The organism is Croceitalea vernalis (assembly GCF_031846405.1).
GTDB lineage: Bacteria > Bacteroidota > Bacteroidia > Flavobacteriales > Flavobacteriaceae > Croceitalea > Croceitalea vernalis.
Window position 1 is genome coordinate 376029 of the sequence record NZ_JAVRHU010000003.1, and the last position, 56248, is coordinate 432276.

Sequence of the window (56248 nt, forward strand, 5' to 3'; positions counted from 1 at the left end):
CAATCTAATGCTATCATGATATCATCGCCCAATTTATAACCTGCTTTATCAACAGCTTTAGCAATCGTGTCAAGAGCATCTTCAGTACCACCAGCTAAATTAGGAGCAAAACCACCTTCATCACCTACTGCAGTGCTTAAACCTCTATCATGTAAAACCTTTTTAAGGTTATGAAAAATTTCAGTTCCCATTTGCATCGCATGGCTAAAATCTTTTGCCTTGACTGGCATAACCATAAATTCTTGAAAAGCGATTGGAGCATCTGAATGTGAACCTCCGTTAATTATATTCATCATTGGAACAGGTAAAGTATTTGCGCTTACTCCACCTACATAACGATACAAAGGCATTGCTAATTCCTCAGCTGCCGCTTTGGCAACTGCCAAAGAAACTCCTAAAATTGCGTTAGCACCTAGTTTTGATTTGTTTGGAGTACCATCTAAATCAATCATGGTTTGGTCAATATAATTTTGTTCAAATACTGAAACACCTACAAGTTCTTCTGCTATAATAGAGTTTACATTATTTACTGCCTTACCTACTCCTTTACCCATGAATGAATCTCCACCATCACGAAGTTCTACAGCTTCATGCTCACCAGTTGAAGCGCCAGATGGAACAGCAGCACGACCTAAAACACCACTTTCCGTAACTACATCAACTTCAACAGTTGGATTTCCTCTTGAATCTAAAATTTGCCTTGCATGAATATTAATAATAATGCTCATATTTACTTATTTACGGTTGAAAATTAATTCGACGAAGATACAAAAGCATGCCTTTTTAAGTTCATGAAATCATCCATAAAACCTAGAAAAATAACTAAAAGATAAACTATAACGTTTTAGTTAGCGCTTGCTTTGATAGCTTCAAAGAATTCATCAAAAAGATAATCTGCATCATGTGGTCCAGGGCTTGCTTCTGGATGATACTGAACAGAAAACACATTCTTATATTTCATCTTGATTCCTGCTACTGTTTGGTCGTTTAAGTGTGTGTGGGTTATTTCTAAATCTGGATGAGCCTCTGCTTCTTCCCTATTTACTGCAAACCCATGATTTTGAGAAGTGATTTCACCTTTACCAGTTAGTAAGTTCAAAATAGGGTGGTTGATACCACGGTGCCCGTTGTGCATTTTGTAGGTGGAAACACCATTGGCTAATGCCAATACTTGGTGCCCTAAACATATACCAAACATTGGTTTATTTAATTTTAGTATTTCTTTAGTAGTCGCTATTGCAGCGGTTAGTGGTTCCGGATCACCAGGACCATTGGAAATAAAATAACCATCTGGGTTCCATTCTGCCATTTGTGCCTTTGTAGCATCAAATGGAAAAACTTTAATACAAGCCCCGCGTTTTGCGAGATTTCTCAAGATGTTCTTTTTTATACCAATATCTAAAGCCGAAATCTTAAAGTCAGCATTTTCATCGCCATATACGTATGGTTCTTTGGTTGAAACTTTAGAAGCGAGTTCTAAACCTTTCATACTTGGCACTTGCTTCAATTCTGTTTTTAAGGCTTCAATTTCGTCTACTCTTGTAGATATTACTGCATTCATTGCCCCATTATCTCTAATATAACTTACTAAAGCACGAGTGTCAACATCTGATATTGCAATTAAATTATTATTTTCCAAAAATTCGAGAAGACTCAAATCTGCACTTGGTCGAGAATAGTTATAACTAAAGTTCTTGACAATCAAACCAGCTATTTTAATGGAATCAGATTCCACTTCTTCAGCATTGGTGCCATAATTTCCAATATGTGCATTGGTAGCCACCATTAATTGACCATAATAAGAAGGGTCTGTAAAAATTTCTTGATACCCGGTCATTCCAGTATTGAAACATACTTCTCCAAAAGCTGATCCTTCTCTTTCTCCAACGGCCTTACCATAAAAGATTGTTCCATCTTCTAATAGGACTAGTGCCTTCTTTCTTATTTGATACTTCATTTCCAAAATAAAATTTCACAAAAAAACATAAAAAAAGGATACGTTTTAACGTATCCTTCAATCTATTTTCAACTAGTAATTAACATACTATTCTTCTGAGTCATCAACCTTAGTTTCAGCGACTGGGGCTGTCTCTACTTTTTTAGTCCCACCTCGTCTACTTCGACGTGTTGTTTTCTTAGCTGGCTTATCTGCATTATACAGCTCATTGAAATCAACTAGTTCGATCATCGCCATATCAGCATTATCACCAAGTCTGTTTCCTAACTTGATAATTCTAGTGTAACCGCCAGGTCTGTCTCCAATCTTGTCAGCAACCTCACCGAAAAGTTCAGTTACTGCATGCTTGTTTCTTAAACTACTAAAAACGATTCTACGATTGTGAGTTCCTTTGTCAGCAGTTTTATTGTTTTCAGCTTTAGATTTTGTAATTAACGGTTCAACAAACTGTTTTAAAGCTTTGGCCTTAGCAACAGTAGTATTGATTCTTTTATGCTCAATTAGTGAACATGCCATATTAGCTAACATCGCCTTTCTATGAGCAGCTGTTCTTCCTAAATGATTAAATTTCTTTCCGTGTCTCATTGTAATGTTTTATCATCTTGCTACTAAACTCGCTTTTCGAGGAGCAAAATATGATTAATTAATCTTTATCTAATTTATACTTGGCTAAATCCATTCCAAATTGAAGTCCTTTGTTGATAACCAATTCTTCCAATTCAGTTAATGATTTCTTACCAAAGTTTCTAAACTTCATCAAATCATTTTTGTTGAAAGAAACCAAATCACCTAAGGTGTCTACTTCAGCAGCTTTCAAACAATTCAATGCACGTACTGATAAATCCATATCAACCAATTTGGTTTTCAATAGCTGTCTCATGTGCAAAGACTCTTCATCATAAGTCTCAGTTTGAGCAATTTCATCAGCTTCAAGAGTGATACGCTCATCTGAGAATAACATAAAGTGGTGAATTAAAACTTTAGCCGCTTCGGTTAAAGCATCTTTTGGATGAATAGAACCGTCTGTAACGATTTCAAAAACTAATTTTTCGTAATCAGTTTTTTGCTCAACTCTAAAGTTCTCAATACTATACTTAACGTTCTTTACTGGCGTGTAGACAGAATCAACTGCAATACTTCCAATGGGAGCGTTTGATTTTTTATTTTCTTCAGCAGGAACATAACCTCGACCTTTTTCGATTATAACCTCAAGGTTTACCGAAACTTTAGGATCCATATTACAAATAACCAAATCAGGATTTAATACTTGGTATCCTGATATAAACTTTTGGAAATCACCTGCAGTTAACTGCTCTTTTCCGCTTACAGAAACAGAAACAGTTTCACTTTCAACATCATCAATTTGTCTTTTGAAACGAACTTGTTTTAAATTAAGTATCATTTCGGTAACGTCTTCGACCACGCCAGGAATAACTGAAAACTCGTGTTCAACACCGTCAATTCTAACCGATGTAATTGCAAAACCTTCTAATGAAGAAAGTAGTACTCTACGTAATGCGTTCCCAACAGTCAATCCATAGCCAGGTTCCAAGGGACGAAATTCAAATTTTCCCTCGAAATCTGTCGAGTCTATCATTATAACTTTATCGGGCTTCTGAAAATTAAGTAATGCCATAATTGGATTAGTGTTGTTTTTATTTAGAATATAACTCGACGATTAACTGCTCTTTAATGTTCTCAGGAATTTGTAACCTTTCAGGAATGGCAACAAAAGTACCCTCCTTCTTTTCGTTATTCCATGTAATCCATTCATACACACTGCTATTATTTGCAATAGAGTCGTTAATCGCTTGAACAGACTTAGATTTCTCACGCACACCTACTACGTCACCAGCTTTTAAAGAATAAGATGGAATATTTACCAAATTACCATTAACTGTGATGTGTCTATGAGAAACTAATTGTCTTGCTCCACTTCTTGTTGGAGAAAGACCCATTCTATATACCACATTGTCTAGACGAGATTCACATAACTGTAAAAGAACTTCACCAGCAACGCCTTCTTTTCTTTTAGCAGCTGCAAACAAGTTTCTAAACTGTTTTTCTAAAATACCATAAGTATATTTCGCCTTTTGCTTCTCCATTAATTGGATAGCATATTCAGACTTTTTACCTCTACGACGGTTATTACCGTGTTGTCCTGGAGGGTAATTCTTTTTTTCAAAGGCTTTATCGTCTCCGAAAATTGCTTCGCCGAACTTACGAGCGATTTTTGATTTTGGTCCTGTATATCTTGCCATTTTCTAAGTTTATGAAAGTGTGATTATGAATTAAGGCTTATCCTTCGATAATCTTCAGTACACCTTCAGGTGAAAATTCGCCTTTTGGCGAACCATTATTTAAAATTATACTCTTCTTCTTTTTGGAGGTCTACATCCATTATGTGGCATTGGTGTAACATCGATAATCTCAGTTACCTCAATACCTGAATTGTGAATAGCTCTAATAGCCGACTCACGACCATTACCTGGTCCTTTAACATAGACCTTTACTTTTCTTAGACCGGCTTCATGCGCAACTTTTGCACAATCTTCCGCTGCAACTTGAGCAGCATAAGGAGTATTCTTTTTTGAACCTCTAAAGCCCAGCTTTCCTGCTGAAGACCAAGAAATTACATCTCCTTTTTTATTTGTCAAAGAAATGATGATATTATTAAACGAAGCAGTAATATGAGCTTCTCCATTCGAATCAACTACTACTTTACGCTTTTTTGCCGTTTTTGTACTTGCTTTTGCCATAACTTCTAGTGTTTAGTTGTTAGTTGATAGTCGCTAGAATCCTAAACCTTTATAATTTCAAACAGATTCCTTCCAACGTCTAAAGACTAAATACTATAATCTTAATTATTATTTAGTTGCCTTCTTCTTGTTAGCAACTGTCTTACGTTTCCCTTTTCTAGTCCTAGAGTTATTCTTAGTTCTTTGACCTCTTAATGGTAACCCTGTTCTATGACGAATTCCTCTGTAACAACCAATATCCATTAATCGCTTAATGTTCAACTGAGTTTCTGAACGAAGTTCACCTTCAATAGTATATGACGCTACAGCGTCTCGTATCTTACCAATTTCATCATCGTTCCAATCAGAGACCTTTGTGTCTTCACTAACACCGGCAACTGTCAATATTTCTTTAGCACGACTTCTACCAATTCCGAAGATATAGGTAAGTGAAATTACACCTCGCTTTTGTTTTGGGATATCTACCCCTGCAATTCTTGCCATAATTACCCTTGTCTTTGTTTAAATCTAGGATTCTTTTTGTTGATTACGTATAATCTGCCTTTTCTGCGAACAATCTTGCAGTCAGCACTTCTTTTCTTTATTGATGCTCTAACTTTCATCTTAGTATCTATATGTAATTCTTGCTTTAGTCAAATCGTACGGACTCATTTCAAGTTTTACCTTATCACCAGGGAGAAGCTTTATGTAATGCATACGCATCTTTCCTGAAATATGGGCAGTTACCACGTGACCGTTTTCTAATTCAACACGAAACATTGCATTTGACAATGCTTCGATAATTGATCCATCTTGTTCTATTGCTGGCTGCTTTGCCATAAATTATGCTACTTTTCTATTTTTACCGGATTTCATTAACCCGTCATAATGTCTATTCAGTAAATATGAGTTCACTTGTTGAACCGTATCTATTGCAACACCTACCATAATCAGTAGTGATGTACCTCCATAAAACAATGCCCAACCTGCCTGAACATCCATCAGTTTTACTACAATCGCAGGCAGTACAGCTAATAATGCTAAAAATACTGACCCCGGAAATGTTATCAATGACATGATTTTATCCAAATAATCACCTGTTTCTTTACCAGGTCTAATACCTGGAATAAATCCACCACTTCTTTTTAAATCATCAGCCATTTTATTGGTTGGAACCGTAATCGCCGTATAAAAATATGTGAATATGATAATCAATACCGCAAACAAAATATTATAAGCCAAACCGAATATATCAGCAAATTGAACTTCCATCCATTGGCCTATCGCAGTATCATTAAAAGTTCTACCTATCAAACTAGGTGCAAACATGATTGCCTGGGCAAAGATAATTGGCATAACTCCTGAGGCGTTTAATTTTAATGGAATGTACTGTCTTGAGCCCATAACATTTTTTTCATACCCACCAGAAGCTGTTCTTCTTGCATATTGAACAGGAATCTGTCTTGTTGCCATAACTAAAAGTACACTAGCTAAAATAACCAAGAACCAGATGATTACCTCAATCAAGATAAACATTAAACCTCCTGTATTATTTGTAGTTCTTGAAATAAACTCTTGAACAAATGATTGCGGCATAGTCGCTATGATACCAATCATAATTAATAACGAAATACCATTACCAATACCTTTATCCGTAATTTTTTCACCCAACCACATTGCAAAAACACAACCGGTTACTAAAATAATTACAGCTGGCACAATAAAATTCAAGCCTTTACCGAGGACAAAAGCACTGTCAGGAACGCCCAAAGCACCTAAACCATATAAATAGGCCGGAGCTTGAACAATACAAATAGCTATTGTTAACCAACGTGTTATCTGGTTTTTAGTTTTTCTACCGCTTTCTCCTTCTTTATCTAATTTTTGAAGATAAGGTATTGCAATACTCATTAACTGTACGACTATCGATGCAGAGATGTAAGGCATAATACCCAAAGCAAAAACGGAAGCATTTGCAAACGCACCTCCAGTAAAAGCATTTAATATTCCTAAAATTCCATCTCCGGCATTAGCTGATAAATTAGCTAATTGCGTTGTATCAATACCTGGAAGAACTACTTGGGCACCAAAACGATAAACCAACAATAGAACAAGCGTTATTAAAATACGCTGTCTCAGTTCTTCAATTTTCCAAATATTGGATACGGTATCAATAAATTTCTTCATAATATACTCTTGTTATAAACTTATTGCTTCGCCTCCAGCCGCTTCAATCGCTGACTTCGCAGTTGCAGTAAATTTATGTGCTGAAACCTTAAGCTTGGCTTTTAATTCGCCACCACCTAAAATCTTAACCAATTCGTTTTGTCTTACCAATCTGTTCTCCACTAAAGTATCAAAAGTAATTTCTCCTTTTACTACTTTTTTATCAACCAAGTTCTGTAACTTATCCAAGTTAACCCCTTGATATTCCTTACGATTGATATTTTTGAAACCAAACTTTGGAACACGTCTTTGTAAAGGCATTTGACCACCTTCAAACCCAATTTTCTTAGAGTAACCGGATCTTGACTTAGCTCCCTTATGTCCTCTTGCTGCAGTACCACCTTTACCAGAACCCTGTCCTCTTCCAAGGCGTTTTCCATCGCGATTTACTGCTCCTTCTGCTGGTTTTAAATTACTTAAATCCATTTCTATAATTTCTTTAAGCTTCCTCCGTGGAAACCAAGTGTTCAACTTTCTTTATCATTCCAAGAATATTTGGCGTAGTTTCATGCTCAACTACTTGACCAATTTTCTTTAGTCCCAAAGCTTCAAGAGTCCTCTTTTGATTCTGAGGTCTCTTAATGGCACTTTTCAATTGTTTTACTTTAATCTTCGCCATTATTCTTTATCCTTTAAATACTTTTTCTAAACTAATGCCTCTTTGTTTGGCAACTGTACCAGCATCTCTCAATTGTAATAAAGCATCAAAGGTTGCTTTTACAACATTATGCGGATTAGAAGAACCCTGTGATTTTGAAAGTACGTCATGTACTCCAACTGCTTCTAACACTGCACGCACTGCTCCACCTGCAATAACTCCTGTACCTTGTGAGGCTGGTTTAATAAAAACTCTAGCGCCACCGAACTTACCTTTTTGTTCATGTGGTAAAGTGGCTTTGTTCAAAGGTATTCTTACTAAATTTTTCTTTGCATCTTCAATTGCTTTTGCAATTGCAGTAGCAACTTCCTTTGATTTACCTAAACCATGACCAACTACTCCATTTTCGTCACCTACAACTACTATAGCTGAGAAACCAAAAGCTCTACCACCCTTAGTTACTTTGGTTACTCTTTGGACGCCAACTAAGCGATCTTTTAAATCTAAACCACCTGGTTTAACGATTTCTACATTTTTATAATTCTGGTACATATGATTTAGAATTTAAGTCCCGCTTCTCTGGCACCTTCTGCCAACGATTTTACTCTACCGTGATATAAGTTGCCTCCTCTATCAAAAGAAACTGTTTCAATACCGGCACTTTTAGCTTTTTCCGCAATTGCTTTACCTACAGCGTTTGCAATTTCAGTTTTAGTCCCTTTGGCATCTACACTTTTATCCCTTGAAGATGCTGATGCTAATGTGTTTCCACTATTATCATCTATCAACTGAGCATATATTTCCTTGTTGCTACGAAATACAGACAACCTTGGTTTAGTTGCTGTTCCGAAAGAAACTTTTCTTATTCTCCTTCTAATTCGAAGCTTTCTATCTGATTTTGACAATATCATAATACTATCTTATTAAGCTGATTTACCTGCTTTTCTTCTAATTTGTTCTCCAACAAACCTGATTCCTTTTCCTTTGTATGGTTCTGGCTTACGGAAAGCTCTAATTTTAGCAGCTACCTGACCAACCAATTGCTTGTCATGAGAAGTAAGTTTTACAATAGGATTTTTTCCTTTCTCAGATATTGTTTCAATTTTTACTTCAGGAGCAATATCTATAACAATGTTATGAGAAAAGCCTAGAGCCAAATCAAGCTTCTGTCCTTGATTACTTGCTCTATAACCTACACCAACCAATTCTAATTCCTTAGTCCATCCTTTAGACACACCTTCGACCATGTTTAAAAACAAAGATCTATAAAGACCATGTTTTGCCTTATGCTCTTTTGAATCAGAAGGTCTCTTTACCATTAAACTTCCATCTTCCATAGCTACTTGAACACCGGAAAATTCCTGCGTAAGCTCACCATGTTTTCCCTTAACAGTAACTAGGTTATCATTAACTTCTATCGTTACTCCTTCTGGAACTGCGACTGGATTATTACCTATTCTAGACATTTATCTAAACTTTTCTTAATTGGACTCTAATAAACGTAACATAAAACCTCGCCACCTACATTCTCTTGTTTGGCTTGTTTACTTGTCATAACTCCATGAGAAGTTGAAACAATGGCAACGCCTAAACCATTCAAAACCCTAGGTAAGGTTTCAGAACCTGTATACTTTCTAAGACCTGGTTTACTAACACGTTGTAATTTTTTAATTACTGGCTCTTTAGTGAACTTGTCATATTTCAAGGCTATCTTAATATTCCCTTGTACAGAATCATCTTCAAACTTGTAGCTTAAAATATAACCTTGGTCAAAAAGAATCTTCGTCATTTCCTTCTTCAAGTTTGATCCAGGAATGTCAACCACCCTATGACCTGCTCTACTAGCATTACGAATTCTTGTTAAATAATCTGATATTGGATCTGTAAGCATTTCTACTACTCTTTAATTCTGTTTACCAACTAGCTTTTTTGACTCCCGGTATTAAACCTTGGTTAGCCATCTCTCTAAAAGTTACCCTTGAAATACCAAAAGTTCTCATGTAACCACGAGGTCTACCCGTAAGTTTACACCGGTTACGCATACGCACCGGAGATGCATTTTTTGGTAATTTCTGTAAAGCTTCGTAATCGCCAGCTTCCTTTAAAGCTTTGCGCTTTTCAGCATATTTGGCTACGGTTTTTGCCCTTTTTCTTTCTCGGGCTTTCATTGATTCCTTGGCCATATTAATTCTTTTTAAAGGGAACTCCCAGTTCGGTTAATAACGATTTTGCTTCTTTATCAGTTTCGGCAGAAGTCACAAAAGTGATATCCATACCGTTGATTCTATTAATCTTATCGATGTTAATTTCTGGAAAAATTATTTGCTCAGTTACCCCAAGACTATAATTCCCTCTTCCATCAAAACCAGTTGCTTTAATACCTTGAAAATCTCGAACACGAGGTAAAGCACTAGTTATTAGACGATCCAAAAACTCATACATTCTTTCACCACGCAGAGTTACCTTAGCACCAATTGGCATTCCTTTTCTTAATTTAAATGCCGCAACATCTTTTCTAGACATTGTTGATACTGCCTTTTGACCAGTAATCATAGTCAGTTCATCAACAGCATGGTCGATAAGTTTTTTGTCAGCAACTGCAGCACCTACCCCTCGGCTTACTACAATTTTTTGCAGCTTTGGTACTTGCATGACATTTTTATATCCAAATTCTTCAGAAAGTGCTTTTACAACACGTTCCTTATATTCTTGCTTTAATCTTGGAATGTAACTCATAACTAGATTATTTCTCCAGATTTTTTAGAAACTCTTACTTTTTTTCCTTCTCTAATTTCATAACCTACTCTTGTTGACTCTCCTTTTGAATCAACTAAAGAAAGATTAGATATATGAATTGGAGCCTCTTTTTTAACAATACCACCCTGCGGGTTTTTAGCACTCGGCTTCTCATGTTTAGAAACCATATTTGCTCCTTCAACGATAGCCTTATTCTTTTCAGCATCAACACGCATTACTTTACCTTCAGTACCTTTATGGTCACCGGCAGTTATAACAACTGTATCTCCTGTTTTAATTTTTAACTTTGTCATCTTCTCGTACAATTACAATACCTCTGGGGCCAATGATACAATCTTCATAAATTGCTTGTCACGCAATTCTCTGGCGACCGGTCCGAAAACTCTTGTACCTCTCATTTCACCAGTTGGGTTTAGCAAAACACATGCGTTGTCATCAAAACGGATGTAAGATCCATCAGGACGTCTTACCTCTTTTTTTGTTCTTACAACCACAGCAGTAGATACTGAACCTTTTTTTACTCCTCCATTTGGCGTAGCTTCTTTTACAGTAACTACAATCTTATCACCAACAGAAGCATATCTTCTTTTTGTTCCTCCAAGCACACGAATAGTAAGCACCTCTTTAGCACCTGTATTATCCGCAACCTTTAATCTAGATTCTTGTTGTAACATAATTATTTAGCTCTTTCAAGGATTTCAACTAATCTCCAACACTTAGTTTTACTTAGTGGTCGAGTCTCCATTATCTTTACGGTATCACCTTCGTTGCAATCATTCTTTTCATCATGAGCAACATACTTCTTTGTCTTCAAAACGAACTTACCGTACATCGGATGCTTAACACGCTTCACTTCAGCCACTACAATAGATTTCTCCATTTTGTTACTGGTTACTACGCCAATCCTTTCTTTTCTTAAATTTCTTGTTGTTGTTTCTTCCATAAGGCCGAACCCGTTATTGTAATTCCCTTTTAGTTAACTCTGTCGCCAATCTCGCCACCGTTCTTCTGGTCTTTCTTATCTGCAATGGATTTTCAAGCGGTGTAACTGAATGCGCCACCTTTAAATCTGCATGTTCCTTTTTAGTTTCAACTAGTTTTTGCTGAAGCTCTTCAACCGATAATTCTTTTATCTCTGCTTGTTTCATCTGTAATCAGTTTTTAAGCCGCGTCGTAATCTCTTGCGACGATAAATTTTGTTTTTACAGGTAACTTTTGAGCAGCTAAACGCAAAGCTTCTTTAGCAATATCATGTGGAACACCAGCTACTTCGAACATAATTCGACCTGGTTTCACAACTGCTACCCAATACTCTGGAGCTCCTTTACCTTTACCCATTCTTACCTCTAAAGGTTTTTTAGTGATAGGCTTGTCCGGGAAAATCTTTATCCATAACTGACCCTGCCTTTTCATATATCTTGTCGCAGCAATACGTGCGGCTTCAATTTGACGAGACGTAATGAAGTGCGAGTCTAAAGACTTAATACCAAACATTCCATTTGAAAGTTGATGACCTCTTTGAGAAAGCCCTTTCATACGCCCTTTCTGGGCTTTTCGGAATTTTGTTCTTTTAGGCTGTAACATTATACCTTTTCTTTACCTTAATTATTTTCTTCGACGTTGTTGTCTTTTTCCACCATCATTTTTACCACCTTTATTACCAGTTGATAAACCAACTAAAGGAGATAATTCTCTTTTACCATAGACCTCACCCTTCATTATCCAAACCTTAATACCTAATCTACCATAAGTGGTATGAGCTTCTACTAGTGCATAATCAATATCTGCTCTAAAGGTTGAAAGTGGAATTCTACCATCTTTGTATGATTCCGAACGCGCCATTTCCGCACCATTCAATCGACCTGAAATCTGTATTTTAATACCCTCTGCATTCATACGCATCGCTGCTGCAATAGCCATTTTTATAGCTCTTCGGTATGAAATTCTACTCTCTATCTGTCTTGCTACACTAGCAGCAACTAACTGAGCATCAACCTCTGGTCTTTTGATTTCATGAATGTTGATTTGAACCTCCTTATTGGTGATTTTTTTCAACTCTTCTTTTAATTTATCAACCTCTTGACCACCTTTTCCAATAATAATACCAGGTCTAGCCGTAGTAATAGTAATAGTAATAAGCTTCAATGTTCTTTCGATGATAACTCTAGAAACACTTGCCTTTGCCAAACGCGCGTGCACATACTTTCTAATTTTATCGTCCTCTGCTAATTTATCTCCGTAATCGTTTCCACCATACCAGTTAGATTCCCATCCTCTGATAATTCCTAAGCGATTTCCTATCGGATTGGTTTTTTGTCCCATATTATGCTTTAGCTTCTATATTATTGTTAGCACCCAAAACCATTGTTACATGATTTGAACGTTTTCTAATTCTATGTGCACGTCCTTGTGGTGCCGGTCTCAAGCGTTTCAACATTGTTCCGCTATCAACACGAATTTCTTTTACAAACAAATCAGCATCCTCTATACTTGCTTCTTCGTTTTTTGCTTCCCAATTAGCGATTGCAGAAAGAAGTAATTTTTCCAACTTTCTTGATGCCTCTTTTGGATTAAATCTTAAAATAGCTAAAGCCATCTCAACATTTTTACCTCTAACCAAATCAGCAACTAATCGCATTTTTCGAGGCGAAGTTGGGCAGTTATTAAGTTTAGCAAAAGCCATCTCCTTTTTTTCTGCCTTGATTCTTTCAGCCATCTGTTTTTTACGAACTCCCATAGCTTACTTTTTACCTTTATTTTTTGCACCAGCATGTCCTCTAAAAGAACGCGTTGGTGAAAATTCTCCTAATTTATGACCTACCATGTTTTCAGTAACATAAACAGGTACAAATTGTCTTCCGTTATGTACTGCAATTGTCTGCCCAACAAAGTCAGGCGAAATCATAGATGCTCTAGACCAAGTTTTGATGACAGTTTTCTTTCCTGACTCAATATTAACTTGAACTTTTTTCTCTAAACTATGATGAATGTAAGGTCCTTTTTTTAATGAACGTGCCATGTGCTTTTTCTTTTATTTCTTTCTACGTTCTATGATATATCTATTACTGTCTTTGGTTTTAGAACGAGTTCTAAACCCTTTAGCCGGGATACCATTTTTAGATCTTGGATGTCCACCGGAAGATTTTCCTTCACCACCACCCATTGGATGATCCACAGGATTCATAACTACAGGTCGCGTTCTTGGTCTTCTACCCAACCATCTACTTCTACCAGCCTTACCGGAAACTAACAATTGATGATCTGAATTAGAAACAGCCCCGATTGTTGCCAAACAATTAGACAATATCAATCTAGTTTCACCAGATGGCATTTTTATGGTTACAAATTTTCCGTCCTTTGCCATCAACTGAGCGAATGTACCTGCACTACGCGCCATTACAGCACCTTGACCAGGACGCAACTCAATGCATGATATGATTGTACCTAAAGGAATATCACTTAAAAACAAAGCATTTCCAATCTCAGGAGCAGCCTTTTCGCCAGCAATTACGTGCTGACCAACTTGCAACCCATTCTGAGCAATGATATATCTCTTCTCACCATCCTTATATTCCAACAAAGCAATAAAAGCTGTTCTGTTAGGATCATACTGAATCGATTTAACTTCAGCAGTTACCCCTTGCTTTTCTCTCTTGAAATCGATGACACGATATCTTCTTTTATGACCACCACCTCTATGGCTTACGGTCATTTTTCCTTGACTGTTTCTACCACCTGATTTTTTTAACGGAGCAAGTAAACTTTTCTCCGGCTTATCAGTAGTGATGGCGTCAAATCCATTTACTACTCTAAAACGCTGCCCAGGGGTTATTGGTTTTAATTTTCTAACTGACATTACTAGTCTTTATATATTACTGTAAAAATCAATGATATCTCCTTCCGTTACATCAACGATTGCCTTTTTACGACTATTCGTTTTTCCATGTTGAATACCGGTCTTAGTGTATCGCGTACGACGTTCTGGACCGTAATTCATAGTTCTAACCTTTTCTACTGTTACACCATAAGTTGCCTCAACTGCTTCCTTAATCTGCAGCTTGTTAGCCTTTGGGTTAACATAGAAACCGTAACGATTAAAAAGCTCGCTATCAGCTGTCATTTTTTCCGTAATGATTGGCTTTATCAACACACTCATCTTGTACTTATTTACTTAGGTTAGATTCAATTCCTTCAATAGCACTCTCTAACAAGACTAAACTTTTTGCGTTTAAAATTTTGTAAGTGCTTAGTTCTGAGTTTTTTACAACTTCTGAACCTTTCAAATTTCGCGACGACAAATATACGTTATTATTTGAGTCACCCAAGACGATTAAAGATTTTTTACCATCAACTCCTAAAGACTTTAAAACATTTGCAAAATCTTTAGTTTTTGGTGCTTCAAAATTAAAGTCTTCAACAACCAATAGAGCTTTATCACTAGACTTCAAACTTAGCGCCGATTTACGTGCCAAACGCTTTACGTTTTTGTTGAGCTTTTGGGTATAATCTTTTGGTCTTGGACCAAAAATTCTACCACCGCCTCTAAAAATTGGTGACTTGATACTACCAGCTCTAGCTGTACCAGTACCTTTTTGCTTTTTAATCTTTCTGGTACTACCAGCGATTTCTGCTCTTTCCTTAGCCTTGTGAGTACCTTGTCTTTGATGTGCTAAATATTGTTTAACATCCAAATAAATAGCGTGCTCGTTTGGCTCTATTCCGAATACTTCTTTAGAAAGTTCTACCTTTCTACCTGTATCTTTTCCTTTAATATCTAAAACTGCTACTTTCATTACCTTACTTTTCAATGGTTACGTAAGCATTTTTATGACCAGGTATAGCTCCTTTAACAACAATAATGTTCTTTTCAGCAACAACCTTTAATACCTTCAAGTTCTGAACGGTAACTCTATCACTACCCATTCTACCAGCCATCTTCATACCCTTAAATACTCTTGCAGGATATGAGGCCGCACCAATTGAACCAGGCGCTCTTAATCTATTATGCTGACCGTGTGTCGCTTGACCAACACCAGCAAAGCCATGTCTTTTAACAACACCTTGAAAACCTTTACCTTTTGAGGTTCCCACTACATCAACAAATTCTCCTTCTTTAAAAAGGTCAACACCTACGGTATCACCTAATTTAAAATCACCTTCAAAATCACGGAATTCAACGACTTTCTTCTTTGGAGAAGCACCTGCCTTTTTAACATGACCTAACTCCGCCTTGTTTGCACGTTTTTCTGCCTTGTCATCGAAACCGAGTTGAAGGGCACTATACCCGTCTACCTCTTCGGTTCTGACTTGGGTAATCACACATGGTCCAGCTTGAATGACAGTACATGGAATGTTCTTCCCATTTTCATCATAGATGCTGGTCATGCCGATTTTCTTTCCTATTAACCCAGACATATTTATTATTTAATAATTTACTTTACTCATTTGTCAACTTAATGACATTAAAAAAGGGTCAAGAAAACTGGCTGACCCATATTTTTCTTTCTCCGTTTTTCCCTCGCACGCAGCTCAGGACATGTAACCCTTTTTTCTAAGGGCCTGCAAACTTACACTTTTATTTCCACTTCTACACCACTTGGCAACTCTAATTTCATTAAAGCATCAATTGTTTTAGAAGAAGAACTGTAAATATCCAAAAGTCTTTTGTAAGAACTTAATTGGAATTGCTCTCTTGATTTCTTGTTCACGTGCGGTGAACGCAAAACAGTGAAAATTTTCTTATGGGTTGGTAATGGAATTGGACCTGTTACTACAGCGCCAGTTGTCTTTACCGTCTTAACAATTTTTTCAGCAGATTTATCCACCAAATTGTGATCGTAAGACTTTAGTTTTATTCTAATTTTTTGACTCATTTTCTACAAATTAAGCGGTTACACCTTTAGCTGCTTTTATAACTTCTTCAGAAATGTTTGATGGAGTTTCAGCATAATGCGAAAATTCCATAGTAGATGTCGCTCTACCAGATGACAATGTCCTTAATGACGTTACATATCCAAACATTTGAGATAACGGAACTGTTCCTTTTACTACTTTGGAACCTGCTCTATCACTCATATCAGAAATCGTTCCCCTTCTACGGTTCAAATCTCCTACAATATCACCCATGTTTTCTTCTGGAGTTAGTACTTCAATCTTCATGATTGGCTCCATTATAACAGCTCCGGCCGCTTTACCAGCAGCTTTATAACCCATTTTAGCAGCTAATTCAAAAGAAAGAGCATCTGAATCCACAGGGTGGAAAGACCCATCTTTTAATACCACTTTCATAGTATCCATCTCGAATCCAGCTAACGGTCCATTTAACATTGCCGCAGCAAAGCCTTTCTCAACTGAAGGAATAAATTCTTTTGGAATACGTCCTCCCTTAATTTCATCAACAAATTGAAGACCAGTTCCTTCGAAATCTTCATCCGCAGGACTCATTTCAAACACAATATCTCCAAACTTACCACGACCACCAGATTGCTTTTTATAGGTTTCTCTGTGAGCGGCTAGTTTAGTAAGCGCTTCTTTATATTCTACTTGAGGTTCACCTTGATTTACCTCTACTTTAAATTCACGTCTTAAACGATCAACAATAATATCTAAGTGAAGCTCACCCATACCAGAAATTATTGTTTGACCTGAAGCTTCATCAGTCTTAACTTGAAAAGTAGGGTCTTCCTCAGCCAACTTAGCTAAAGCCATACCTAATTTTTCAACATCGGCCTTAGTTTTTGGCTCCACCGCAATACCAATAACTGGATCAGGAAAGTCCATACTTTCTAAAACAATAGGATGCTTCTCTGATGACATAGTGTCTCCAGTTTTAATATCCTTAAATCCTACAGCAGCTCCAATATCTCCAGCTTCAATAAAATCGATAGCGTTTTGCTTATTAGAGTGCATTTGGTAAATACGAGAGATACGCTCTTTCTTGCCAGAACGGTTGTTCAGTATATACGAACCAGCATCTAAACGTCCAGAATAAGCTCTAAAAAATGCCAAACGACCTACGAAAGGATCAGTAGCAATCTTAAAAGCTAAAGCTGAAAAAGGTTCTTTTGCATCTGGCTTTCTAGTTAATTCAGCACCAGTATCTGGATCCGTACCTACGATATCATCTTTATCTAAAGGTGAAGGTAAATATCTACAAACGGCATCCAATAAAAATTGAACCCCCTTATTTTTAAATGACGAACCACAAATCATCGGTATGATTGCTCTATCCATCACGGCAGCTCTTAATGCAGCGTGAACCTCTTCCTCTGTTATAGAATCTTCATCTTCGAAGAATTTTTCTAAAAGCTTTTCATCATACTCCGCAACAGCTTCAATTAGAGCACCTCGGTACTCTTTAACTTCAGCCTTCATTTCCTCTGGAATATCAATAACATCAAATGTAGACCCGAAACCTTCTTCATGCCATACAATTGCTCTATTCTTAGCCAAATCAACTATACCCTTAAAATCAGCTTCCTCACCAATCGGTAAAACAATCGGCACTGCATTAGAACCAAGCATTGTTTTAACTTGCTTACAAACCATCAAGAAATTTGATCCTTGGCGATCCATTTTATTTACAAAACCTATTCTAGGTACTTTGTAATTATCTGCTAGTCTCCAGTTAGTTTCAGATTGAGGCTCAACACCGTCAACTGCGCTAAATAAGAATACCAAACCATCTAAGACACGAAGTGAACGATTAACCTCTACAGTAAAATCAACGTGTCCAGGAGTATCAATTATGTTAAAATGATAACCTTTAGCATCCGCTGTTGGCTTACCATTTTCTGTTGGAAAGTTCCAAGTACAAGTTGTAGCGGCAGATGTGATGGTAATACCACGTTCTTGCTCTTGCTCCATCCAGTCCATAGTTGCTGCACCATCGTGCACCTCTCCTATCTTATGACTAACGCCAGTATAGAATAATATTCTTTCTGTTGTTGTTGTCTTTCCAGCATCAATATGTGCTGCAATACCTATATTCCTAGTGAATTTTAAATCTCTTGCCATTTCGGTGTCTAAAATCTAAAGTGGGAAAATGCTTTGTTTGCTTCAGCCATTTTATGAGTATCAACTCTTTTCTTGACGGCAGCGCCTTCTTCTTTTGCAGCAGCTAAAACCTCTGCCGCTAATTTTTGCGCCATAGATTTTTCATTTCTTTTTCTTGCATAAAGAATCAACCATTTCATTGCGGTTGAAATTTTTCTATCCGGACGAATTTGCATTGGAATTTGAAATGTTGCTCCACCCACTCTTCTACTTCTTACTTCAACGTGCGGCATTACATTTGATAATGCATCTTTCCAAAGTTCTAAAGCTGTTTTTTCTTCGTCAGTATTTTTCTCTTCAACAATATCAATTGCATCATAAAATACTTTGAATGCTGTGGATTTTTTTCCATCCCACATCATCATGTTTACAAAACGAGTCACCAATTGATCTCCAAATTTTGGGTCTGGTAACAATGGTCTTTTCTTTGCCTGTCTTTTTCTCATCTCTTCTAACTAAAAGTTTTGATTACTTTTTAGGGCGTTTTGCACCGTATTTAGACCTACGTTGTGTTCTACCTGCAACACCAGCGGTGTCAAGTGCTCCACGAACAATATGGTATCTAACTCCTGGCAAATCTTTTACCCTTCCACCTCTTACCAATACTATCGAGTGCTCTTGGAGATTATGTCCTTCTCCAGGGATGTAAGCATTTACTTCTTTACCATTTGTTAACCTTACCCTAGCAACTTTACGCATTGCTGAATTAGGCTTTTTAGGTGTAGTAGTGTAAACACGCGTACAAACTCCCCTTCTTTGCGGACAAGAATCCAAAGCGGCCGATTTACTCTTCTTGGTAATTGTGACCCTTCCTTTTCTTACTAATTGTGAAATTGTTGGCATTAATATCTTTGTTATAAAATCAAAAACCCCATTTTTTGGGGCTGCAAATGTAGTGATATTTCAGAATAATTCAAATCACTTTGCAGTTATTTTCAAAATAGTTTGAGAATTACTTTGCAGATTACGAATAACTTAACTTATAGTTGATATTTACTCAAGTTTTATATACCTATCACCAAAACGATGTTTTGTATACATTTTTGTTTCAAATCTTAGTGTAGCTCATTACCATGGATTCTATTATCCCCAAAAAGCAACATACCTAAACAAAGAAACATTCATGACTACCAAAATTTATTTTTTCAATTTATGCTTACCTAAAAACATCTCGCTTCAAATTCATTCAATATCTAACTAAATCAACATAGTTTAAATTTATTTCATTATACCTTAATATATAAGGAAGAAAAGTTTTAGTATTCAAAACAACAATCCATTGAACTAATTTTAAGTTTAAAGACTATTCAAAACACAAGTAGACTGATACTTTATTTAAAGTAAAAAGTTGATTTGCAAAATCAATCAGTAACCAAAAGAAAAATCAAATTTTTTAGTTTTTTAAATTCTTTAACCAGAACAAATTGATGCATATAAAATATTACTATAATTACTTAGATGAAGATTACTCTTTACTATTGTTCAATTTCAAATAACCACGACTTAAACAACAATCAAATTTTAACAAGAAACTAGAATCAATATCACGATTTAAGGTTTAACAGTTTTGTTTAGGATTAAGGAAATATGAAAATATCACAACATAAATTGAGTATAATTAAATTAATAGAATCGAATTTTACTTATCACAAATTTTATCACAATTCTTAAAGTTTTATTAATATTCATTTGGTTTATTAACTTGAAATTATGATTTTAGCGCTTAGCTAATTCAAATAATTTAAAAATGAGAACAAAACTAAATGGAATCTTAACGCTGTTATTGGCGTTTGTTGTGCACTTATCGTTTGCACAAGACAAGACGATTTCGGGTGTAGTAACAGACTCTGACGGTCTGCCTTTACCTGGGGTTAACATTGTCGTAGAAGGTACTTCCAATGGTACCCAAACAGATTTTGATGGAAATTATTCAATTACTGCAAGCGCAGGTCAAAGCCTGTTGTTTACGTATATTGGACAAAGAGATGTTAGAAGAACTGTTGGTGCTGGTACTACAATGAATGTGCAAATGGAAGAAGATGCACAAGCACTTGAAGAGGTAGTAGTAACTGCCCAGGGTATTAAAAGAGAGAAGAAAGCCCTAGGTTATGCTGTTAGTTCTGTAGGTACTGAACAACTACAAGACAGAGCTGAAGGTGACGTTGCTAGAGTATTAGCAGGTAAAGCTGCTGGGGTACAAATTACTTCAGCTGGTGGTGCTGCTGGTTCTGCAACCAATGTTGTTATTAGAGGTTTAAGTTCTTTTAGTGGTAGTAACCAAGCATTATTTATTGTTGACGGTGTACCTTTTAGTAATGACACTAACCAACAAGGAAGTTTTATTGGTGGTAACACCGGGAGTTCAAGATTCTTGGATTTAGACCCAAACAATATTGAGAGCATTGAAGTACTTAAAGGTCTTTCTGCTGCTACTCTTTATGGTACGCAAGGTCGTAACGGGGTAATTTTAGTAACTACTAAATCTGGTTCTGCTAGTACTGGGCCTAAGAAAACTGAAATTACAGTGAGTCAATCATTCTTCTCGAATGAGATTGCTTCATTACCTGATTACCAACAACAATATGGAAATGGATTTGACCAAGCTTTTGGTTGGTTCTTTAGTAACTGGGGTCCTAGCTTTGATAGAGGTGGAACTGCAGGATGGGGAGCTCAATCAGCTATTGATGATGCTGGTACATTAGCACACCCATACTCAACTGCTTCTTCAGCTACTGGTATTCCTCAAGCTTTCCCAGAATTCGCTGGTGCAAGATATGAGTGGAGACCATATGCTTCAGTTGCAAACTTTTTTCAACCGGGTGCTACTATTAATACTAACGTAAATGTTTCAGGTTCTTCTGAAGATGGTAACACTGCATTTAATGCTAACGTAGGTTATTATGACGATGAAGGATTTACTCCTGGGAATGAATTTAACAGATTTAACATGTCTATAGGTGGTGTAGCTAAATTGTCTAATAAATTTACTATTAGAGGTACAATGAACTATGCTAGATCAGATGTTAAAACTCCTCCTATTGCATCAAGTAGAGGTAATGGTACGGATGGTTTATCAATTTATGGTAACGTATTCTTTACTCCTTTAAGTGTGGATTTAATGGGGCTTCCTTTTGAAAACCCAATTGATGGTAGTAGTGTATATTACAGACAGAATAACAGTATCATCAACCCACGATGGACTGCTCAAAACGTTCAGTATAGACAAATTACAAATCGATCTTTTTGGAATTTATCTGCAACTTATGAAATCAATGATAATTTAAGTGCAACTTGGAGATCTGGTTTAGATTTCTACAACGAGCGTAATATTAACAGCTCTAATAAAGGTGGTGTTCGTTTTAATGAGGCTGTATTTGGATTCTTACAGACTTACGATAATAACAATACTATTTGGGATCACTTTGCATCCATTAATGGTAACTATGACATCTCTGAAAAATTAGGTTTATCATTTACTGCTGGTGCAACGGCTCGTTCAGATTTCTATGACCGTAGTGGTGTTGGAAGTACAGGGCAATTAGTATTTGGAGTTAAAAGACATTTTAACTTCGAAAACCAAACTCCTATTCAGTTCTCTAGAAAGAGAAATATTGTTGGTCTTTTAGGTCAAGCTACTTTAGATTATGACGACTTCTTATTCCTTAATATAAGTGCTCGTAAAGACTGGGTATCTAACTTCCAAAGTGAAAATAATAATATCACCTATCCTGGTGCTAGTTTATCTTTCTTACCAACGAATGCTTTTCCTGAGTTAAAGTCTGAGAATGGTCTTAACTTTTTAAAATTAAGAGCTAGTTATGGTACATCTGCTAACTTTGACACAACTGCAGCTTATCCTACAGTTGGTGTTACTTCGCAAGACACTCAAGTGTTTAATGATGGCCTAAGTGGAACTTCAATTACTACAAATCAGGTGTCTGGATTTAAAGCAAATCCTGATTTGAAACCGGAACTTTTAGAAGAAATAGAATTAGGTATTGAATCTAAATTCTGGAAAAACAGAATTTCATTAGATGCAACGTATTTCATTAAAACTACTAATGATTTAATTGTATCAGAACCCTTAGCTCCTTCTACTGGTTTCACATTGACGCAAAGTAATATTGGTGAGATTGAAAATAAAGGTTGGGAAGCTGAAATTGGTGTTGACATCTTTAGAGGAGAGAACTTCAATTGGAATTCTAAAGTTAATTTCTTTACTAACGATGTTATTGTAACTGAGTTAGATCAAGACGCAATTTTCTACGCTGGTTCTTTAGCAGAAGGTGGTGGACTATTTAGAGGTTCAAACGCAGCAATCAAAGGTGAGTCTTTAGGTACTATTGTAGGTACTCAGATTCAAAGAGACGACGCAGGTAATTTTGTTGTAAACAGTGCAGGCTCTTATAATGTGGCTGAACAAGATGCAGATGGTAATGTTCCAATAATTGGTGATTATATTGCTGATTATCAAATGAACTTTATAAATAGCATTAGTTACAAAAACTGGAATTTAAATTTCCAAATTAACCACACTAAAGGTGGTGATGTTCTGTCTAGTACAATTGCAACTTTGTTAGGTAGAGGTTTAAGTGTTGAAACAGAAGATCGTTTAGGTACTTATGTTTTACCAGGTGTAAGAGAAGATGGAAGTGTTAATAATATTCAAATTAACAACTCTACGTACTTCTTTAGCAACTTGTTATTTGGTCCAACAGAGACCAGAATTTATGATGCCTCTGTTGTACGTTTACAAGAAGTTTCTTTGGCGTACAGCGTACCTTCTAAGTTCTTAGATAAAACACCATTTGGTGCCTTAACCTTTACATTACAAGGTTTCAACCTTTGGTATGATGCTTATAACACTCCTGATGGTGCAAATTTTGATCCAAACGTTCAAGGTGTTGGTATTGGTAACGGTGGAGGATTTGATTTCTTGAACGGTCCAAGTGCAAGAAGATATGGATTTACTGTTAGAGCTTCATTTTAATAAAAATTGTTAATAAGATATCATGAAGAAAATATTTAAAAAATTCACATTAATTTTCGCAACAGTTGGTCTTTTGACTACTGGTTGTGAAACGACAGATTTGGACTTAACTGTAAGTCCAAACGACTTGTCACCTGAGCAATCAGATCCTAATTTACTACTGAATGCCATTCAGTTGGCATATGTATCAAATCAGGATGATTTTTCTGACAATACAGCAGGTTTAACTCGAATCCAATATTTTGGAGGTAGAAATTATTTTAATGGTCTACCAGGTAATACCTTAAATGCACCTTGGGCGAGAACTTATAGTTCAAGTTTTAATATCCCAGGTACTGGAGTAAGTGTTGGTATTTTAACCAACTTACAAACACTAGAGGCTATAGACGCTTCAAGTGATGTTGACTACTCTTTTCATATTGCATTAGGTAAACTAATGTATGCCCACAGTTTATTTCAATTAGTGGATGTTATTGGAGGAGCTGCTTTCTCTCAAGCTGGTAACCCTGCAGAGTTTCCAGCACCAATTTTGGACAGCGGACAAGAAGTTTACAGTGCTGCTTTTGGATTATTGGATGAGGCTGAAGCTTTATTGTCTTCAGGTCCATCTGCGCAAGGAGCAATTGACATGTTCTATGGTGGTGATACAGACAATTGGATTAAAGCAATTAACTCAATTCGTTTAAGATCATATAAAAACACTAATAATAAAGCTGCTTTTGACGCAATTGTTGCTGGAGGTAATTATATCGCTTCTGCCGACGAAGATTTGCAGTTTCAATATGGTGTTAGTGAATTACAGCCAAGTGATAGACATCCTGATTTTGAAGCAGGTTATACAAATACAGGTGTTGGTCCATATAGATCTAATTACTTGATGGATTTAATGTTACAAAACGATGACCCAAGAATTCGTTACTATTTTTACAGACAGGCTAATGGAGTTCCAGGTGCTATCGATGTAGACGGTAACGCTGTTCCTCCAAATGAAGAAACAATTTCTTGTTCATTATTCACGCCACCTCCACATTACGCTGGTTTTGTTTATTGTAGTGTAGATAATGGTTATTGGGGTAGAAGTCATGGTAACGATGAAGGTGGCCCACCAGATGGATTCTTAAAAGCGGCTCCAGGTGTATATCCTGCTGCTGGTCGTTTTGACGATAGTCAATTTAATGAAACCGATCCAATTACAGGTGTTCTAGTAGCTCCAGGTGTTGGTCTTGGACAAGGTGGTGGTGGAGCTGGTATTGAGCCGATCATCCTTTCTTCTTATGTTGATTTCTGGATTGGTGAAATGGCAGCTACAGATGCTGAGAAAGCAACTGCGATGCAAGCTGGTCTTGAAAAGTCTATCGCTAAAGTTCAGACTTATGGTGCTGTAGACGGTTCTGCTGATTTATCTTTTGAACCAACTGCTGCCGAAGTAACAGCATATATCGATGGTATTGTTGCAGATTTTAATGCAGCTACAGGAGATGATAAAGAGAACATATTTGCTGAGCAATACTTTACAACTTTATATGGTGGAGAGTTTGAAGGGTTCAATTATTATCGTAAAACAGGATTTCCTACAACTGTATTCCCTAACTGGGAGCCAGATCCAGGACCATTCCCAAGAACATATTTAATACCACAAAATGAGGTGTTAAATAATCCAAACTTAACGCAGAGAAGTGATTTGACGACTCAAGTATTCTGGGATACCAATCCAGCGAGTCCAACGTTCCCACCTGCTAACTAGAAAATAGTAATGAAAAAGTATTTTAAATATTTTCTAGGATTTGGTGCCTTGGCAGCGGTTGTTTTTTCAACCGGCTGTGAAGATGGTGACCAAGTATTTGACCAAATTATAGCGAACGAAACTCGTGGTGCTATATTAAGAACTGTAAACTTAGTTTCTAATGAATTACCAATTGGTGTTTCAGACGGCAGTTTTTCAGTTGAATTAGAAATTCAAGATCAAGAAGAAGGAACTTTAGTTTCTGAAGTTGAAGTATATGTTGGATTTTCAGACAACACAGATGCTGTTGGACCTGGAACTGATGTTGCTGAAACTTTAGTTGAAACTATAAGCAGTTCAACCTTTACCATAGGTGAATTTGGACTACCTAGATTCAGTTATGCCATTACACTACCTGAATTGTTATCAATTGTGGGAAGAAATGAAACTGATATCACAGGTGGTGATCAATTTCCAGTTCGTTTTGAATTGGTTCTTTCTGATGGTCGTAGATATTCAAATGGTGATAATTCTGGAACTATTACAGGTTCTTATTTTAACTCACCATTCTTGTATACTCCAACAGTTATTTGTCCTATACCAGAAGGTGCTTTCACTGGAACTTATGACTTGACAATGGCGAACCCAGGAGTATTTAGTGGTGGAGCATTTACAGAGGGACCAGTTGAAATTACAGCTACTGGTGGTACTGCTAGATCAATTGCAACTGTAAACTACCCTCAATTTGGTGGATTTAACAGAACGTTCTTGTTTGATTTAATTTGTGATGAAATAGTTATTCCAGAACAAGATCAAGCTTTAGAATGTACTGCTGGTGTTCCTTTGATTTACAGCCCTAATGCTGATGCGACATTAACTTATGACGCTGCTGACGATTCTGTTATTAACATTACTTTTGATGAAGATACGCAGGGTACTTGTGGCGGACCAGTTACTGTTTCCTTTACATTGACAAAGGTTTAAATGATATAGACTCCCCAATTCATTTTGGGGAGTTACTTTAAACCATTAGATGGGGTATTAATATTTTTAATTTTTGAAAAATATTTTTTATGAAAAAAATAATATCACTTATAGTTTTATCAATTACTATAATTTCTTGTTCAGATAGCGACAAGGTATTTGATCAAATAGTTGAAGCTGAAACTAGAGGTTCTACACTTAGAACTATAGAAGTTACTGAAAACGAAATCCAATACGATGCGCCTACTGGTACATTGACTGGTGGTGGTTTTACTGCCGTAGTTGAAGTACAAGATCAAGAAGACGGTAATTTATTATCCTCTCTTGACGTTTATATTGGATATAGTGATAATACTTCTGAACTTGGTAATTCCACAATTGGTTCAGACGAAGTATTAGCACAGTCATTTACTTTAGCTGATGGCACTATTGGCGAATTTGGTTTACCAAGATTTTCTTATAGCGTTACTGGTACTGAAATGCAATCCGTTTTAGGTTTATCAGGAGGAGAAATCGCTGGTGGAGATAATTTCACTATTAGATTTGAAATTGTAAGAACAGATGGCGCAGTTTATTCTGCTGCTGATAACTCTGGTACCATAACCGGATCTTATTTTAGCTCTCCTTTTGAATATGCATCAACTTTAGTTTGTGCTCCTTCAGCTCCAATTCCTGGAGTATGGACAGTTAACATGGAAGATTCTTATGGTGACGGATGGCAACCAACTACTGCCGATGGTGGTGGACCTGGCCTAACTATCACCTTAAGTGATGGTACCGTATTTGAAATCGGACTATGTACACCATATGAAGCAGAAGCTTTTGATTGTACTGACGGGGATAGTGCAGGTACTGCTACTTTTACTGTGCCTGATGGCTTAACAGGACCAGCGGTATTCCGTTGGAATGGTGATTTTTGGGGCGAAATGTCTGCAGAAATACTTTCACCAGGTGGCAATACGGTAGCTACTGTTTCTTCTGGAACAGCTGCAACTGACCTTGCAATTGATTTCTGTGTAGAAGAATAAAACATAAAACAGTTTTAGTTTTTAAAACCACCTCTTTGAGGTGGTTTTTTATTTTAACTATATTCTTAATACATCTTAAGCCTCCTAAAAACCCTTTATTAGTATTTTTACATAAATTCTAGAATAAAACTTATGATGTTCTGTTCGAAACTCAAAGAATCATTTTATGCTTATTTTTTATCTATTCTAACTTTTGGCATATCGGCAATATTTCTAACATCTTGCGTTGAAACCAATTCTAAAACAATATCTAAAAACAACCTTGAAGAGGATAGCAAAATTTTCAACTCCATAGCTAAAGAAGAAAGCGGTTTAGCTTTTAAAAATACGATTAAAGAAGATGTTTCAACTATGGAAAATCTTTTCAATTATGATTATTTCTATAACGGTGCCGGTGTAGGAATATCAGATTTAAACAACGACGGTTTAAATGATATTTTCTTTTGTGGAAATCAGGTTGACAATAAATTGTATATCAATAAAGGTGAATTGGCTTTTAAAGACATATCGCAAAAATCAGGTATTAATAAGGGAAAAAACTGGTCTAATGGAATCACTTTTGTTGATATCAACAACGATGGTTGGCTAGATATCTATGTTTCTCAGGGTGGACCTAAAAACAGAAATGAAAGAAAGAATCTTCTTTTTATAAATCAACAAAACGAAACATTTAAAGAAGAAGCAGAAGAATTTGGCTTAGACGACCAAGGTATCAGCACACAATCGGTGTTTTTTGATTTTGACAATGATAATGACCTTGACTGCCTTGTAATGAATGAAAATGAATTATATGGTGTGGATCCAATAAACCTATTCAAATTAGCCGATAAAGATGATGATTCAAGATACTATAACAGCTCACATCTTTACCGAAATGATAATGGCAAATTTATTGACATCACTAAAGAAGCTGGTATTGAAAGTCCAATATTTGGTCTTGGTTTATCTGTAACGGACATCAATAATGACGGTTGGCTAGATTTTTACATTGCTAGTGATTATTATATTCCGGATGTATTTTTCATAAATAACAAGAATGGCACATTTAGTAATCGAATAAAAGAGTTTACGCGTCACATCTCTTTTTATGGAATGGGAATGGATATTGCGGACATAAATAATGACTTAAAGCAGGATATTTTCGTTCTAGACATGGCAGCTAATGACCATATTCGATCAAAAACATTGATGGCCTCAATGAATACAGATAGGTTCGATTTTTTGATTAACAAGGCAGAGTTTCATCATCAATACATGTATAATTCATTACAGCTACAAACTGATGATTTAAAATTTTCTAACGTATCACAAGCAACCTCAATGGCTAATACTGATTGGAGTTGGTCTGTTCTCATGTCCGATTTTAATCTTGATTCACATAAAGATGTGTTCATAACCAATGGTTATAGAAGGTATGCTCTAGATAATGATTTACAGAACAACGTCTACAAAGCTAAAATGCAATACAAGGGGAATGTACCACTGGAGGTTAAAAAACAATTATATGAATCTATGCCTTCTGAAAAACTTCCGAATATCTTATATCAAAATAAGGGCAACCTTAATTTTAAAGAAGTAGCTAAAGAATGGGGACTAGCAGATTTCTCATTTAGCAATGGTACTGCTCAGGGCGATTTAGACAATGATGGTGATGTCGATTTAGTCGTAAATAATATTGATGACTATTGTTTTTTATATGAAAACTTAACTTCAGATAAGACCAAAAACAACTATTTAAAAGTAGAAACGAAAGGTGAATTATCAGAATCTTTTGCTCAAGTAAACATATACTATTCCGGACAATCTCAAGTTCAAGAAATAAGAAGAGTAAGGGGCTATAGATCTGCCCAGGAGAATCTAGCACATTTTGGTCTTGGCAAACATTCAAAAGTAGATACCATAACTGTTACATGGCCAAGTGGAAAAATTGAAAAAAAATTTAACATTCCAGTTAATGAAAAAATAGTATTTTTTGAGGAGGACGCTTCAAAACTAATAGCACTAAGAAAGGATGGAGCAAGTCAACCTTTTAAATCTCTAAATATTTCTCAAACAGGTTTAGACTTTAAACACCAAGAAAACGTTTACGATGATTTTGAAAAAGAGATATTATTACCCTATAAACAATCAACCCAAGGCCCTTTTATGTCAAAAGGCGATGTTAATGGAGATGGTTTAAAAGATATTTACATTGGTGGTGCTTCAGGACAAAGCGGAGAGCTTTATATACAAACTACTTCAGGAAGGTTCTCTAATAAAAAAATAAAAGCTTTTAACGATGATAAAAGCTATGAAGACATGGAGTCTATTTTCTTTGATTTCGATAATGATGATGACTTAGATTTATTCGTCGTTAGTGGTGGCAATGAGTTCGCTAACTATTCCTCTTTATACGCTGACCGTTTATATATAAATAATGGTAATTCAAATTTCACTAAAGCCAAGCTAGATGCCTTGAAAACCAACCCAAAAAGTGGCAAATCTGTAGCTATTATAGATTTTGACAAAGACGGAGACATGGATATTCTTGTTGGAAATAGAATAATACCCCAGAGTTATCCAAATTTTGCTCCTTCAACTTTATGGGAAAATGACAAAGGACAATTAAAAGATGTAACCAACAAAATAGCTCCGGATCTTTTAAAATTTGGAATGGTAAATAAGCTTATTGCGACCGATTATAATACTGACGGTTGGATGGATATTATGGCTGTTGGTGAATGGACAGGCATCGGTATTTTAGAAAATAATAAAGGTTATTTTAGTCTTAACAACAAACTTGACAACATTACAGACACTAAAGGTTGGTGGTTCACCATTCAAGAAACTGACATAAACAATGACGGTTTACCAGACTATATGTTAGGTAATGCTGGTCTTAACATTAAGTTTAAAGCCAGCGCAAAAAAACCATTCAAGGTTTTTGCTAATGATTTTGATAATAATGGAACACCAGATATTGTTTTAAGCAAAGAATATAATGGTCAATACGTTCCAGTTAGAGGTCGTGAATGTTCTTCACAACAAATGCCTTTTATTCAACAAAAATTTGAAACCTATTCAGAATTTGCAACCGCAAATTTATTAGATATTTATGGAGAAAAACTTGATACTGCCTATGAAGCAGAGGTGAACGAATTTCAATCTTTGTTTCTTTTAAATAAAGGAGATGGCAAGTTTGAAAAAGTTCTGTTGCCGATTGAAGCACAATTATTTCCAATTATGAACATAGTTTTTAAAGATGTAAACAATGATGGGTACGAAGATGCCATAGTAGGCGGAAATATTTATGAAACCGAAGTAGAAACTCCTAGATTGGATGCCTTTTCAGGATTAGTTTTGCTCTCAGATAAATCTAATGGCTATGTAACAATGCCTTCATCAAAATCTGGAATACTATTTAATGGAAACGTTAAAGACCTTCTTTTAATTGACAATGATCAAACTAGGCTTCTAATAGCTTCGCAAAATAATGGCACGCTTGAAGTTTATTCCTTTTAAAAAGGATTTACTACCTTCCAAAAAAATTCTATAAATACATTTGCTATGAATTTATACAACCTAAAGTTTAGGTATTCTTTGATTGCCTTCTTTTCTATAATTCTTATTTCATGTACCAGTGATTACGTTGATGAACCAGAGTCTGAGGTCCTTCAAATGGAAGATGACGATATTCCACCAATTACTACTATTGAATTTCCTGATAAGGAAGGACTTGAAGTTTTAGCAGGAGAAAAGGTCTTTGATGGATTTATACTTGTAAATGACGCCGCTGCTAATAGAGTTTATTTAATGGACAAGGCCACTACCCTAATTCATGAATGGAACTTAAACGGTAAAAGATTAGGTAACGACGCGTTTCTATTAGATGATGGTAGATTACTAGCCATGCTGGAGTCTGAGACACCTTTACTAACTTTAGGTGGATTTGGAGGTTTAATTTCTTTGATTCGTAAAAATGGAGAGGTAGAATGGAGCTATGAATATTCTAATGAGAACCATATTGCTCATCATGATGCTAAAATGCTTCCTAATGGAAATATTCTTTTTTTATCATGGGAGAAAAAATCTGCTGAAGAAGCGAATGAAATTGCTTTTTCACCGGGTACTCAAATAATTTATGATGCAGTTCTAGAAATAAACCCGACAACCAATGAAATTGTATGGGAGTGGCATATGTGGGATCATCTTATTCAAGACCTTGATGACACCAAACTGAATTTTGGAGATGTATCATTAAACCCCCAATTAATAGATATCAATTATCAAGAAGTTACAAATCCGGACGGTGATGTAAGTCATGCAAATGGTATTGACTATGATGCAGAAAACGATTTGATCTATGTCAGTGCTAATTTTTATAGCGAAATTTGGGTGATTGATCATAGCACAACTAGCGAAGAAGCCAAATCAAATTCAGGTGGAACTTTTAACAAAGGTGGAGATTTAGTATATAGGTTTGGCAATCCATCAGCTTACAAAAATGATGTAGGCCTTAGGTTATTTGACAGAAATCATCATCCTAATCTTTTATCTGGTGATAAAAAAGGAAACATACTTGTATATGCTAATGGTTTTGAAGCAGAACAATCCACCGCATATGAATTAAAAACTCCTGAAACATTTGAACTGATTCCTAATTCAAATAATGAACCAGAAATTATTTGGAGTTTTACAGATTTAGAACTTTATTCTGGTAGAGTATCTGGAGTAGATATTTTACCAAATGGCAATAGGCTTATAACTGAAGGTGATTTTGGTTTTTGGGAGGTTACTGAAGCTGGTGAAATTATTTGGCGTTATACTGAAGCTGGTTTTTTTTGGCGCGGATACCATTTTAGTAAAGATTCTGAAGCGATTAATCGATTACAGCTAGAATTCTGAAAGTGTTCAAATTGAAACCTATTTGGACCAAATTTTCTTGTATCAAGCAATAGATAGTCTTTCCACGTAAAATTTTTGAATTTTCTTAACATACTTCGCTATACTTTAACACTATTTTTAAATAAATTTGCCGCTTGAAAATATGTACTATGAAAAGAATAATTACCACTTTTATCTTTTGTTTATCCCTAACTATTGGAATAAGTCAAACAGCTGGTCAAGTTGCTAATTATGGCGCAGCAGGTAGTTCGGCGAACGCATCTGTTGGACAATTAAATACTATTCTTGGGTCTATTCAGGATTCTAATAAAAAATTATCTTTTATTGAAGGTGATGTTCAAGGCTCACCATACACGAATCAGATTTTTCTCCCAACACAACTGTATTATGGTGATGAAAATATGGGAAACATGTTTTACCGTTATAATGCTTTCAATGAAGAAATTGAAATAAAGCAAACTAATTTAGAGAGTGAAGGCATTAAGTCTTTAGGTAGAGACAAGAAAATTTCTATTATAGTTAATGGGCTACCAATGAGTTTCATAACTTTTATAGATAAAAAAGGAACGACTCAAAACGGATATTTAACCAAACTGAGTGAAGGTAAGTATGCCTTATATCGCAGAACAGATGTAAAATATACTGAAGGACAAAAAGCGCAAAATTCATTTGTTAAAGCTATTCCTGCTCGTTTTTCAAAATTTACAGAATACTATTTAGGCATTGAAGGTGTCAATAGAATTGACGAATTGGAGTTAAGAAACAGAAAATTAATAAAACTAGTTCCTGAGGATAAAAAAGAAGCTTTAAAAGCTTATTTAAAGGAAAATAATATCCGTATAAATAACGAAGCTAGCGTAATCAAAGTCTTAGATTTTTTAAACAAAGGATAAAATCAAGTTTACCTCTTAATAAAAAACCCATTATCTACAATGTTGATAATGGGTTTTTTAGTTTTCATATGTTCAAAATACAAGTAAATAGGGAAGCAATTTAAAGTCTATAAATCTATAAGTCAGATAGGGTTACTAAAATTTAATTCAGTTCAAGTCTTTTTTCTGAATAATTTTTCATAACTTAAACAAAAACGATATCATGAAAAAAACTTTTGGATTTTTAACAGCCGCATTAGTCGCTTTTAGCCTCAATGCACAAACTTCAGGTCAAGTTGCGACCTACACAACAGGTGTTGGAGCACAGACAGATGGTCTTTACAATTATGCCATGGGCGCTATCTCTGACAAATTAGAAAAACTATCGTATGAAGATAGTACTATTGAAGGTTCACCATACAAAGCCAACACTTTTATGCCTACCCAACTCTATTATGGTGATGAAGCGATAGGACAAGTTTATTATAGATATAACGCTCATAATCAAGAGATTGAAACTAAACAGCAGAATTTAGACCAAGAACCTATAAGAGCATTAGGCAGAGACAAGAAGATAAAACTAATGGTTGACGGTAAACCAATGAGTTTTAAGACTTTTATTGATAAAAGTGGAAACACACAAAATGGATATTTAACGCTTTTAAGAGATGGTAAGTACAAATTATATAAAAGACTAAATATTGTGTTTAAAGATGCAAAGAAAGCACCAAATTCTTTTGTAAAAGGAACACCTGCCCGCTTCACACCATTTACGGAATACTATCTGGAATCTGAAGATGGTAAAAGAATTGATGAAATTGAATTGAACACTAAAAAATTCTTAAACGTAGTTGGTTCAGAAAATAGAGAATCGGTCAAACAATTCATAAAAGAAAATAAAATCAAATTAAAAGATGAACAAGATGTTTATGCTATTTTAACTTTTCTAAATAGCTAAGACAAATATTAAAAACAGTTTTAAAAGGACAAGGTGATATTTAATTCATCTTGTCCTTTTTTTGTTTCGAAAAAACTTTCCAACTAATATATTATGAATCAATTCTCAGATTTCAAATTAAGATGATATAGCTATTAATTGATTAGTTACCTTTGCGCTCAGTTATGAAGAAGAACCAACTCATTTATGGAATTAGGGCCATTATAGAAGCAATAGATGCGCAAAAACCAATCAATAAATTATTCTTACAAAAAGGCTTAAAAGGAGATTTATATAAAGAGCTTGAAGTTAAAATTAGAAAAAGTGGACTAAGTGTATCATATGTACCCATTGAGAAGCTCAATAGACTTTCCAATAACAATCATCAAGGTGCTATCGCACAAATATCACCAGTGGCTTTTCATAATTTTGAAACCTTAATTGAAAAGATATTACAAGAAAAGAAAAAGCCGCTTTTATTATTACTAGACCAAGTTACTGATGTACGAAACTTTGGTGCAATAATAAGAACTGCTGAATGTACAGGTGTTGACGCTATTATTATTCCAAAAAGTGGTTCGGCACCTATTACAGAAGATACTGTTAAAACCTCAGCCGGAGCTGCTTTCAATATACCAATTTCTAAAGTTGATCATTTGAAAGATGTAATTTTCTATTTACAAGCGTCAGATATTACAGTAGTTGGAGCGACCGAAAAAACAGAAAAATCCATTTATGAAATTGATTTTAATACACCTTTAGCCATATTAATGGGGTCAGAAGAGAAGGGTATTTCACCTTCAATTTTAAAAATACTTAATGCCAGTGCTAAACTCCCTTTATTAGGCGAAATAGGTTCTTTGAATGTATCAGTTGCTTGTGGGGTATTTTTATATGAAGCTCTAAGACAAAGGATAAATTAATCTTCTTTTTGTGTTTTTTTAATATGATATACTAATTTCACTGTATCCTTTTCTTCATTTTCAATCTTTTCAACAAAATTACCGTTCTCGTCAAAATGTTTTAAAAATTCATCTTCTTCTTCATTAAAATCATCTTGTTCCCATTTGTATTTTTTTGACTCCGGTATAGTGGTTTTAATAAATTTCGCTAAAATTAAACCCGTAATAAACCCAGACAAATGACCTTCCCATGAGATACCTTCTTCTATAGGGAAAATATACCAAAGCATGCTACCATATATAAATACTATGGCTAAAGAAAGCGCTATTAACCGATAGTATTTCGTAAAAACGCCTTTAAAAAATACAAAACTCACTAAAACATAAATAAGACCACTTGCTCCTATATGAAATGAAGGTCGGCCAATTAACCAAGTTAAAATACCGGTTATAATAATCCCATAGCATAGCACTTTTAACGCATTCCTTTGATAAAAATAAACCAATGTTAAGGTAAGAATAGCGAGTGGAATCGTATTGTTGTATAAATGCTCTACTGAGCCGTGTATAAAGGGACTAAACAAAACCCCTTGAAGACCCAATAGTTTTCTTGGATATATACCATATTCATTAAAATTAACTCCGAGCCTGAGCTCCAACCAAAATACAGTCCATATTGCTAGTACCGCAAACATAGGTGCCAACAGCATGCTTAGTGAAAATTTAAAATATTTTGATTCTATCATTAGTATTACTCTAGCAATTAATTTACCACATTTATAAAAACGGTTAAATTGTCATCTTTGTATTTATTTTACTTTTATAACATGAATGAACCTTTAGCAGAAAGAATTAGACCTAAAACTTTAGAAGACTACGTAAGTCAAAATCATCTAGTAGGTAAAAACGGTTCATTAACTCATCAAATAGAAACAGGAGTAATTCCATCTTTAATTTTCTGGGGACCACCCGGTACAGGAAAAACTACTTTGGCTAATATAATTGCGGTTGAAAGTCAAAGACCATTTTATACTTTGAGTGCAATTAATAGTGGTGTTAAAGATATTCGAGAAGTTATAGAAAAAGCAAAACAAAGTGGTGGGATTTTCACGACTAAAAACCCGATTCTATTTATTGATGAAATTCATCGTTTTAGTAAATCACAGCAAGACTCTTTACTGGGCGCTGTAGAAAAAGGTTGGGTCACTTTAATAGGTGCTACCACAGAAAACCCAAGTTTTGAAGTAATTCCTGCTCTATTATCACGTTGTCAAGTTTATATTTTAAACTCATTTTCAAAAGAAGATTTAGAGGCATTACTTCAAAGAGCTATGAATACAGATCAGTTCTTAAAGTCAAAAAAAATACAACTTAAAGAAACTGAAGCTTTACTTAGACTTTCTGGTGGAGATGGTAGAAAACTACTCAACATTTTTGAATTACTTATAAATGCAGACAGTGGTGATGAAATCATCATAACTGATGAAATAGTTATGCAAAAAGTACAGAAAAATACAGTGCTATATGATAAAACTGGGGAACAGCATTATGACATTGTTTCTGCATTCATCAAATCGATTAGAGGAAGTGATCCAAATGCTGCGGTTTATTGGTTAGCAAGAATGATTGAAGGAGGAGAAGATGTAAAGTTCATTGCCAGAAGAATGCTGATACTAGCTTCAGAAGACATTGGCAACGCCAACCCAACCGCTTTAGTTATAGCTAATGCTACATTTCAAGCGGTTACTACAATTGGCTACCCCGAAGCAAGAATTATTTTAAGTCAATGTGCAACTTACTTAGCCTGTTCTGCCAAAAGCAACGCTAGCTATATGGCTATAAATAAGGCACAACAACAAGTAAAAGAAACTGGTGATTTACCCGTTCCCTTACCTATTAGAAATGCACCGACAAAATTAATGAAAGATTTAGGCTATGGAGATGGGTATGCCTATGCACATGACTTCGAAAATAATTTCAAAATAGCAGAGTTCTTACCAGAAGAAATTTCCGGCACTACATTCTACAAACTAGGTAATAATGCTCGAGAAAATAATATGAAGGAATTTCTAAAAAAGAGATGGAAAAACAAATACGAATTTTAAAATTTGATATTTAATTCTTCAACTATTTTTCCTGTGGCACCTTTATATTCTAAATACCACTTTTCGTCTTTTTTTACAACAACTCCATTTACACCTTCTTGATTCACTAGAAATACATTCTCAATTGAAGTTTCACCTAAAATATATTTTATTGCCCCGTCTTTGTCACTAAGTTTATATCCACTTCCTAAGGCTTCAGCATACAAATAAATTTTCTCAGTTGTATCATCGTTAGAATCTTTAACTACATCTGTTTTTTGCATGACTTTTTCTACAATTTCTTCCTTTATAGGTTGAGCTGAAGACCGCTTCTCTTCATTAATAGCATCTTTTTCTTCAATACTTTTAACATCGTTTTTAAAACTTACTGCTATAGTTTCTTTTTCAGAATCAGCACTATTAGGTTCATAATTATGGTTCAGGCCTTGAAAAGAAGCACATGTTTCAGTAATTACAGTTTTATAGGCTTTATCTAATTCTTTGATTTTAGTTTGAGCATCTAAGGTTCTATATATGACTTCACCTTTGCAGTCCTTTAAAACTAGTGCAACTTTTGTTTTAAATAATCCAGATTCATCCAATAAATCAGTAAAAAGCGCCAAGCATCTATTTTCTTGAAGCTCAAAAGGAAGGGCATTATCATAAATAACATTAAAACCTTCAACAGTCATAAAATGCTTAATCAGTGTACTTGTTTGAAATTGATTAGGGTTTTTAAACGCTTTAAACTTTACCGGTACGACTATGTATTTATAATCATTTAATTGCCCATTTATGGAGTTAACAGCGCAAAATAGCAGTACTAATACAAATAACTTTTTCATATAATTACAGTAATCAATTACTGTTCCAAGATATGATATTAAATCCGAACTGTAAAGACGCATAATTACTTGCCGGTATATTCTGATAACCTAGAAGATTATCACCAAGAATATAAAAATTTAATGGTCCGGCTTGCAAATTCAAGCCGAGACCAATATTTGACAAGGTATATTTATCAGCTGTGTACGTTGTTTTAATGGCTAATGCTCTTCCTATTCTTTTTTGATAAAATGCTGTAATTGCAGTTTGTGGACCCCGTGGTCTATTAATCATAAATAAGTGAGCTCCTACGGCATTCTTGTAATCAAAATTTTCTTTTTTTGAAATGGGTGTCGTTTCACAATCACATATTTGAGATTTATCAGTATACTGACCAAAATTATAACGATATGAGGCATTCAATTTAATTGGTCGTAAAGAAATATAGCTTTGATTATTGGTTTCAAAAGGAATCAAACGTTCAAAATCATCAATCAAATCTTGCCAAATATCAGCACTAAGATTTGTTAAGTCTTCAGGTAGTCTTATTTCTATACCTTCATTAGATGCAGCACCATTTAGTGTGTAATTTTTGATGTCTTTATTATGATAAATAAAACCAACATCAAGTAAACTTGCAGTTATGAAAGAGTTTTTACCTAATTTATGAGTAAACCCAAGATCAAAACCAAATCCCAAATTACCGCCAAAAAGGGAACGTGATATTAGCAAGCTTGCCAAATCGGCCTGAGTGTTAACGGTATCCTCATCAATAATATCTAAAATTTCTTGAACCCCAGAAGTTCTCATAGTAACATCAGCAACGAGCGTATTTCTTAAAATATTATCATCACCTCGAGTTGTTACAAAATAGCCTTTATTATTGGTAGACTTGAATTCATAAACACTCGAATAAATCTTAGCTCTAGCGCCAATTGTCCAACGTTCGTTTATATGTCGATTCAATCCAAAATGAAATACACTAACAGCTTCTCCTTGCTGATTGATATCATTAAAATTAAATCTTCTATTCAAATTAGTCGCATTTCCTTCAAAGGCTAACAACGCTAAATCTTCTGGGTAAAAAATTGAAGCAAAACCCTCACCATAAGCGCCAAAAGAATAATAATCTCTTGGCTTCTTAACACTTCTAAAACCCACATTAAAAATTTCTATTTGACCACTGTAACCAAAATCATCATTTGACTTCAATCCATTTATAACTTGGTCTCTGAATTTTGTTGTAAAATCAATACCGTCTTCAGCAAAGAGGTCATTAACTGTTACACCACTCGTACCAGCTTGAATAGAAAATCCAGACAAAACAGGTATTCCTGTATGCCACTTATAAGGTGTTTTTACACCAGGGTTTAAAATTAAAGATTGCGGAATTTCATAAAAATCATAAAGCAATTGCTTGTTTTGCGCATGCGATACTACCGTTCCTAAGAGAACAGAAAATATAATCAACCTTACATTTTTCATCGTAGTTTTAACCTAAATTCTGCGCTTGATCTTAAGATAATTTTCGGTTCTGTAAGTGAAGATGTACTTGTAGCATCTCCAAGATTCTCACCGCTAACTCTAATATTTGTAGTATTTCTAAGGATATCTAAACTTCTACCGCCATCTCCGTATGTTATTTGGCGTTCTAATATGGCCGTTGGAGCCGCTTCAATAACAAATGATTCACTATCAAGTACATTATCATCAGCATCTAAAAAGTCTACAGTTATTTGCAATTCTTTTGTTGTAGTGTTTTCCACCTCATAGGTAATATTACCATCTAATACATTTTCTGCTATGAATGATTCATTGAAAGCTTCAAAAGTGAAATTCTGTGTATAAAATGCTCCTGTACCTGCAGCATTTATAGTGGCCTCGTCTGACTCAAAATAAAATATACTAGAAGCTACGGTAGGTTCAACACTCAAATCATCAAATTGGTCGAAATTTTGCTCTTCAGCGCATGAAAGGAACATGAGAAATGCAGCACTGACAAATATGAATGTATGAACAAGTTTTTTCATTTTATAGTAGTTCATTTATAAGTAAACAATCAATGTCTAACCTACCCTACTATAACTCTATAAAAAACTTTTTATTTCGTTTAAATCTTCAATCATTTCACAGATCTGATGCTTCGGCTCCTGGTGAGCATTAAAATGGAGCACGCTAAAACCCAAGTTTTTAGCTCCGATAATATCCGCTTCAAGACTATCACCAATCATGAGTGAGTTTTTTGATTCGACCTTTGCTAAACTTAAGGCAAGCTCAAATATTTTTGGATTTGGCTTTTTTACGCCTGCCATTTCAGAATTCACAATCACCTCAAAATAATGTCGAATATTTGAATTTCTCATTTTCTTTTCCTGAATTTCTTCAAAACCATTTGTAATAATATGAAGCCTATAATTAGGTTTTAAATAGTCCAAAACCTCAATAGTACCAGGAAATATATGATTAAAAGTAGATAAGTGCTCAATATATGCGTCTGAAAGCACATGAATTAAATGGTCATCAACTTCAATATTTAAGCCTTTAAAAGCTTTGCTCAATCTTTGAAATCTTAGTTCTGCCTTGGAAACTCGTTCTTCACGATATAACTTCCAATATTGCAAGTTTATTGGAACATAGACCTCAAGAAATTTATCTAAGTCTATTTGCAAACCATTTCGTTCAAAAATCTTCTCAAAAGTAAGTGCGGAGTTCTTTTCAAAATCCCAAAGGGTATGGTCTAAATCAAAAAATATATCGGTTACTTTATCCTTAAACATAATAACGCTTTAACACGGCTTGATATAAGTTCAACCAATTAATCTTATGTTTTCCTCCTAAAAGTTCATTAGAAAACACCATTGTAAATTCACCATTTACGCTTTTAATCTGCTGATAAAGTTTATCTAATTTCTCAAATACCTGCTCGGGTTTTTTAAATTCCTGTAAGGTATAATCATAAACCATAAATGGATGTACTTTAATAGGCTGTTGTACTTCAAGATTAATATCATAAAAATAAAAAGGAGTACAAGTACCTGCCCTAAAACCTGCATGATGTGAATAACCCATCGAGTAATCATCAGTAAATTCTGCTTCGACCAAATTGCGATAAGTTTGAGGAATGACAACTTTATTGTACCGTAATCGGGCGTAACGTATCGGACGATTGATTAGGTTTGACAATTGTTTTTTTTCCTCTTTTAAAATAGAATTATCCGCTGAAGAAGCCATGGACGCACTTAAAGAAACTATACTATAATCAGCAACGGATTTAATCAAATATCTGAATTTATTTCTATGGACTGATACATTCTTATCGTGTGCTGAATAGGCTGCAAACTGAAAGAAAAACATAGTTCTTACTCTAAATTTCTTGTGAATTTCTAGCAATTCGTTAAAATTATCATATGGATCTTTCTTTAAGTTCAACCAAACAGAAACTCGTTTTGCCAGAGCTCTAATTCTAAACTTACTTAAGTCAAGAAAAAAACCAGCTATATTTCTAGAAAAACCTTTAAGAGCATAAGAATGTGAAGTGGTTACATTGATAATGGAAGTAAACCTATACTTATTTGGCTTGAAAATTAAATCAGGAAAACGCCCTACTAAATTCTCCAATAACCTTTTCACCCAAAGATCGATAACCGGTTGTTCTAAAAATTCTTTTTGAAAAGCTAGGCTGATTTTTGGTGGAAAACGCCCTAAATCGTCTTTAACATGTGGTAGATATTCTTCATATCTGCTCAATAAATAAAAACTCGCAGAAAAAATATCAAAAGGTATAGAACTACCTTCTCCAGCTTCAAAAAAACAAGGAACTCCATCCCAATCACTTATTTTGATATGAATATCATTAATACCTTGTTCAAAAAGCAAATCATTAGAACGAATAAAAAATTCATTTTGAAGTGGTTGTTTGGTATAGGTAATTTTTGGTCCAGAGTGCTTTATAAAATCTTCTACTTTAGTGGTATATGACACCTCAATACCCAACATACGAGTGAAGATGTGTTTCATCACATAGCCAAATCGCTTTGAAATCTTATGAGTGTATATTAGTAGCATTTAAAGAATTTGTTCATCTGCAAAACTAAAATAAGCCTTTTGAGTGATGATTAGATGATCTAACACCTTTATATCTATAGCTTCAGCGGCTACCTTTAATTTATGCGTAATTTGTTTATCAGCCGTACTTGGTTTTAATGTACCCGAAGGATGGTTATGGGCTAATATTAAACCTACTGCATTTTGTTCCAAAGCCTGTTTTAAAACTAATCGCACATCAACTAAAGTGCCAGTTATACCGCCCTTACTTAACTGTTCTTTGTGTAGAACCTTATTCGAATTATTAAGATAAATAATCCAAAACTCTTCATGAGGCAACTCCCCTATTATGGGTTGTAATAAATCAAAAACATTGGCACTACTAGTAATTTTATTGATGACTTCTTCGGTATCAATACGTCTTCGTCTACCAATCTCTAAAGCAGCAGCAATTGTAATTGCTTTAGCTTCACCTATGCCCTTAAATTTCATCAATTGTGGAATAGACAATTTACCAAGGTCATTCAAGCTATTATTAACAGAAGCTAAAATTCTTTTAGAAAGTTGTACAGCACTTTCTTCTCTATTACCCGAACTAATAAGAATGGCTATCAATTCGGCATCGGAAAGTGTAGAACGCCCTTTCTTAGCTAATTTTTCTCGAGGTTTATCATCATCAGCCCAATTTTTTATAGAGAATGAAGCTTGCTTTTCTTGCATTTGATAAAGATAACTTGATTTTTGGATTTGGCTTTTAGGTCATTTAGTTTGTACCTTATACTCATTAACTTAATCATCAGTACCATGAAATCACTTTTGACGAATGAAGGCCATCAAGACATTAAGTCAAGATTAGAAAAGCTTAACGAAAACTCTGAACGTCAATGGGGTAAAATGACTGTTGGCCAGATGGCTTGGCATTGTCAATACCCTTTAAAATTAGCTATTGAAAATAGAGAGAACAGTTCAAAAGGAAATTGGTTCATCAAGACATTTTTTAAAAAATCACTTTATAACGATAAACCTTGGAGAAAAAATTTACCAACTGCGCCACAATTAAAGGCTAAGCAACCAAAAGAATTTAAGGCAGAATTTGACAAATTGAAAACACTGGTTGATGAATTTGCTAAATTGGACTTAAGAGAAAATTGGTATCCACATCCGTCTTTTGGTGAGTTCACAAAAGAACAATGGGGTCAATTAGAATACAAACATTTAGACCACCATTTAAAGCAGTTTGGGGTTTAATTTTAGTTAATTTTACCTTCTTTATTAAAATTCTCTAGAATTTCAGTTTTAATACGTGTATCATTTACACTACGGTCTTCCTCGAGAATACTATTAGAAACACCAAGCATAATGGCAACAAGAATCATAGACACCCATTGTTTAGGTCTTACAAAAAATAACTGCTTTGTATAAAAATTAAAGTTTTTCACAGTCTCTGTCGAACAAAAACTATTCCTAAGAACTGAGTTCTGCCAAATCCGCACTTAAACAAACAACTAAGAGCTAATCAAATTTTTTATTTCACCAAAATCTAAGCCTCCGTAATTACCAGAGCTCATTAGTAGTAAGGATGTATCTGTTAATTCTTGACCAAATAAATAGCTTTTAAAAGCAATAGGGTCTGTAAAAATCTTTAGGTCTTTTCGTTGAAAAGCGTCCGCAATTTGTTCTTCAGTAATTACTTCTAGTTGTTTAATGGCTAAGGCTTTTGGAGAATAAAAAACAACAGCCTCATCTGCAGCATCCAAGGCACCATTATATTCTTTCAAGAAATTAACATTCAAACTACTATAGGTATGTAACTCTAGGCAAGCCAATAATTTTCTGTTTGCGTACTGTGCTTTAACTGCATTCGTCGTTGCCTTCACTTTACTGGGTGAATGGGCAAAATCTTTATAAGCAACGCTATTATTACTTTCAGCTATTTTTTCTAATCTTTTTGATGCTCCTTTAAAGGTGGCGATGGCTTCATAAAAATCATCCTCATCAACGCCCATATTTTGACATATCCATTTAGCTCCAGAGAGATTATTAAGATTATGCTTGCCAAATACTTCAATCGGCATTGCTCCTTCTGAGGTTTCCAACAAGGTTGTGCCATCTTCTACACGATAGTTAGGAGTATGATAAGGTAATTTTCGAATACTATTTTCAGAGGCTTCAACTACAATTTTAACCTCTTCATCTTCTTCGTTATATGTGATACTGCCTCCTTTGACAATACTATCCACAAATATTTTAAACTGTTCTAAGTAATTTTCATAAGTAGGAAAGACATTTATATGGTCCCATGCAATGCCACTTAACAAAGCTATATTTGGTTGGTACAAATGAAATTTTGGTCTTCGGTCAATGGGAGAAGAAAGATATTCATCACCTTCTAAAACAATAAAATCATTCTCTTCTGTTAAGTGTACCATCCGCTCAAAACCATCTAATTGAGCACCAACCATAAAGTCTACTTCTCTATCATGGTAATTCAATACATGAAGTATCATAGATGTAATTGTAGTTTTACCATGGCTGCCTCCAATTACTACCCGTGTTTTATCTTTTGACTGCTCGTATAAGAATTCGGGATAAGAGTAAATCTTTACCCCTAACTCTTGTGCTTTAAGTAATTCTGGGTTATCGGATTTGGCATGCATTCCTAAAATTATTGCATCTATCCTATTGTGAATCTTATCAGGGTACCAACCAAATTCTTCTGGTAATAATCCTTTTAATTGTAACCTTCCTTTAGAAGGTTCGTAGATAACATCGTCACTTCCTGTGACTTGATAACCTTTATGTGCTAAGGCTAAAGCCAAGTTGTGCATAGCGGAACCGCCAATTGCGATAAAATGTACTTGCATAGTTCTCAAATTGCTTTCAAAGATAGGTAATGGCTTAAAATTCTTTGGTGATTCTTATTATCTTGGTAAAAAGAAATTTTATGAATTTATCAGACATACCATCAAAAGAAATTATGCCAGGGTATCATGCCAAAATGATTCATGCAAAAAAAATGAGCTGGGCATTTTGGGACGTAGAAATTAATGCTGAAGTACCAATACATCATCATATACATGAACAGATAATGCACGTAGTTGAAGGTACTTTTGAATTTACGCTAGATGGCCATACAAAAACATACAACTCTGGTGATGTTGTTGTAATTCCTTCTAATACACCTCACGGTGGAAAAGCCATAACTGCTTGTAAATTGATGGATATTTTTAGCCCCGTCCGAGAAGAATATAAATAAGCCCCACCTCTAAATCCACTCCCCAAGGGTGAGGAACTTTTAAAAAAGACAATAAAGTATACTTTATGAATATATCATTAAAAGGAAAAAAAGCACTAATTGGCGGCAGTAGTGGCGGCATAGGCAAGGCAATTGCACAACAGTTGGCAGAAAGTGGTGCTAGCGTAACATTAATGTCTCGTAATGAATCTAAAATCATTGCTATTTTAGAAAACCTGCCAACTGATCAAGGGCAAAAACATCAATTCCTTGTAGTCAATTTTAATGATTACCAAGGCTTCAAAGCCATTATTTTTGATTTTTTTAAAGAAAATACAGTTGATATTTTAGTGAACAACACTCAAGGTCCAGAAGCTGGAGGAGCTCTTGAAAAAACAGTGGACGACTATCAAACAGCTTTTGATTTGCTCTTTAAAACCGTCGTATTTACTACCGAATTTGCTTTAAAACATATGCTCAAACAAAAATGGGGTCGTGTAATTAATGTAGCTTCAGTTTCGGTTAAAGAGCCTCTGAACTATCTTGCGTTATCAAATACTATAAGAGCGGCAGTAACTACATGGGGCAAAGGTCTCTCTATTGATGTTGCCAAAGAAGGCATAACCGTAAACAATATTCTAACAGGATATTTTGATACCGATCGCATTACACAACTTAACGCTAAGAAAGCTGAAAAGTTAGGGGTTTCTGAAAAAGAAGTTCGAAGTACCATGGAACAAAATGTACCTGTCAAACGCATTGGTAAACCTGAGGAATATGGTTTTTTAGTTACTTTTTTGGCCTCAGAGAAAGCAGCATATATAAACGGCACTAATATCCCTATTGATGGTGGATTGTTGAAATCACTTTAACATAATTTCAAAGGTTGTTTCACTCATTCACATCTATAGTTGCCTAATTCTTGGTTTTAAAACCCTAAATAATAAGATAGTTTGGCTTCATAATAATAAACCAGTGTATTATGAAAACAGAATTAAGTATTACCGTAAAAGAACCTTGTTCAGAAAATTTCGATAATTTTAAATCCACCAATGACGGTGGGTATTGTGAAAACTGCCAAAAAGAAGTCATTGATTTTACTAGAATGTCAAATTTTGAAATTATGAAACGACTCGAGAATACCACAAAAACTTGTGGCAGGTTTATACAGCACCAAATCAATACACCAATTGTCATGAATCCATCTCGATTTTCATGGTTTGGTAAGGCTGCAGTAGTTGCAGTTTCATTATTCGGTGTAGCAGGCACAACAAACTTACATGCTCATAAAGTTAAATTACCTATAATAACAGTACAAACCGAAACTGACTCTGTCAGCCCATTAAAACTAGTTAAATTAGAGGGGGTATACACGGTAAAAGGAAAAGTTTCAGATGCACAAAACTTGCCATTAGCTGGAGTCAACGTTGTTTTAAAAGGCAGCAATATAGGTATACAAACAGATTTTGACGGTAAGTTTGAATTTCCTCAAAAGCTAAGCGAAGGTGACGTTCTTCTATTTAGCTACATAGGTTTTGATACCAAGGAATATTTAGTAGAATCTTCTGAAGAAAAACTTATTGAAATCAACATTCAATTTGATGACACTGATATTATTTTAATGGGAGACGTGGCAGTTGAAGGTGTCTATAAATCAAAGAAAAATATATTTCAAAAAATTATTGGCCTTTTTAAATGAGATTTCTTCTCACTCTATTTTTAATTTTTCAAACAGCGCTTCATGGTCAACAAAAAGATTTTAATCTTATTGATTTTGAAAAAGCTGATAATATAGCCAATAAGCTGGAAGGGGCAAGTTTAAAAAACTTACCCCTTTTAACTTACAATTTAACCAATGATTTAAAAACCGATGTTGAAAAGTTTAGAGCTATTTATCTATGGGTTTGCACAAATATTGAGAATGACTATGCCTCATATATAAGAACAAAAAATAAGAGAAAAAAAATAAAGAAAAGTAACACCTCGTTTTTAGCCTGGAATAAATCTTACACGCCAAAAATGTTTCGGCGGTTGGTCAATGATAAGAAAACTGCATGCACAGGTTACGCCTATCTCATAAAAGGAATGGCGAATTTAGCCGGTTTGCAATGTGAAATTGTCAATGGTTTTGGTAGGGTTTTGAATGCGGATTTAAACATAAAAAGCGCACCAAATCATTCTTGGAACGCAATTCAACTTCAACAAAAATGGTATTTATGCGATGCTACATGGTCTGCCGGCACTTTTATTATCAATGAGGACATACCTGTATTTAAAAAGAACTTCGTTAACGGTTATTTTTTAACCTCACCAGAATATTTTAAAAGAAATCATTATCCTATTGATAAAAAATGGTTGCTCAGTAATCCTAATTATAAATTCGAAGATTTTTTAGCAGAACCCTTGCTTTATAAAGATGCTTTTGAATTTGGCACTTACCCGATAACTCCAAATAAAATGAAGATTTCGCTCAACAAAGAATCTGCTTTTGAAATGATAGTTCAAAGCGAAAAGAAATTAGTTAAAGAAATGTTTCAGTTCACACATAATGATGGAAATAAATCTAAAACCATTATTCCGGAAGTAGAGGTCATCAAAAATGGCTATTTGCTCAGACATCAATTTCAATTTAAAGGCACTTATGACCTTCATTTAAATTTGAATAAGAAACCTTTAGCAACATATGTAATTAAGGTTACTAAATAAATTTATACAAAGAAAGTCAGTTATTAAAAACTCATCTTATCCTTGAATAGATAAGATTGTCTTCGAGAAACCTCAACCTCTGCGCCATTTTTCATGGTCAATTTTAGTTTGCCATTAAACCAAGGCACCACATTACCAATAAAATTTGTGTTTATAATCTGTTGCCTATTGACCCTAAAAAATGATTCAGTTGGTAATTTGTCTTCTACCTGATTCAAGGACTTATAAAGCATAGGCTTTTGATCTTCAAAAAATACCCTAGTGTAGTTTCCAACAATTTCAAAATGAGAAATAGAGCCAATTTTAACGAGCCAGCACTTTTCGCCATCTTTTATAAAAATCTGACTGTTTTCTGAGAGCCTCTTGACGGTGTTATTACCTTCTTCTACTTCATTACCTTCTAATTTAGCTTTAACCTTTTCAATGGCTAATGCAAAACGTTTTTCATTAATTGGTTTTAAAAGGTAATCTAAGGCGTTGTATTCAAATGATTTTATAGCATATTCATCAAAAGCAGTTGTAAATATGGTAATTGGAACCTCATCAAGCATTTCTAGTAACTCAAATCCATCTTTTTCGGGCATGTTAATATCCAAAAAAAGTAAATCCGGATTTTCCTTTTGAATTAATTCAAAACCTGCATCAACATTCTTAGCTTCTCCAATAAGCTCAATATCCGTATGTGCTTTTAAAAGTTGTTTCAGCTCATTACGCGCTAATCTTGAATCCTCTACTATTACCGCCTTAATCATAGTAAAGGTATATTAATGGTAGCCACAACTTCCTTGGAAATTTCTTCCAACTTAAATTGAGCTTTGTTAACATATAATAATTTCAATCGTTGACGAATATTATTTAAACCCAATTGCGTGGAGTCTTTGGAAATAGATAATTTGCCCGTATTGGAAACCTTAATTAATAGTTCATTATTTTCCTTATGAACTTTTAAACTAATCTTGCCACCATCTTTTAATTTCGAAATACCATGTTTAGCTGCATTCTCTACCAATAGTTGAATTAGCATTGGGGGAATTTGCACTTGCAAGCAATCTTTCTGCACCTCCTTAACGAAATCAAGACGGTCTTCAAACTGAATTTTAGAAAGATCTATATAATTATCAACCATCTCCAATTCCTCTTCTAAGGCTATGGCATTAATATTATTCTTAGTTAGAGAATATCTAAGCATCTCGGAAAGCTTTGTTAGCATTTCTCTTGATCTATCCACATCTTCAAGCATTAAACCTCGAATATTATTCAGGCTATTAAACATGAAGTGCGGGTTTATTTGCCCCTTGAGTGTATTTAATTGTGCCTGTTTAAGATTCGTATTTAGCTCTAATCTCTCAATACGATTACTATTGAACTTCAATAAAAGTTTTATGCCCAAATAACAAATTACCCAAGCAAAGACGTTGAATATAGAACTGAATACAATTAGCCATTTGCTATCATAAATTTTCATCAAATCCAACTCATCGGAAGACAATGAAGGTCCTAATTTCACATAAACGTACCCAAAAACAATGTTTAACCCACCAAAAATAGCTGCAGCTGTAATTGTAGACAAAACAATTTTGAGCAATTCTTTCCACCCAAATTGCTCAAAAAATATGCTTTTTTTTAAATACCATCTTAAAAGGGAAGTAGAAAACACACCAATGAACAGACCTCCTAAAAAAGAATAAAGTAAAAACTCAAAGCTGACATTTTTCAAAACAAAGATGGAAAGAGAATTCAAAAAACCCCATCCAGCAAATTGTAAAATCCAGAAAAATAGATTTCTGTTCTTATCTGTAATATTCATTTTAACTTACAGTATTATTTTAATGCGATCAAAGATAAATAAGTTTACTAATAGTAAAGTTCTATGAAAAGGAGGCGCTAAGGGTCAAGTTACTGTCTAGATTTTGCTTTAAAATAGTATTCAAGCAGTCTCGAATTTAATGCACAAACTGATAAAGCAACTTTCCAAAAATAAATCCAACACCACCTGAAAAAACCACAGCTAATAATGTTGCAGAAATTATTAGTGCAGGGTTCTTTTTTATCAACTTGGCTTCATTAAACATTTCAATTTTCTCCTTTTTAGTAAAAGCGAAAACAAAAGCAACTACTCCCAATATTGTTAATAAAAGAATTTGAATGATATGCTTTGACAATGCTACACTAAAAATAGCGCTAACTAGTAGTAATGCACCAATAAATAAGTAGGCTATTTTAGTATTATTCTTCATATTGTTGTTTCTAAAGTCTTGGTATTTTCTTCTTTGTGCATTACTGCAGTACCCATTAAAGTTAACCCAATGTATATTGGAAAGAAGTTAGTAGCTAAGCTTTTACTGCTTATGGCTAAAAAGGTGCCAACCAATAAAGTGATTGAGCCAATTATAAATACTACTTGTTTAATGTTTTCAGAATTTTTCATGTTTTAAAGTTTTAAGGTTGATTGATATTTAAAGTAAGATGCTTAATACAAGTGAAACTATTAATTTGACTAGTGCTATCATTATATATTCTTTTGTTTTAATTGATTATGAAGCAAATATATAAGTGAGCTTAGGTCTCGGAAAGTAATTTATGACCAACGGTAATCTAAGCTTACCGAACGGTAGAAAGTAAATACCCAATCATATTTTAAACTATTTCGTGAATTACTGTGGCGGAAATTTTGCCAATACCTTAGTAACTATAGCGTTAAGCCTTTCTTCACGAACACTAGGTGAAGCATTATCTCTGTAGCCAGATTCGCTAACAGCTTGCCAAAACAAAGCGTCTTTTTGGCTATCTACAAAATCAAATCGAATTTCTCGTTGCCAGCCAGAACTACCTACAGGAATACCTACTGAAACTCCTCCACCAACATTCCGACCACCACCGCCAATACCAATACCGACGTTGTTGCTAGGTGCTGTTCTATATTCGGAACTTAGAATATTAATGAAAAAATCTGGCTCCTCAGCCAATAGAAAGCCTTTGACTTGCAAACTTGAGTCTAAAGCTTTTACCAAACGCTTTTCGTCTAACTCACTCAAACCTGATTCTATATCTGAAAAATAATTATAGGTACTATAATTAGTAAAATCGGTAACCTTATCATAGTCATAGTTGACTCTTACCGAATTGCATGAAATTAGCAGCACCACAATAACTATGTAAAAAAAGTTCTTCATGAGGAATGAACTTAAATTTACGAATAAATGCTTTGAAGAAAGTTAAAATGACACACTATTCGTTCAACTGTTTCCAGAGTACATCTTTCAATTCTTGTATACCTTTTTGGGCAACAGAAGAAATAAAAAGGTAAGGAGCGTTTAAAGTTGCATCTAATTCTACCTTCATCATCTGCTGCAATTCGTCATCTAACATATCTGATTTAGATATAGCCACAATACGCTGTTTGTCAACTAATTCTGGGTTATATCTTCGCAACTCGTCTAAAAGTATTTCATATTCTTTAGAAATATCTTTACTGTCTGCAGGAATTAAAAATAATAGTGTCGCATTACGTTCAATATGTCTAAGAAAATAATGTCCAAGCCCTTTGCCTTCTGCGGCACCTTCAATAATACCAGGAATATCGGCCATTACAAAACTTTGAAAATCACGATACTCAACAATACCTAAGTTTGGTTTTAGCGTAGTAAACTCGTAGTCAGCTATTTTTGGTTTTGCTGAAGTAATTACTGAAAGTAACGTTGATTTTCCAGCATTCGGGAAACCTACTAAACCTACATCTGCTAATAACTTTAACTCTAAAACAATATTATGTTCTTGGCCTTCAATACCAGGTTGGGCGTAACGAGGAGTTTGATTAGTAGATGTTTTAAAGTGCCAATTACCGCGACCACCCATACCACCTTCAGCAACTATCTTTTCTTCTCCATTTTCGGTTATTTCAAAGAGAATTTCATTGGTATCACCATTACGAACCACAGTCCCTAAAGGCACATCCATATACACATCTTGGCCATCAGCTCCGGTACTTCTATTTTTACTGCCATGTTCGCCGTGACCAGCTTTAAAATGCTTTTTAAACTTATAAGTTACAAGTGTCCAAAGGTTGCTATTGCCTCTAATTATAACATGACCACCGCGACCACCATCTCCTCCATCAGGGCCTCCTTTGGTTATATATTTTTCGCGATGTAAATGCACAGAGCCCTTGCCACCATTACCGGAAGTAACAAAAGCTTTTAGATAATCAACAAAATTGCCTTCCGTCATTTTTAAGGTTTACAAGGTTTAAATTTTCAATCCTAGGTAGAAATGAATAAAGTGTTTAGTTACCCTGTGGGTATAGAGTCATCAAAATAAAATAGATAAATAAAATATGCTGCTGCGGAAATTAAAAACAAAAGCACCGCTGAACAACCTGTAATAAAACAACCTTTAAACGCATACTTTGGTGATATAACTTCTTCTGGCATAATTTAAGATTTACCTTAGACTGTCTATTACCTTAGCCAAACGTTCAGTAATATCTGATATCTCCCCTATTCCATTTACAGAATGAAACTTGTTTTGCGCTGAGTAAAATTCTTTAAGCGGCGCTGTTTTTTGATTATACTCATCAAACCGATTACGAATTTTTGACTCATCTTGGTCATCACTTCGTCCACTTTCTTTACCTCTTTCTAATAAACGAGCGACTAAAATATCATCTTCTGCTTCTAAAGCAATAGTAGCATCAATTTTCATATCCTTTGATTCCAAGAAATTATCCAAGGCCTCAGCTTGAGCTGTTGTTCTTGGAAAACCATCAAAAATGAATCCAGCTGCTTCTGGATTTTTTTCCACCTCATCTTTCAACATACTTATAGTGACTTCATCAGGCACTAAGTCTCCTTTATCCATATATGACTTTGCAAGCCTACCTAGTTCGGTATTATTTTTAATATTAAATCTAAAAACATCACCAGTAGAAATGTGTTTCAAGTTATATTTTTCTTTTAAGAAACTAGCTTGAGTTCCTTTACCGGCTCCGGGCTTTCCAAAAAGCACTAGGTTAATCATATTCGTTTGGTTTAGTTGATAAACTTCTCTCAAATTTCGGCCTAATTCATTGTAATCTAGACCGTACCCCACAATAAAACAATCAGCTATTTCAAGACCTACATAATCAATGAGGTATTCTCCATTATAGATCTCAGGCTTATGAAATAATGATGCTATTTTAAACTCTTTGACATTAGTATTTGAAAACAAATTGACCAACTGCTGCAAAGTGCGACCTGTGTCAATAATATCTTCTAATATAATAACACTCCTTCCTTCAATATCTTCAGATACATCTAACAAAGTTTCAACAATACCAGTAGACGTTAAGCCTTGATAAGAACTTAATTTTACAAAAGAAACTTCACAAGGATGTTGATAGGCTTTTAAAAAATCTGCCACAAACATAAATGAACCGTTTAAGACTCCCACAAAAATGGGTGTTTCGTCTTTATAGTCAACAGCAATATTATCAGCCATCTTTTGAACAGCTTCTAAAATTTGCGTCTCACTTAAATAAGGTTTAAAAAGCTTGTCATGTAGCTTTATCAATGTATTCTTGTTTTTTATGAAGATGGCAAAGATAGCATTTTTTAAATGTGCTTTTTAGAGCAAACCTTCACCCTTTTGGGAATTCGGTGTATTTTTGTTTTTATCACAAGTTGATTACACATGCACTATTTTTCTTCAGATTTTAAACTTGGTATTTTAGGTGGTGGCCAATTAGGTAAGATGCTACTATATGAAACAAGAAAGTGGGATATTCAAACCAAAGTATTGGATAGCTCAGAGGAGGCGCCATGTAAAATTGCATGTGATAAATTTGTACTTGGTAGTTTGTTGGATTTTGATATTGTCTACAATTTTGGAAAAGATGTTGATGTTTTGACCATTGAGATTGAAAATGTAAATATTGATGCTCTTGAAAAACTTGAAGATGAAGGAATAAAAGTATATCCACAACCAAGAGCACTTAGAATTATTCAAAATAAAGCAACACAAAAATTGTTTTATACCGATAATGAAATACCTACTTCGCCTTTTACAAGATTCGCCTATACCAGTGAAATCAAAGATAGTATAACCAACGGCGGATTAAGTTTTCCGTTTGTATGGAAATCAGCTCAATTTGGATATGATGGACAAGGAGTCAAAGTGGTAAAAAAAATCGAAGATTTGGAAAATCTTCCAAATGTAGAATGTATTGCTGAAGATATGGTCAACTTCAAAAATGAATTGGCAGTAATTGTATCTAAAAGCGCTAGTGGTGAGGTTAAAACGTATCCCGTGGTTGAAATGGAATTTCACCCTGAGGCTAACCAAGTGGAATATGTTATTTGTCCGGCTAGAATAGAAGAGCATATTGCTCAAAAAGCACAAGAGGTAGCTTTAAAAGTTGCAGAACATATCAATCTTGTTGGCTTACTTGCCGTTGAACTTTTTCAAACGCAAGAAGACCAGATTTTAGTAAACGAAGTAGCGCCAAGACCACATAATAGTGGCCACTATAGCATTGAAGCTAGTTATACCAATCAATTTGAACAACATATTAGAGCTATTTTGGACTTACCCTTAGGCAAAACGGAAAGTAAAGTTGCTGGAGTAATGGTTAACTTAGTTGGGGCTGAAGGTTATACCGGTGATGTGGTTTATGAAAACATAACAGAGATTTTAGGTTTAGAAGGTGTGACCCCTCATATTTACGGTAAGAAGCAGACGAGGCCTTTTCGAAAAATGGGACATGTTACCATTGTAGATGAAGATATGGGTCGCGCTCGTGAAGTAGCACAAGAGGTAAAAGAAAAAATTAAGGTTATTAGCAAATAAGATATGAGTAAAGTAGCGGTAGTAATGGGAAGCACAAGTGACCTTCCGGTCATGCAAGATGCCATTGATATTTTAAAAGGATTTGATATTGAAGTAGATGTTGATATTGTTTCTGCACATCGAACTCCTGAAAAACTATTTGACTTTAGTAAAAATGCGCATACCAACGGTTATGCGGTCATAATTGCTGGTGCTGGTGGCGCAGCACACCTCCCTGGAATGGTAGCTTCAATGTCACCGCTACCTGTTATAGGTGTGCCTGTTAAAAGCTCCAACTCAATTGATGGTTGGGACTCTGTACTTTCTATTTTACAAATGCCAGGTGGTGTACCTGTTGCGACAGTTGCACTTGACGGAGCAAAAAATGCGGGAATTTTAGCGGCCCAAATTATCGGTAGCTCTAATAAATGTGTTTTAGATAAAATCATTCTCTATAAAGAAGGATTAAAGAAGAAAGTCATTGACGGGGCTAAATCCGTTAATAGTAAATAACATACTACTCAAATGAGAAAGTTTGTTTTCTTCTTACTTTTTTTAATCTTCTCATGTGAATCCGAAACGGATTTTGAAGAAATTCATTTAACCGAACCAACAATGGTCAGTATTGCTCCTGATGAGCTGAGTATTGATCTTTTAATATCCAAATGGGGAGAAGAAGACTTTGGCGTTATTATAGATGATGTAATGTGGTATCATAGCGAGTTAATGATGCTTGTAGACAGTCTTGAAATAGAGCAAGTAAACACTACCAAAAGAAAAGTAAAGATTTCTGGCCCAATAGAACACTGGAAGATTGATATGGATACCACAGAATCAAAATGGAAATATATTTATTTTGACGGTACTGAGTTTCTGGAACAAGACGCCATTACCATGAAAGAACTACTGAGCAATAATTAAAATTTTAAAGCAAATATTGACATGAATAACCCACTTCTTGAACCTTTTGACCAAGCTCCTTTCTCCAAAATAAAAAACGAACATTTTCATCCAGCAATTACGAATGCAATTGATTTAGCAAAAAAAGAAATTGATGCTATTGTCTATAATACAGATACTCCAACTTTTGAAAATACTATAGCAGCTTTAGATTATTCTGGTTATCAACTCGATAGAGTTTCAAGTATATTTTTTAATTTAAATTCTGCTGAAACCAATGAAGCTATTCAAAAAATAGCTCAAGAAGTATCTCCATTATTATCAGAGTTTAGTAATGACATTACTCTAAATGAAGGTTTATTCAAAAAAATAAAATCAGTTTACGAGCAAAAAGACGCACTAGGCTTGTCAACGGAAGAAGAAACCCTACTCAATAAACGCTACAAGAGTTTCAGTCGTAATGGCGCTAATCTGCCTAACGACAAAAAACAACGGTTGCGGGAAATTGATACCCAGTTGGCCAAACTAAAATTGACCTTTGGAGAAAATTTGTTGGCGGAAACCAACGCATTTGAAATGCATTTGACCAATCAAGAAGATTTGAATGGACTGCCTGACGGCGCAAAAGAAGCCGCGTCTCAGTTGGCTAAATCAAAAAATAAAGAAGGTTGGTTAATCACCTTAGATTATCCAAGTTATATTCCTTTTATGAAATATGCGAGTAATCGGGAATTACGAAAAGAGCTTGCATTGGCTTTTGGCAGCAAAGGGTTTAAAGGTAATTCGCTTGATAATCAAGAGAATGTTTTAGCAATTGCAAAATTACGCCATGAACGTGCCAATTTATTGGGGTATAAAACGCATGCAGATTTTGTGCTTGAAGAACGTATGGCTGAAAAGCCCGAAAAGGTTATTTCATTTTTAAATGAACTACAAGAAAAGGCTAAACCGGCGGCTATTAAAGAGTTTAAGCAATTGGAGGATTTTGCCAAAGAACTA

70 protein-coding genes (2 of these 70 only partly in view) are annotated in these 56248 nt (G+C 34.8%); 19 read left to right on the top strand and 51 right to left on the bottom strand.

Annotation, left to right across the window (positions count from 1 at the left end; genetic code table 11):
• From eno to rpsL, 34 genes are all read right to left on the bottom strand, one after another.
• On the bottom strand, positions 1-728 hold the 5' portion of the coding sequence (gene eno, locus RM520_RS12075) for a phosphopyruvate hydratase (RefSeq protein WP_311385936.1). It extends 565 nt beyond the left edge of the window; the window shows 728 of its 1293 coding nt (coding positions 1-728); its start codon is at positions 726-728; its stop codon lies beyond the left edge, outside the window.
• A 116-nt stretch (positions 729-844) separates the two neighbouring features.
• Positions 845-1957 carry a glutamine-hydrolyzing carbamoyl-phosphate synthase small subunit gene (gene carA / locus RM520_RS12080; protein ID WP_311385937.1) on the bottom strand — a complete coding sequence of 371 codons (1113 nt, stop codon included), beginning with the start codon at positions 1955-1957 and terminating at the stop codon, positions 845-847.
• A gap of 87 nt (positions 1958-2044) precedes the next feature.
• Positions 2045-2542, bottom strand: coding sequence for a 50S ribosomal protein L17 (rplQ, locus tag RM520_RS12085; RefSeq protein WP_311385938.1), 498 nt, complete (start codon positions 2540-2542; stop codon positions 2045-2047).
• A 58-nt stretch (positions 2543-2600) separates the two neighbouring features.
• Positions 2601-3593 carry a DNA-directed RNA polymerase subunit alpha gene (locus RM520_RS12090; RefSeq protein WP_311385939.1) on the bottom strand — a complete coding sequence of 331 codons (993 nt, stop codon included), beginning with the start codon at positions 3591-3593 and terminating at the stop codon, positions 2601-2603.
• A gap of 19 nt (positions 3594-3612) precedes the next feature.
• Positions 3613-4218, bottom strand: coding sequence for a 30S ribosomal protein S4 (gene rpsD, locus RM520_RS12095; protein WP_311385940.1), 606 nt, complete (start codon positions 4216-4218; stop codon positions 3613-3615).
• A gap of 105 nt (positions 4219-4323) precedes the next feature.
• Positions 4324-4716: a 30S ribosomal protein S11 gene (rpsK, locus tag RM520_RS12100; RefSeq protein WP_311385941.1), complete on the bottom strand. Its 393-nt coding sequence runs from the start codon at positions 4714-4716 to the stop codon at positions 4324-4326.
• A gap of 108 nt (positions 4717-4824) precedes the next feature.
• Positions 4825-5199 carry a 30S ribosomal protein S13 gene (rpsM, locus tag RM520_RS12105; RefSeq protein ID WP_311385942.1) on the bottom strand — a complete coding sequence of 125 codons (375 nt, stop codon included), beginning with the start codon at positions 5197-5199 and terminating at the stop codon, positions 4825-4827.
• A gap of 2 nt (positions 5200-5201) precedes the next feature.
• The gene (gene ykgO, locus RM520_RS12110; protein WP_010519235.1) at positions 5202-5318 is read right to left on the bottom strand and encodes a type B 50S ribosomal protein L36; all 117 of its coding nucleotides are present in this window, start codon (positions 5316-5318) and stop codon (positions 5202-5204) included.
• Position 5319: 1 nt separating this feature from the next.
• A complete protein-coding gene (gene infA, locus RM520_RS12115) occupies positions 5320-5535 on the bottom strand; it encodes a translation initiation factor IF-1 (RefSeq protein ID WP_008613577.1) in 216 nt (71 codons plus the stop codon).
• A gap of 3 nt (positions 5536-5538) precedes the next feature.
• Positions 5539-6882, bottom strand: a complete 1344-nt coding sequence (gene secY, locus RM520_RS12120; protein WP_311385943.1) for a preprotein translocase subunit SecY — start codon at positions 6880-6882, stop codon at positions 5539-5541.
• A 12-nt stretch (positions 6883-6894) separates the two neighbouring features.
• Positions 6895-7347 carry a 50S ribosomal protein L15 gene (rplO, locus tag RM520_RS12125; RefSeq protein ID WP_311385944.1) on the bottom strand — a complete coding sequence of 151 codons (453 nt, stop codon included), beginning with the start codon at positions 7345-7347 and terminating at the stop codon, positions 6895-6897.
• 13 nt (positions 7348-7360) lie between these two features.
• The gene (rpmD, locus tag RM520_RS12130) at positions 7361-7540 is read right to left on the bottom strand and encodes a 50S ribosomal protein L30 (protein WP_311352222.1); all 180 of its coding nucleotides are present in this window, start codon (positions 7538-7540) and stop codon (positions 7361-7363) included.
• A gap of 6 nt (positions 7541-7546) precedes the next feature.
• The gene (gene rpsE, locus RM520_RS12135; RefSeq protein WP_311385945.1) at positions 7547-8071 is read right to left on the bottom strand and encodes a 30S ribosomal protein S5; all 525 of its coding nucleotides are present in this window, start codon (positions 8069-8071) and stop codon (positions 7547-7549) included.
• Between the two features lie 5 nt (positions 8072-8076).
• On the bottom strand, positions 8077-8430 hold the full coding sequence (gene rplR, locus RM520_RS12140) for a 50S ribosomal protein L18 (RefSeq protein ID WP_311385946.1): 354 nt from the start codon (positions 8428-8430) through the stop codon (positions 8077-8079).
• Positions 8431-8442: 12 nt separating this feature from the next.
• The gene (gene rplF / locus RM520_RS12145; RefSeq protein ID WP_311385947.1) at positions 8443-8985 is read right to left on the bottom strand and encodes a 50S ribosomal protein L6; all 543 of its coding nucleotides are present in this window, start codon (positions 8983-8985) and stop codon (positions 8443-8445) included.
• 26 nt (positions 8986-9011) lie between these two features.
• A complete protein-coding gene (rpsH, locus tag RM520_RS12150; RefSeq protein WP_311385948.1) occupies positions 9012-9410 on the bottom strand; it encodes a 30S ribosomal protein S8 in 399 nt (132 codons plus the stop codon).
• Between the two features lie 22 nt (positions 9411-9432).
• Positions 9433-9702 carry a 30S ribosomal protein S14 gene (rpsN, locus tag RM520_RS12155; RefSeq protein ID WP_185783410.1) on the bottom strand — a complete coding sequence of 90 codons (270 nt, stop codon included), beginning with the start codon at positions 9700-9702 and terminating at the stop codon, positions 9433-9435.
• A 1-nt stretch (position 9703) separates the two neighbouring features.
• Positions 9704-10255, bottom strand: coding sequence for a 50S ribosomal protein L5 (rplE, locus tag RM520_RS12160; protein ID WP_311385949.1), 552 nt, complete (start codon positions 10253-10255; stop codon positions 9704-9706).
• Positions 10256-10257: 2 nt separating this feature from the next.
• Entirely contained in the window at positions 10258-10569 is a 312-nt protein-coding gene (gene rplX / locus RM520_RS12165) for a 50S ribosomal protein L24 (protein ID WP_311388189.1), read from the bottom strand.
• 12 nt (positions 10570-10581) lie between these two features.
• Entirely contained in the window at positions 10582-10950 is a 369-nt protein-coding gene (gene rplN, locus RM520_RS12170) for a 50S ribosomal protein L14 (protein ID WP_311385951.1), read from the bottom strand.
• 2 nt (positions 10951-10952) lie between these two features.
• Positions 10953-11219 carry a 30S ribosomal protein S17 gene (rpsQ, locus tag RM520_RS12175; RefSeq protein ID WP_311385952.1) on the bottom strand — a complete coding sequence of 89 codons (267 nt, stop codon included), beginning with the start codon at positions 11217-11219 and terminating at the stop codon, positions 10953-10955.
• A 13-nt stretch (positions 11220-11232) separates the two neighbouring features.
• Positions 11233-11424, bottom strand: coding sequence for a 50S ribosomal protein L29 (gene rpmC / locus RM520_RS12180; RefSeq protein WP_311385953.1), 192 nt, complete (start codon positions 11422-11424; stop codon positions 11233-11235).
• Positions 11425-11437: 13 nt separating this feature from the next.
• The gene (gene rplP, locus RM520_RS12185) at positions 11438-11860 is read right to left on the bottom strand and encodes a 50S ribosomal protein L16 (protein WP_311388190.1); all 423 of its coding nucleotides are present in this window, start codon (positions 11858-11860) and stop codon (positions 11438-11440) included.
• A 21-nt stretch (positions 11861-11881) separates the two neighbouring features.
• The gene (gene rpsC / locus RM520_RS12190) at positions 11882-12598 is read right to left on the bottom strand and encodes a 30S ribosomal protein S3 (protein WP_311385955.1); all 717 of its coding nucleotides are present in this window, start codon (positions 12596-12598) and stop codon (positions 11882-11884) included.
• A gap of 1 nt (position 12599) precedes the next feature.
• Positions 12600-13013 (bottom strand): 50S ribosomal protein L22, encoded by a 414-nt coding sequence (gene rplV, locus RM520_RS12195; RefSeq protein WP_311385956.1) that lies wholly within the window; start codon positions 13011-13013, stop codon positions 12600-12602.
• Between the two features lie 3 nt (positions 13014-13016).
• Entirely contained in the window at positions 13017-13295 is a 279-nt protein-coding gene (gene rpsS, locus RM520_RS12200; protein ID WP_311385957.1) for a 30S ribosomal protein S19, read from the bottom strand.
• 12 nt (positions 13296-13307) lie between these two features.
• Positions 13308-14132 carry a 50S ribosomal protein L2 gene (gene rplB / locus RM520_RS12205; protein WP_311388191.1) on the bottom strand — a complete coding sequence of 275 codons (825 nt, stop codon included), beginning with the start codon at positions 14130-14132 and terminating at the stop codon, positions 13308-13310.
• A gap of 9 nt (positions 14133-14141) precedes the next feature.
• Positions 14142-14432 carry a 50S ribosomal protein L23 gene (gene rplW, locus RM520_RS12210; RefSeq protein WP_311388192.1) on the bottom strand — a complete coding sequence of 97 codons (291 nt, stop codon included), beginning with the start codon at positions 14430-14432 and terminating at the stop codon, positions 14142-14144.
• A gap of 7 nt (positions 14433-14439) precedes the next feature.
• A complete protein-coding gene (rplD, locus tag RM520_RS12215; protein WP_311388193.1) occupies positions 14440-15069 on the bottom strand; it encodes a 50S ribosomal protein L4 in 630 nt (209 codons plus the stop codon).
• A 4-nt stretch (positions 15070-15073) separates the two neighbouring features.
• Entirely contained in the window at positions 15074-15691 is a 618-nt protein-coding gene (gene rplC / locus RM520_RS12220) for a 50S ribosomal protein L3 (RefSeq protein ID WP_311388194.1), read from the bottom strand.
• 152 nt (positions 15692-15843) lie between these two features.
• The gene (gene rpsJ / locus RM520_RS12225) at positions 15844-16149 is read right to left on the bottom strand and encodes a 30S ribosomal protein S10 (protein WP_007094989.1); all 306 of its coding nucleotides are present in this window, start codon (positions 16147-16149) and stop codon (positions 15844-15846) included.
• Positions 16150-16159: 10 nt separating this feature from the next.
• Complete coding sequence (fusA, locus tag RM520_RS12230) at positions 16160-18292, bottom strand: elongation factor G (RefSeq protein WP_311388195.1); 2133 nt, start codon at positions 18290-18292, stop codon at positions 16160-16162.
• A gap of 8 nt (positions 18293-18300) precedes the next feature.
• On the bottom strand, positions 18301-18777 hold the full coding sequence (gene rpsG / locus RM520_RS12235; protein WP_311385963.1) for a 30S ribosomal protein S7: 477 nt from the start codon (positions 18775-18777) through the stop codon (positions 18301-18303).
• Positions 18778-18799: 22 nt separating this feature from the next.
• A complete protein-coding gene (gene rpsL, locus RM520_RS12240; RefSeq protein ID WP_031445118.1) occupies positions 18800-19174 on the bottom strand; it encodes a 30S ribosomal protein S12 in 375 nt (124 codons plus the stop codon).
• Positions 19175-20078: 904 nt separating this feature from the next.
• Here rpsL and RM520_RS12245 point away from each other — a divergent pair.
• The 9 genes from RM520_RS12245 (at position 20079) to rlmB (ending at position 34672) form a co-directional block, all read left to right on the top strand.
• Positions 20079-23321 (top strand): SusC/RagA family TonB-linked outer membrane protein, encoded by a 3243-nt coding sequence (locus RM520_RS12245; protein WP_311385964.1) that lies wholly within the window; start codon positions 20079-20081, stop codon positions 23319-23321.
• Between the two features lie 22 nt (positions 23322-23343).
• A complete protein-coding gene (locus tag RM520_RS12250) occupies positions 23344-25065 on the top strand; it encodes a SusD/RagB family nutrient-binding outer membrane lipoprotein (RefSeq protein ID WP_311385965.1) in 1722 nt (573 codons plus the stop codon).
• Positions 25066-25074: 9 nt separating this feature from the next.
• Complete coding sequence (locus RM520_RS12255; protein ID WP_311385966.1) at positions 25075-26028, top strand: hypothetical protein; 954 nt, start codon at positions 25075-25077, stop codon at positions 26026-26028.
• Between the two features lie 89 nt (positions 26029-26117).
• Entirely contained in the window at positions 26118-27056 is a 939-nt protein-coding gene (locus RM520_RS12260) for a hypothetical protein (RefSeq protein WP_311385967.1), read from the top strand.
• A gap of 135 nt (positions 27057-27191) precedes the next feature.
• Positions 27192-30557, top strand: coding sequence for a VCBS repeat-containing protein (locus RM520_RS12265; protein WP_311385968.1), 3366 nt, complete (start codon positions 27192-27194; stop codon positions 30555-30557).
• A gap of 45 nt (positions 30558-30602) precedes the next feature.
• The gene (locus RM520_RS12270; RefSeq protein ID WP_311388196.1) at positions 30603-31940 is read left to right on the top strand and encodes an aryl-sulfate sulfotransferase; all 1338 of its coding nucleotides are present in this window, start codon (positions 30603-30605) and stop codon (positions 31938-31940) included.
• A gap of 149 nt (positions 31941-32089) precedes the next feature.
• Entirely contained in the window at positions 32090-32833 is a 744-nt protein-coding gene (locus RM520_RS12275; protein ID WP_311385970.1) for a hypothetical protein, read from the top strand.
• A 202-nt stretch (positions 32834-33035) separates the two neighbouring features.
• Complete coding sequence (locus RM520_RS12280) at positions 33036-33770, top strand: hypothetical protein (protein ID WP_311385971.1); 735 nt, start codon at positions 33036-33038, stop codon at positions 33768-33770.
• 164 nt (positions 33771-33934) lie between these two features.
• Positions 33935-34672: a 23S rRNA (guanosine(2251)-2'-O)-methyltransferase RlmB gene (gene rlmB, locus RM520_RS12285; protein ID WP_311385972.1), complete on the top strand. Its 738-nt coding sequence runs from the start codon at positions 33935-33937 to the stop codon at positions 34670-34672.
• Here rlmB and RM520_RS12290 read toward each other — a convergent pair.
• Positions 34669-35397 (bottom strand): rhomboid family intramembrane serine protease, encoded by a 729-nt coding sequence (locus RM520_RS12290; protein ID WP_311388197.1) that lies wholly within the window; start codon positions 35395-35397, stop codon positions 34669-34671. The two genes, rlmB and RM520_RS12290, sit on opposite strands and share 4 nt — an antisense overlap.
• An 81-nt stretch (positions 35398-35478) precedes the next feature.
• On the opposite strand from RM520_RS12290, the gene RM520_RS12295 reads away from it, so the two are divergent.
• On the top strand, positions 35479-36756 hold the full coding sequence (locus RM520_RS12295) for a replication-associated recombination protein A (protein WP_311388198.1): 1278 nt from the start codon (positions 35479-35481) through the stop codon (positions 36754-36756).
• Here RM520_RS12295 and RM520_RS12300 read toward each other — a convergent pair.
• Genes RM520_RS12300 through radC form a run of 6 tightly spaced genes read right to left on the bottom strand, consistent with a single transcriptional unit; the run spans position 36753 to position 42324 of the window.
• Positions 36753-37580, bottom strand: coding sequence for a hypothetical protein (locus RM520_RS12300; RefSeq protein ID WP_311385975.1), 828 nt, complete (start codon positions 37578-37580; stop codon positions 36753-36755). The genes RM520_RS12295 and RM520_RS12300 overlap by 4 nt on opposite strands.
• Before the next feature lie 13 nt (positions 37581-37593).
• A complete protein-coding gene (locus RM520_RS12305; RefSeq protein ID WP_311388199.1) occupies positions 37594-39045 on the bottom strand; it encodes a DUF5723 family protein in 1452 nt (483 codons plus the stop codon).
• Positions 39042-39590, bottom strand: coding sequence for a hypothetical protein (locus RM520_RS12310; RefSeq protein WP_311385977.1), 549 nt, complete (start codon positions 39588-39590; stop codon positions 39042-39044). Before RM520_RS12310 ends, RM520_RS12305 begins: the two co-directional genes overlap by 4 nt.
• Before the next feature lie 57 nt (positions 39591-39647).
• The gene (locus tag RM520_RS12315) at positions 39648-40337 is read right to left on the bottom strand and encodes a YjjG family noncanonical pyrimidine nucleotidase (RefSeq protein WP_311385978.1); all 690 of its coding nucleotides are present in this window, start codon (positions 40335-40337) and stop codon (positions 39648-39650) included.
• Positions 40330-41625: a polysaccharide deacetylase family protein gene (locus RM520_RS12320; protein ID WP_311385979.1), complete on the bottom strand. Its 1296-nt coding sequence runs from the start codon at positions 41623-41625 to the stop codon at positions 40330-40332. Before RM520_RS12320 ends, RM520_RS12315 begins: the two co-directional genes overlap by 8 nt.
• Complete coding sequence (gene radC / locus RM520_RS12325) at positions 41626-42324, bottom strand: RadC family protein (protein ID WP_311388200.1); 699 nt, start codon at positions 42322-42324, stop codon at positions 41626-41628.
• Positions 42325-42408: 84 nt separating this feature from the next.
• Between radC and RM520_RS12330 the strand changes: the two genes are divergently transcribed.
• Positions 42409-42852, top strand: coding sequence for a DUF1569 domain-containing protein (locus RM520_RS12330; protein ID WP_311388201.1), 444 nt, complete (start codon positions 42409-42411; stop codon positions 42850-42852).
• 2 nt (positions 42853-42854) lie between these two features.
• On the opposite strand, the gene RM520_RS12335 is transcribed toward RM520_RS12330, so the two are convergent.
• Both RM520_RS12335 and RM520_RS12340 read right to left on the bottom strand, forming a co-directional pair.
• Complete coding sequence (locus RM520_RS12335; protein ID WP_311388202.1) at positions 42855-42980, bottom strand: hypothetical protein; 126 nt, start codon at positions 42978-42980, stop codon at positions 42855-42857.
• A gap of 129 nt (positions 42981-43109) precedes the next feature.
• Complete coding sequence (locus RM520_RS12340; protein WP_311388203.1) at positions 43110-44468, bottom strand: UDP-N-acetylmuramate--L-alanine ligase; 1359 nt, start codon at positions 44466-44468, stop codon at positions 43110-43112.
• Between the two features lie 80 nt (positions 44469-44548).
• Between RM520_RS12340 and RM520_RS12345 the strand changes: the two genes are divergently transcribed.
• The 4 genes from RM520_RS12345 (at position 44549) to RM520_RS12360 (ending at position 47545) form a co-directional block, all read left to right on the top strand.
• Positions 44549-44860, top strand: coding sequence for a cupin domain-containing protein (locus RM520_RS12345; RefSeq protein ID WP_311388204.1), 312 nt, complete (start codon positions 44549-44551; stop codon positions 44858-44860).
• Positions 44861-44925: 65 nt separating this feature from the next.
• A complete protein-coding gene (locus RM520_RS12350) occupies positions 44926-45711 on the top strand; it encodes an SDR family oxidoreductase (RefSeq protein WP_311388205.1) in 786 nt (261 codons plus the stop codon).
• A 110-nt stretch (positions 45712-45821) separates the two neighbouring features.
• Positions 45822-46538, top strand: a complete 717-nt coding sequence (locus RM520_RS12355; RefSeq protein WP_311388206.1) for a carboxypeptidase-like regulatory domain-containing protein — start codon at positions 45822-45824, stop codon at positions 46536-46538.
• The gene (locus tag RM520_RS12360; protein WP_311388207.1) at positions 46535-47545 is read left to right on the top strand and encodes a transglutaminase domain-containing protein; all 1011 of its coding nucleotides are present in this window, start codon (positions 46535-46537) and stop codon (positions 47543-47545) included. The genes RM520_RS12355 and RM520_RS12360 overlap by 4 nt, the downstream gene beginning before the upstream one ends.
• A 23-nt stretch (positions 47546-47568) precedes the next feature.
• On the opposite strand, the gene RM520_RS12365 is transcribed toward RM520_RS12360, so the two are convergent.
• The 8 genes from RM520_RS12365 to RM520_RS12400 all read right to left on the bottom strand — a co-directional run bounded on the left by RM520_RS12365 (position 47569) and on the right by RM520_RS12400 (position 53095).
• On the bottom strand, positions 47569-48297 hold the full coding sequence (locus RM520_RS12365; protein WP_311388208.1) for a LytR/AlgR family response regulator transcription factor: 729 nt from the start codon (positions 48295-48297) through the stop codon (positions 47569-47571).
• Positions 48294-49352 carry a sensor histidine kinase gene (locus RM520_RS12370; protein WP_311385989.1) on the bottom strand — a complete coding sequence of 353 codons (1059 nt, stop codon included), beginning with the start codon at positions 49350-49352 and terminating at the stop codon, positions 48294-48296. Before RM520_RS12370 ends, RM520_RS12365 begins: the two co-directional genes overlap by 4 nt.
• Positions 49353-49488: 136 nt before the next feature.
• Complete coding sequence (locus RM520_RS12375; protein ID WP_311385990.1) at positions 49489-49782, bottom strand: hypothetical protein; 294 nt, start codon at positions 49780-49782, stop codon at positions 49489-49491.
• Positions 49779-49973: a hypothetical protein gene (locus tag RM520_RS12380; protein ID WP_311385991.1), complete on the bottom strand. Its 195-nt coding sequence runs from the start codon at positions 49971-49973 to the stop codon at positions 49779-49781. Before RM520_RS12380 ends, RM520_RS12375 begins: the two co-directional genes overlap by 4 nt.
• Positions 49974-50199: 226 nt before the next feature.
• A complete protein-coding gene (locus RM520_RS12385; protein ID WP_311385992.1) occupies positions 50200-50718 on the bottom strand; it encodes a DUF4136 domain-containing protein in 519 nt (172 codons plus the stop codon).
• 55 nt (positions 50719-50773) lie between these two features.
• On the bottom strand, positions 50774-51772 hold the full coding sequence (obgE, locus tag RM520_RS12390; protein WP_311388209.1) for a GTPase ObgE: 999 nt from the start codon (positions 51770-51772) through the stop codon (positions 50774-50776).
• Between the two features lie 59 nt (positions 51773-51831).
• Positions 51832-51975 carry a hypothetical protein gene (locus RM520_RS12395; RefSeq protein WP_311385994.1) on the bottom strand — a complete coding sequence of 48 codons (144 nt, stop codon included), beginning with the start codon at positions 51973-51975 and terminating at the stop codon, positions 51832-51834.
• Positions 51976-51985: 10 nt separating this feature from the next.
• Positions 51986-53095, bottom strand: a complete 1110-nt coding sequence (locus tag RM520_RS12400) for an adenylate kinase (RefSeq protein ID WP_311385995.1) — start codon at positions 53093-53095, stop codon at positions 51986-51988.
• A 120-nt stretch (positions 53096-53215) separates the two neighbouring features.
• Between RM520_RS12400 and RM520_RS12405 the strand changes: the two genes are divergently transcribed.
• The 4 genes in view from RM520_RS12405 to RM520_RS12420 are tightly spaced (at most 21 nt apart) and all read left to right on the top strand, a layout consistent with a single transcriptional unit that may run on beyond the window.
• Entirely contained in the window at positions 53216-54370 is a 1155-nt protein-coding gene (locus RM520_RS12405) for a 5-(carboxyamino)imidazole ribonucleotide synthase (protein WP_311388210.1), read from the top strand.
• 3 nt (positions 54371-54373) lie between these two features.
• Positions 54374-54862 (top strand): 5-(carboxyamino)imidazole ribonucleotide mutase, encoded by a 489-nt coding sequence (gene purE / locus RM520_RS12410; RefSeq protein WP_311385997.1) that lies wholly within the window; start codon positions 54374-54376, stop codon positions 54860-54862.
• Between the two features lie 12 nt (positions 54863-54874).
• Positions 54875-55270 (top strand): hypothetical protein, encoded by a 396-nt coding sequence (locus RM520_RS12415; protein ID WP_311385998.1) that lies wholly within the window; start codon positions 54875-54877, stop codon positions 55268-55270.
• Between the two features lie 21 nt (positions 55271-55291).
• On the top strand, positions 55292-56248 hold the 5' portion of the coding sequence (locus tag RM520_RS12420; RefSeq protein WP_311388211.1) for a M3 family metallopeptidase. 1068 nt of this gene lie beyond the right edge of the window; only the first 957 of its 2025 coding nucleotides appear in the window; it begins with the start codon at positions 55292-55294; its stop codon lies off the right edge, out of view.

Excerpts from the sequence above, each read along its gene's own strand:
- carA (WP_311385937.1), bottom strand. The coding sequence starts at position 1,957 with ATGAAGTATCAAATAAGAAAGAAGGCACTAGTCCTATTAGAAGATGGA.
- rplQ (WP_311385938.1), bottom strand. The coding sequence starts at position 2,542 with ATGAGACACGGAAAGAAATTTAATCATTTAGGAAGAACAGCTGCTCAT.
- RM520_RS12090 (WP_311385939.1), bottom strand. The coding sequence starts at position 3,593 with ATGGCATTACTTAATTTTCAGAAGCCCGATAAAGTTATAATGATAGAC.
- rpsD (WP_311385940.1), bottom strand. The coding sequence starts at position 4,218 with ATGGCAAGATATACAGGACCAAAATCAAAAATCGCTCGTAAGTTCGGC.
- rpsK (WP_311385941.1), bottom strand. The coding sequence starts at position 4,716 with ATGGCAAAAGCAAGTACAAAAACGGCAAAAAAGCGTAAAGTAGTAGTT.
- rpsM (WP_311385942.1), bottom strand. The coding sequence starts at position 5,199 with ATGGCAAGAATTGCAGGGGTAGATATCCCAAAACAAAAGCGAGGTGTA.
- ykgO (WP_010519235.1), bottom strand. The coding sequence starts at position 5,318 with ATGAAAGTTAGAGCATCAATAAAGAAAAGAAGTGCTGACTGCAAGATT.
- infA (WP_008613577.1), bottom strand. The coding sequence starts at position 5,535 with ATGGCAAAGCAGCCAGCAATAGAACAAGATGGATCAATTATCGAAGCA.
- secY (WP_311385943.1), bottom strand. The coding sequence starts at position 6,882 with ATGAAGAAATTTATTGATACCGTATCCAATATTTGGAAAATTGAAGAA.
- rplO (WP_311385944.1), bottom strand. The coding sequence starts at position 7,347 with ATGGATTTAAGTAATTTAAAACCAGCAGAAGGAGCAGTAAATCGCGAT.
- rpmD (WP_311352222.1), bottom strand. The coding sequence starts at position 7,540 with ATGGCGAAGATTAAAGTAAAACAATTGAAAAGTGCCATTAAGAGACCT.
- rpsE (WP_311385945.1), bottom strand. The coding sequence starts at position 8,071 with ATGTACCAGAATTATAAAAATGTAGAAATCGTTAAACCAGGTGGTTTA.
- rplR (WP_311385946.1), bottom strand. The coding sequence starts at position 8,430 with ATGATATTGTCAAAATCAGATAGAAAGCTTCGAATTAGAAGGAGAATA.
- rplF (WP_311385947.1), bottom strand. The coding sequence starts at position 8,985 with ATGTCTAGAATAGGTAATAATCCAGTCGCAGTTCCAGAAGGAGTAACG.
- rpsH (WP_311385948.1), bottom strand. The coding sequence starts at position 9,410 with ATGCTTACAGATCCAATATCAGATTATTTAACAAGAATTCGTAATGCT.
- rpsN (WP_185783410.1), bottom strand. The coding sequence starts at position 9,702 with ATGGCCAAGGAATCAATGAAAGCCCGAGAAAGAAAAAGGGCAAAAACC.
- rplE (WP_311385949.1), bottom strand. The coding sequence starts at position 10,255 with ATGAGTTACATTCCAAGATTAAAGCAAGAATATAAGGAACGTGTTGTA.
- rplX (WP_311388189.1), bottom strand. The coding sequence starts at position 10,569 with ATGACAAAGTTAAAAATTAAAACAGGAGATACAGTTGTTATAACTGCC.
- rplN (WP_311385951.1), bottom strand. The coding sequence starts at position 10,950 with ATGTTACAACAAGAATCTAGATTAAAGGTTGCGGATAATACAGGTGCT.
- rpsQ (WP_311385952.1), bottom strand. The coding sequence starts at position 11,219 with ATGGAAGAAACAACAACAAGAAATTTAAGAAAAGAAAGGATTGGCGTA.
- rpmC (WP_311385953.1), bottom strand. The coding sequence starts at position 11,424 with ATGAAACAAGCAGAGATAAAAGAATTATCGGTTGAAGAGCTTCAGCAA.
- rplP (WP_311388190.1), bottom strand. The coding sequence starts at position 11,860 with ATGTTACAGCCTAAAAGAACAAAATTCCGAAAAGCCCAGAAAGGGCGT.
- rpsC (WP_311385955.1), bottom strand. The coding sequence starts at position 12,598 with ATGGGACAAAAAACCAATCCGATAGGAAATCGCTTAGGAATTATCAGA.
- rplV (WP_311385956.1), bottom strand. The coding sequence starts at position 13,013 with ATGGGAGTTCGTAAAAAACAGATGGCTGAAAGAATCAAGGCAGAAAAA.
- rpsS (WP_311385957.1), bottom strand. The coding sequence starts at position 13,295 with ATGGCACGTTCATTAAAAAAAGGACCTTACATTCATCATAGTTTAGAG.
- rplB (WP_311388191.1), bottom strand. The coding sequence starts at position 14,132 with ATGTCAGTTAGAAAATTAAAACCAATAACCCCTGGGCAGCGTTTTAGA.
- rplW (WP_311388192.1), bottom strand. The coding sequence starts at position 14,432 with ATGAGTGTGTTGATAAAGCCAATCATTACGGAAAAAATGACAGCTGAT.
- rplD (WP_311388193.1), bottom strand. The coding sequence starts at position 15,069 with ATGAAAGTAGCAGTTTTAGATATTAAAGGAAAAGATACAGGTAGAAAG.
- rplC (WP_311388194.1), bottom strand. The coding sequence starts at position 15,691 with ATGTCTGGGTTAATAGGAAAGAAAATCGGCATGACCAGCATCTATGAT.
- rpsJ (WP_007094989.1), bottom strand. The coding sequence starts at position 16,149 with ATGAGTCAAAAAATTAGAATAAAACTAAAGTCTTACGATCACAATTTG.
- fusA (WP_311388195.1), bottom strand. The coding sequence starts at position 18,292 with ATGGCAAGAGATTTAAAATTCACTAGGAATATAGGTATTGCAGCACAT.
- rpsG (WP_311385963.1), bottom strand. The coding sequence starts at position 18,777 with ATGAGAAAAAGACAGGCAAAGAAAAGACCATTGTTACCAGACCCAAAA.
- rpsL (WP_031445118.1), bottom strand. The coding sequence starts at position 19,174 with ATGCCAACAATTTCACAATTAGTAAGAAAAGGAAGGGTCACAATTACC.
- RM520_RS12245 (WP_311385964.1), top strand. The coding sequence starts at position 20,079 with ATGAGAACAAAACTAAATGGAATCTTAACGCTGTTATTGGCGTTTGTT.
- RM520_RS12250 (WP_311385965.1), top strand. The coding sequence starts at position 23,344 with ATGAAGAAAATATTTAAAAAATTCACATTAATTTTCGCAACAGTTGGT.
- RM520_RS12255 (WP_311385966.1), top strand. The coding sequence starts at position 25,075 with ATGAAAAAGTATTTTAAATATTTTCTAGGATTTGGTGCCTTGGCAGCG.
- RM520_RS12260 (WP_311385967.1), top strand. The coding sequence starts at position 26,118 with ATGAAAAAAATAATATCACTTATAGTTTTATCAATTACTATAATTTCT.
- RM520_RS12265 (WP_311385968.1), top strand. The coding sequence starts at position 27,192 with ATGTTCTGTTCGAAACTCAAAGAATCATTTTATGCTTATTTTTTATCT.
- RM520_RS12270 (WP_311388196.1), top strand. The coding sequence starts at position 30,603 with ATGAATTTATACAACCTAAAGTTTAGGTATTCTTTGATTGCCTTCTTT.
- RM520_RS12275 (WP_311385970.1), top strand. The coding sequence starts at position 32,090 with ATGAAAAGAATAATTACCACTTTTATCTTTTGTTTATCCCTAACTATT.
- RM520_RS12280 (WP_311385971.1), top strand. The coding sequence starts at position 33,036 with ATGAAAAAAACTTTTGGATTTTTAACAGCCGCATTAGTCGCTTTTAGC.
- rlmB (WP_311385972.1), top strand. The coding sequence starts at position 33,935 with ATGAAGAAGAACCAACTCATTTATGGAATTAGGGCCATTATAGAAGCA.
- RM520_RS12290 (WP_311388197.1), bottom strand. The coding sequence starts at position 35,397 with ATGATAGAATCAAAATATTTTAAATTTTCACTAAGCATGCTGTTGGCA.
- RM520_RS12295 (WP_311388198.1), top strand. The coding sequence starts at position 35,479 with ATGAATGAACCTTTAGCAGAAAGAATTAGACCTAAAACTTTAGAAGAC.
- RM520_RS12300 (WP_311385975.1), bottom strand. The coding sequence starts at position 37,580 with ATGAAAAAGTTATTTGTATTAGTACTGCTATTTTGCGCTGTTAACTCC.
- RM520_RS12305 (WP_311388199.1), bottom strand. The coding sequence starts at position 39,045 with ATGAAAAATGTAAGGTTGATTATATTTTCTGTTCTCTTAGGAACGGTA.
- RM520_RS12310 (WP_311385977.1), bottom strand. The coding sequence starts at position 39,590 with ATGAAAAAACTTGTTCATACATTCATATTTGTCAGTGCTGCATTTCTC.
- RM520_RS12315 (WP_311385978.1), bottom strand. The coding sequence starts at position 40,337 with ATGTTTAAGGATAAAGTAACCGATATATTTTTTGATTTAGACCATACC.
- RM520_RS12320 (WP_311385979.1), bottom strand. The coding sequence starts at position 41,625 with ATGCTACTAATATACACTCATAAGATTTCAAAGCGATTTGGCTATGTG.
- radC (WP_311388200.1), bottom strand. The coding sequence starts at position 42,324 with ATGCAAGAAAAGCAAGCTTCATTCTCTATAAAAAATTGGGCTGATGAT.
- RM520_RS12330 (WP_311388201.1), top strand. The coding sequence starts at position 42,409 with ATGAAATCACTTTTGACGAATGAAGGCCATCAAGACATTAAGTCAAGA.
- RM520_RS12335 (WP_311388202.1), bottom strand. The coding sequence starts at position 42,980 with ATGATTCTTGTTGCCATTATGCTTGGTGTTTCTAATAGTATTCTCGAG.
- RM520_RS12340 (WP_311388203.1), bottom strand. The coding sequence starts at position 44,468 with ATGCAAGTACATTTTATCGCAATTGGCGGTTCCGCTATGCACAACTTG.
- RM520_RS12345 (WP_311388204.1), top strand. The coding sequence starts at position 44,549 with ATGAATTTATCAGACATACCATCAAAAGAAATTATGCCAGGGTATCAT.
- RM520_RS12350 (WP_311388205.1), top strand. The coding sequence starts at position 44,926 with ATGAATATATCATTAAAAGGAAAAAAAGCACTAATTGGCGGCAGTAGT.
- RM520_RS12355 (WP_311388206.1), top strand. The coding sequence starts at position 45,822 with ATGAAAACAGAATTAAGTATTACCGTAAAAGAACCTTGTTCAGAAAAT.
- RM520_RS12360 (WP_311388207.1), top strand. The coding sequence starts at position 46,535 with ATGAGATTTCTTCTCACTCTATTTTTAATTTTTCAAACAGCGCTTCAT.
- RM520_RS12365 (WP_311388208.1), bottom strand. The coding sequence starts at position 48,297 with ATGATTAAGGCGGTAATAGTAGAGGATTCAAGATTAGCGCGTAATGAG.
- RM520_RS12370 (WP_311385989.1), bottom strand. The coding sequence starts at position 49,352 with ATGAATATTACAGATAAGAACAGAAATCTATTTTTCTGGATTTTACAA.
- RM520_RS12375 (WP_311385990.1), bottom strand. The coding sequence starts at position 49,782 with ATGAAGAATAATACTAAAATAGCCTACTTATTTATTGGTGCATTACTA.
- RM520_RS12380 (WP_311385991.1), bottom strand. The coding sequence starts at position 49,973 with ATGAAAAATTCTGAAAACATTAAACAAGTAGTATTTATAATTGGCTCA.
- RM520_RS12385 (WP_311385992.1), bottom strand. The coding sequence starts at position 50,718 with ATGAAGAACTTTTTTTACATAGTTATTGTGGTGCTGCTAATTTCATGC.
- obgE (WP_311388209.1), bottom strand. The coding sequence starts at position 51,772 with ATGACGGAAGGCAATTTTGTTGATTATCTAAAAGCTTTTGTTACTTCC.
- RM520_RS12395 (WP_311385994.1), bottom strand. The coding sequence starts at position 51,975 with ATGCCAGAAGAAGTTATATCACCAAAGTATGCGTTTAAAGGTTGTTTT.
- RM520_RS12405 (WP_311388210.1), top strand. The coding sequence starts at position 53,216 with ATGCACTATTTTTCTTCAGATTTTAAACTTGGTATTTTAGGTGGTGGC.
- purE (WP_311385997.1), top strand. The coding sequence starts at position 54,374 with ATGAGTAAAGTAGCGGTAGTAATGGGAAGCACAAGTGACCTTCCGGTC.
- RM520_RS12415 (WP_311385998.1), top strand. The coding sequence starts at position 54,875 with ATGAGAAAGTTTGTTTTCTTCTTACTTTTTTTAATCTTCTCATGTGAA.